Here is a 51,585-nt window from a genome sequence, read left to right as displayed (position 1 = left end):
TTTGAAGCCGAAGCTTCTAATTGGATTATCATCAACGAGTGCCCACACAGATTGATAGGTCTATATTGTTAAAGAGCAACTCTTCTTTGTGATTGACATCACTTCGGAAGAGGCGGCCATTCTAGCGAGATAATTTATTGTGTCAAACACTTTCTTCAAATTATTTCGTTTTTCTTTTCAGCCTTATCAACTTCGCTTAAACCCTTGTGAGGCCTTGCCCTGTCGACGAGGAGGCATTATAGAGATCGCGCTCACATTGGCAAGTGTTATTTTTCAAAAATTGCAAAAATAATGGTTAAACGATGAGTTTTCGATCAAACCTTTATTTATTCAACTTTACCCCAAACTCTCACACAACTTATCCACAGAATTGTTCTTTGAGACGTGTTTTTCAAGTACCATAAATAAAGAAAGCTGCTTTATTGCAGCTATCTTTATTAAACTTAACCTAAACTCTATTTAAAGAGCATTATGGCTATATGCCAGACCCATCTTGTTCAGAGCCATCATCTTCGTGTAGGCCACATTCTCGCTTTAAGCCAAAGAATCGAGTTTCTTCCTCTGACATTCCCGGCTCCCATTTACGAGTAGTATGTGTATCACCAACTGAAAGGTAACCTTCATCCCACAATGGGTGGTATTTAAGGCCGTGTTGTTCTAAGTAGTAATGAACGTCTTTATTAGTCCAATCAATTACTGGTAGAAATTTAAACACACCGTTCTGAATTGATAGAATCGGTAAACCTGCACGAGATTTACTTTGCTCTCGACGCAGTCCAGAGAACCACGTTCCAACATTAAGCTCTTTTAACGCTCGACGCATCGGCTCAACTTTATTGAGCTTGTTGTATTTTTCAATTCCCTCTACGCCTTGCTCCCATAATTTTCCATATCGAGCTTCTTGCCAATTCGCACTTTCCTTGGCTCGATAAACTTTTAAATTTAGGTTGAGAGCATCTGTCAGCTCATCGATAAATCGGTACGTCTCAGCAAACAGGTAACCAGTATCGGTTAGAATGACGGGGATGTCCGCTTTGGCGCGAGTAACTAAATGAAGCATAACCGCGGCTTGAATACCAAAACTAGAAGAAACCGCGAACTCGCCTTCTAGATTATCTAAAGCCCACGCTACTCTCTCTTGTGCTGAAAGCTTTTCGAGCTCGACATTAATTTGAGCAAGACGGAGGATTTGCTCCGTCTTTGTTAATGTCAGTAACTCTGTGAGCTCCAGCTTGGATGCTACAGAATCAAGCATGAAAGTCCCTCTTTGATACGAGCACTTCTTGGATAATGCCAGCACGAATAGTGAAATCGCCAAAGGCTTCGCCTTCTTCACGCTCTTTCGACCATCGAGCCACCAGCAGATCAATCTCTTCTAAGATTTGCTTATCCGTGATGTTCTCTTTATACATTTTTGGTACTCGAGTACCGGCACGGTTACCACCTAGGTGCAAGTTGTAACGACCCGGCGCTTTGCCAACTAGACCAATTTCAGCCAACATTGCGCGACCACAACCATTTGGACACCCAGTTACACGCAAAATGATGTTGTCATTTTCTGGTAGGTTGTGCTTATCCAGAATCCCCTCAACATCAGTAACAAACTGAGGAAGGAAACGTTCAGCTTCTGCCATCGCTAGCGGACAAGTTGGAAAAGCAACACAAGCCATTGAGTTCTTACGCTGTTCACTTACGCCGTCGTCCATTAAGCCATGTTCACGAGCGATCTTTTCAATCTTCGCTTTTTCGTTTTTAGGTACACCCGCAACAATTAGGTTTTGGTTTGCTGTCATGCGGAAATCGCCTTTGTGGATTTTGGCAATTTCAGCAACACCCGTCTTAAGTGGTTTACCTGGAAAGTCTAATAAGCGACCATTTTCGATGAAAAGCGCTAAATGATATTTACCATCAATTCCTTCTACCCAGCCAATACGGTCACCACGTTCTGTGAATTCATATGGACGGCTTTGCTCAAACTTAACACCAGCACGTTTCTCGACTTCCGCTTTAAAGACATCGCTACCTACACGATCCAATGTGTATTTGGTTTTTGCGTTCTTACGGTTTGAACGGTTACCCCAGTCGCGCTGAGTTGTTACTACAGCTGCGGCAACATCAAGTGTCTTGTCCAGCGGAATAAAGCCAAAGTCGTCAGCGCGGCGCGGATAAGTTGATGTATCGCCATGCGTCATCGCTAAGCCGCCGCCGACCAGGACGTTAAAGCCTACCAGCTTACCGTTATCTGCAATCGCTACGAAGTTGAGATCGTTAGCGTGTACATCTACGTCATTTTGCGGTGGGATAACCACTGTAGTTTTAAACTTACGTGGTAAGTAGTTCTTGCCTAGAATCGGTTCGTCTTCTTCCGTGCTTTCTACTTTTTCACCGTCTAGCCAAATCTCTGCATAAGCGCGCGTCTTTGGTAATAGATGCTCACTGATCTTCTTCGCCCATTCGTAAGCTTCTTGGTGTAACTCTGACTCCACTGGGTTAGTGGTACACAACACGTTACGGTTTACATCACCCGCGGTTGCAATCGAATCAATGCCAATACTGTTGAGCGTTTGATGCATCAACTTAATATTCGGTTTTAATACCCCATGAAACTGGAACGTTTGGCGAGTCGTCAGACGAATACTTCCATATAAAGAGTGCTCCGTTGCGAACTTGTCGATCGCTAACCATTGCGTTGGCGTGATGATGCCTCCAGGCATACGAGCACGAAGCATCACATTATGTAATGGTTCCAGTTTTTGCTTTGTGCGTTCATTACGGATATCACGATCGTCTTGTTGATACATACCGTGGAAACGAATTAACTGGAAGTTGTCGGCAGTAAAGCCACCAGTAATACGGTCCTGTAAATCTTGCTCAATGGTGCCACGTAATAAGTTGCTTTCTCGCTTCAGGCGCTCGTTATCAGATAGCGGCCCTAACTCTTCACCTAATACAACCTGCTTATTATTGTCCGTAGAAAAAGTCATTAGTACACATCCCTCTGATAACGTTTCGCTTTACGTAGGTCATTAATAAATTGTTCTGCATCGTCACGCGGCATCTTGCCTTCTTGTTCAGCAACGATAACCAATGCGTCGTGCACATCTTTTGCCATACGCGTTGCATCACCGCAGACATAGATATAAGCGCCTTCTTGGATCCACTGCCACACTTGAGCTGCGTTTTCTAAGATGCGATGTTGTACGTAAACCTTTTCTACTTGGTCACGACTAAAGGCAACATCCAATCGGCTTAGTACTCCTGACTTGAGATACTTTTGCCATTCCACTTGGTACAAGAAGTCTTGAGTGAACGTGCGATCACCAAAGAACAACCAGTTTTTGCCTTCAGCATCGCGGTTTTCACGCTCCTGAATAAAGCTACGGAATGGTGCGATCCCTGTACCAGGACCAACCATGATAATTGGAGTGCTATCATCTTCCGGCAGTTTGAAGTTGTTGTTATGCTCAACAAATACTTTAACTTCACCCCCCTCTTCGAGACGCTGTGCTAAGAAACTAGACGCACCACCATATCGTTTTTCGTCGTTTTGTTCGTACTCAACCAAAGCAACCGTTAGGTGTACTTCTTCATCGACCTCTTCTTGGCTTGATGCAATAGAGTAAAGGCGTGGAGTAAGGCGACGAAGCAAACCAATCAATTCATCTGCGGTTAACTTGGTTTTCTTTTCTGCCAGTACATCAACGATTTGAGTATTTGCAGAGTACTCGCGAAGCTTATCTTTATCTTCAACTAACTTTTGTAGCTTCTTGCTACCGGATAACTCGGCAAACTTTGTGATGAGCTGCGGGTTAGATGTTGTGATTTCATATTTACTCACGAGAGCACTGTGGATTGACAAGCTTTCACCATCAACGTCAACAGTCTCAACCCCAGACAAACCGACCTTACCAAGAATGGCATTTGCAAGTTCCGAGCTATTTTCAAACCACACACCTAGTGCATCACCTGGCTGATACGTTAAGCCCGAGCCTTCTAAGTCGATTTCTATATGACGAACGTCTTTTCCAGAGTCACGGCCCGTGATTTTTTGACTGGTCAGTAACGTCGCAGTGTACGGATTTTGTTTATTGTAAGGAGAGTGCGCAGTCGCAGCTTGACCCACAGGAAGTTGAACCACATCCGCTTCAGAGCCAGAAGACAGTGTATCTTTTACCTTGTCTAACGCATTCTTACGCCATTCAGTTGCAGGGGCTTCATAATCCACATCGCAATCAAGACGCTCGATAAATGGAGTCGCGCCTAGCTTTGATAGGTAAGTGTCGAAGTCTTTACCGGTCTGACAGAAGAACTCGTAGCTAGAATCTCCCAATGCAATAACACCATATTGCAGGTTTGGCAGCTTAGGAGCCTTCTTCGATTGCAAAAACTCATGTAGCTCAATGGCATTGTCTGGCGCTTCGCCTTCGCCGTTAGTCGATGCCACAATAATGACATGCGTTTCTTTGGCTAAGTTTTTACCTTTGTAATCGCTTGCATCAAAAAGTTCGACTGCAATTCCTTCTGCTTTTGCTTCCTGTTCCAGAGCTTCAGCAACACCTTTAGCATTGCCCGTTTGGGAAGCAAAAATAATACTCAACTTACCTGCTGGCTTCGCTGATACGGCTGCCGTTGCTTGTGCAATTGGCGTTACCGCTGTGTTTGGTTGATTTTGAGCTAATCCCCAAAAATACCCACTGACCCAAGCAAGTTGCTGTGAAGACAACTCAGAGACAGTTTGTTGGAGTGAGCTAATTTGTTGGTCATTCAGAGGGCTTGCGATTGGAGGATTTCCTCCTTGCCCATTATTATCTTCAGACACATTCTTGTGAGAATACTCATTCTTTTGAAAAGACATTATCACGACATCCCTATTCATTGCGTGACGATAGAGTACCCACTCTCCTTAATAACAAGAAAGAATAGAAGTGAATGTTTTATAACTTTTTGGAAGTAAGAACGGCTTACTTTTTGCTCATCGATCTTCAATGCGGACTTGTTGAAAGCCTACTGCCATTGCCGATTTTGACGCAGTATCCAAATCTTCATAAAGACATTCTTCGCCGTGACTGTCCGTTAGAAAAACAAAACCACCGCGCGCATGTCTGAACTCTACAACCCAACCACCCTCTTGGATTGCAGGCTCAATAATCGCTTCGATAAGCTGATTTTCACGGAATAGATGTCTTAGTTCATTTATTGTCATCGCTATCCCTGCTTTAACTTTCACATTGCTCCTAGGTAAGCATGGTCTAAGTCAGCCAAATAGGGAGAAATTTCGATTAGATATAATGAAGTGATATAAAAAAACGCCGCTTATAAAGCGACGTTTTAAGTAAATCGAATATCTAACATGGCTGAATTTAGAACGCGTATTCCGCACTCACAAAGAAGCCGTTAGCAAAAATAAACTCTTTCCCTAGATCCGACATGAATTTATCGGACTCTAAATCAATCACACGGTAACCTCCACGAAAAGCCAGTCGAGCTTTTTCGAGCGGTACATTGTATTGAACACCTGCCATGAAATCGGTGCTTTTGATACCTTTGTTGTCACCAAAGTTTATCTCACCAATCACATCAAAGTTTGTATCCGGAACTTGAATTTCTGCGTAACCATACCAAGCCCAAATCAGCTCATCAAATTCTTCTACACGCCTGCTTGAGCCAGCATCAATGTATTTAGTGTCACTTAAATTACTGAACGTGAGACCCGCATCAAAGTGCAATAAATCATGCTCTAGAACGTGGTAATACAAGGTTAAATCGAGCTTATCGAACCCCATGTAATCCGCATCAACACTTGAGTAACGAAGGCGCGCATTAGGGACATATTTAACATCATGTTCAATCGCCGCGTAAAAAGTGCCTGCGGTACTGCTATCTCGTCTCACTTCATTAACTTTAGTGTCGGCAGCCCATACCTCTGCGCCGACTTTTGTCGATACAGAGTACTCTGCAAAAACAGGAAAAGATACTGCCAACGATAATGCCGTTAAAGCGATGTTCGCTTTATTTGTCATGTAGTATTTACTCCGAGATAGCTGATATTCACGTAGAGGACGTGAGAGGAAATATACCATATTCTCACGCCTCTCCATCAACTAAATGATGTTACTCATTATTTATAGCGGGGCTGAGCGACGTAATTCTTGAAGAACCAAATACCCAATGCAATCACGATTAACCATGGTAATAGTTTGAGTACCGCTCCAACCATTCCCAGTAAAAACATCACAACTAACGCAATACCAGTTGCTGCGAATACGGTCATCATTGTGATACCCGTAACCAACAAGGTCGCCGCAAAGACTAAAATAAAGATTAGCTCCAACATAATCACTTCTCCATTTGTTTTCAATAAACAGAGCAGTTTCCATACCAACTTACAGAAACGAAGTTAAGATTATGATTTTTAATAAAAAAACAAAGCCAGAGGCATTTCTGCACTCTGGCTTTATCATTCTTTAGTTGGTAATTTTAGCCATTCACTGGCGAATTTTACACATTCAATTCTTTTGGAATCTTAGCTAGCGCGTCTTGCAATACTTCTAGACCAGAACCTGGTTTGTGCGCATTTTCACTGATATGACGACGCCATTGACGAGCACCGGGCATGCTTTGGAACAAACCTAACATGTGGCGGGTAATATGACCAAGGTACGCACCTTTCGCTAATTGCGCTTCAATGTATGGATACATCTCTTCAACAATTTCGCTGCGTTTCTTCACTGGAGCATTAGAGCCAAACAACTCTTGATCTACCGATGCCAGTAAATATGGGCTTTGGTATGCTTCACGACCAATCATCACACCGTCAAGATGCTGAAGATGTGCTTTTGCTTCTTCTAATGATTTCACGCCACCGTTAATCGCAATCGTTAGGTGTGAGAAGTCTTGCTTCAATTGGTAAGCGCGTGGGTAATCCAATGGTGGGATCTCACGGTTTTCTTTTGGGCTTAGACCACTTAACCATGCTTTACGTGCGTGGATAGTGAACTGCTCACAGCCACCCTTTTCTGAAACAATAGAAACGAAATCCGTTAGGAATTCGTAAGAGTCTTGATCATCAATACCAATGCGAGTCTTGACTGTTACAGGGATATCGACCACGTCTTTCATTGCTGCGACACAATCCGCAACTAACTGCGGTTCAGCCATTAGGCAAGCACCAAATCGACCGTTTTGTACGCGGTCAGATGGACACCCCACATTTAGGTTAATCTCATCGTAGCCACGCTCTTGCGCTAGCTTGGCACACGTAGCCAAATCTGCTGGGTTTGAACCACCAAGTTGAAGGGCTAACGGATGCTCTTCTTCGTTATAAGCCAGGAAATCTCCTTTTCCATGAATGATCGCACCTGTCGTCACCATTTCAGTGTACAACAGGGTTTCTTTGGTCATTAAGCGATGGAAGTAGCGACAATGACGATCAGTCCAATCTAACATTGGTGCTACGGAGAGCCTGCAAGAATGAGTCATGATATAAACACCCGTTTTTATGTTGCCAAGGTCGAGCGCAGCAGTACGCTCAAAAAATAAGTCGGGTATTGTATACCCAAGCACCTCTGGGTGCTAGTTTCAGCGAGAATGATTTGGTTGGCTGACTAGCCAAGTGCTTAGGAATACGCAGAAGTAATACGAATCTGTCATTCGTTGATTCATTCTGTGATGATTATTCCGCCTTCACACCACCACCGACTTGCTTTAATTCATGATTTTCGTTCTGATAGTGGGTAAAATGAAGCATTTCTAAACGAACTTCGTATAGAAATGATTTATCATAGAGCACGTCCGATAGTTATGGTGAAAGGTTTGAACCCAACAATCATTGAACAAATTGAAAGTATCTGCGCAGAGCGTGGAGTACGACTGACTCCGCAACGCCGACGCGTATTTGAACTCATTTGTTCTAATCGCCGCGCCTCAAGTGCGTATGAGCTATTGGAGCAACTAAAAGAGAGTGAGCCTCAGGCTAAGCCGCCCACTGTTTATCGAGCATTAGATTTTCTCCTAGAGCAAGGCTTCATCCACCGAGTGGAATCGACAAATAGCTTTATTACTTGTTGTTCTTTCAATACTCAGCAGCACTTTTTCCAATTACTAATTTGCGATAAATGTGGTGATGTCGTTGAACTCGAAGATGAGACGCTGATATCCTTGTTAGCCGAAAACGCCGAGAAGCATGGATTCAAACTGACCAACCAAGTTATTGAAACTCATGGTGAATGCCAGGCCTGTTCCTCCGAGACGAAAGAAAAAGTATAGAAGAACGTTATGCGCGCTGAATTTGTAAACCCGTTTTTAGCTTCTTTAATGAACGTGCTAAAAACTATGGCTTCTCTTGAGCTGAAGCCACAAAAACCGCGAATCAAAAAAGATGAGATCGCACGAGGTGACGTTTCTGGTCTGATTGGTATGGTAGGCCCACAAACTCGTGGTTCAATGTCGATCACCTTTGATGAAGCACTCGCCCTAGAAATCATGCAGAACATGCTTGGTGAACGTCCAAATGGGCTCAATGAAGAAGTGACCGATATGGTGGGTGAGATCACCAACATGGTTACTGGTGGTGCGAAACGCATTCTGGCGGAAAGTGGTTTTGACTTTGATATGGCAACACCGGTTGTGGTTTCGGGCCGAGGTCATACGATTCGCCACAAGTGTGAAGGCTCAATTATTATCATGCCTTTCTCTTCCCAATGGGGAAATGCCTTTATCGAAATTTGCTTCGAATAAAAGAGAAAAAATAGGTTGGCACTGGCCAACCTATTTTGTTTTTGCCTCAGGCAATAAAAAGGTCAGCATTTGCTGACCTTTTCTTTATCTATTCAAACATTAAGCTTTGAACGCTTTAAATGCGTTGATTAGACCGTTTGTTGAGCTGTCATGCGAGCTGATTTGAGACTCGTCTGCAAGCTCAGGTAGGATTTGGTTAGCCAGTTGTTTACCTAGCTCCACGCCCCACTGGTCAAAGCTGAAGATATTCCAGATAACACCTTGTACGAAAATTTTGTGTTCGTACATTGCGATCAAGTTACCTAGCGTACGAGGCGTGATTTGCTTCACTAGAATAGAGTTTGTTGGACGGTTACCTTCAAACACTTTGAATGGCGCAATCGCTGCCACTTCTTCAGCATTCTTACCTACTTTCACCAACTCTTCTTTCACGGTTTCTTCATTTTTACCAAACGCTAGAGCTTCAGTTTGCGCGAAGAAGTTAGACATCAGTTTTTGGTGATGATCGCTAGCTGGGTTGTGGCTAATTGCAGGTGCAATGAAGTCACATGGGATAAGCTTAGTACCTTGGTGAATTAGCTGGTAGAACGCGTGCTGACCGTTGGTACCTGGTTCACCCCAAATGATTGGGCCAGTTTGGTAAGTTACAGCATTGCCGTCACGGTCAACGTATTTACCGTTTGATTCCATGTTGCCTTGCTGGAAATATGCTGCAAAACGGTGCATGTATTGATCGTAAGGTAGGATAGCTTCTGACTCCGCACCGTGGAAGTTGTTGTACCAAATACCAATCAAAGCAAGAATCACTGGAATATTGCTTTCTAGATCTGTTGATACGAAGTGCTTGTCCATCTCGTGAGCACCATCAAGCAACTCAACAAAGTTGTCGAAACCTACTGCTAGTGCAATTGATAGACCGATCGCAGACCATAGTGAGTAACGGCCACCAACCCAGTCCCAGAATTCAAACATGTTCGCTGTATCGATACCAAATTCAGACACGGCTGTCGCGTTTGTTGAAAGCGCAGCAAAGTGCTTAGCCACATGAGCCTGATCACCCGCCGATTCTAGGAACCAATCACGAGCAGTGTGCGCGTTAGTCATGGTTTCTTGTGTTGTAAACGTCTTAGACGCGATCAAGAATAACGTCGTTTCTGGGTTAACTTTCTTCAACGTTTCAACGATGTGTGTACCATCAACGTTAGATACGAAGTGAAGGTTTAGATGATTTTTGTATGGCGCTAGAGCTTCCGTCACCATGTAAGGGCCAAGGTCAGAACCGCCGATACCGATGTTCACAATATCGGTAATTGCTTTGCCTGTGTAACCTTTCCATTCACCGCCGATAACGCGCTCAGTGAATGATTTCATTTTTTCTAGAACCGCGTTCACTGCTGGCATTACGTCTTCGCCATCTACCATAACTGGAGTATTAGCACGGTTACGTAGTGCAGTGTGAAGAACAGCGCGACCTTCTGTTTGGTTGATCGCTTCACCACTGAACATCGCTTCAATTGCAGATTTCAGCTCGGTCTCTTTCGCAAGAGCAAACAGGTGCTTCAGAGTTTCCTCATTGATGAGGTTCTTTGAGTAATCGACTAGGATGTCTGAGCCGAAACGTGCAGAGTATTTGTCGAAACGCGCTGCGTCTTGAGCAAACAGCTCTTTAAGATCCATATCTTGTGCAGATTCGAAATGCGCCGTTAGCGCTTTCCAAGCTTGTGTTTGCGTTGGATTGATATTTTTCAACATGGTCTTTATCCCGATGTTACAGTAGGTTCCATTCCTTACAGTCTAGCGAAAACTGTGGAATCCCCGATTTAGCAAATAGAATATAAATTAGATGTTTGGGCAAATTGCCACAAAACAAGTCTTTGTAATTTTTTTTCAGGCGCCAATTATGACCGAGAGCTTTTACACTCACATTGAGTTAGGTCACGTTCCCTGCCCTGAAATTGAACAATTCATTTACGATGACAAGAATCATATCATTTACTAATGACAGGCTCTAATTGGAATAGGATAGACGCCAATTTATAAATTTCCAAAGGAACACGTATGTGGGCACAAAAAACACTGCAATTAAAAGCGAGATGCCGCGGTTTTCACCTGATAACTGATGAAATTGAACAACAATTACCACAAATAAACGAACTTTCAGTAGGTTTATTACACTTATTTATTCAGCACACCTCCGCCAGTTTGACCTTAAATGAGAATGCTGATCCAACCGTGCGTATGGACATGGAAGCGCACTTCAATAAGTTTGTGCCAGAGCGTGCTCCTTATTATCAGCACACCTATGAAGGTGACGACGACATGCCGGCACATATTAAAGCATCACTGCTTGGCAGTAGTGTGACGGTACCAATCCAAAATGGTCGATTAGCTTTAGGAACATGGCAAGGTATTTACTTGGGTGAGCATCGAGACTTTGGTGGCGGCCGCCGCGTTATTGCTACGATTAACGGTGAGTAGATAAAACAAAGGCTAACCTTGGGTTAGCCTTTCGTTGTTTATTTGGAGTATTCCATCTCGACGCGAGGCGTTAGCTTAGTCACGAGTTCATACGCAATCGTACCAATGTGACCCGCTACTTCTTCTACTGGGAGCTCTTTCCCCCAAAGAATCGCTTCGTCGCTGACTTTATCCGTTGCGTCTGGTCCCAAATCGACCGTCAGCATATCCATGGAAACTCGACCTGCAATAGGTACTTTACGGCCATTAACCCACACCGGCGTACCGTTTGGAGCACTTCTTGGGTAACCGTCGCCATACCCTACAGCAATGACACCAACTTTTGTATCTCGCTCACTGGTCCAAATACCACCGTAGCCAACACTTTCACCCTTCTTCACTTCACGTACCGCAATAAGGTGGGATTTAAGTGTCATGACAGGCTGATACCCAAGATCTTGCGCCGTTTTGTCATCGAATGGCGACACACCATACATGATAATACCCGGACGAACCCAATCTAAATGGCTTTGAGGCCATGCCAGTAACCCCGCAGATGCCGCCAGTGAACGTTCCCCTTGGCAACCAGAAGTCAACGATTTAAACAGCTCAATCTGTTGTGGGGTAATATCGCTATCCAGCTCATCTGCACAGCCAAAGTGGCTCATGTAACGCAACGGTTTCGCTACATTTGGACACTCCTTCAGCCGCGTTACAAACTCGTCATATTGTTCAGGACGAACCCCAAGGCGGTGCATGCCACTGTCAATCTTCAGCCACACGACAACCGGAGTTTCAAGGTCTGCTTGCTCCAAGGCGATAAGCTGCTCTTCACAGTGCACCACAGTTTGGATGTTGTTCGTCACAAGAACAGGTAAGTCACCAGGAGAGTAAAAACCTTCTAGCAATAGAATCGGCTTTACTACTCCACAAGCGCGCAGTTGCAATGCTTCTTCAATACGAGCCACACCAAACGCATCCGCATGGTTAGCATGTTTTGCGACATGACGTAATCCGTGACCATAACCATTGGCCTTGACGACAGCCATCACTTTACTTTGTGGCGCTTGAGCTTTTACGCGCTGTAAGTTGTGCTGCAACGCAGACAAATCAATGCACGCCTTGGCCGCTTTCATATAGCTCATGGGATTACTCATCATCAATATCGAATGCAGGACCCGCGTAGTTGTCGAAACGCGAATGTTGACCTTGGAAAGTGAGGCGAACAGAGCCGATAGGACCATTACGCTGTTTACCAATAATGATTTCGGCCGTACCTTTGTACGGACTATCTGGGTGATAAACCTCATCACGGTAGATGAACATGATCAAGTCGGCATCCTGCTCGATGGAACCGGATTCACGCAAGTCCGAGTTTACTGGTCGTTTATCCGCACGTTGCTCTAGGGAACGGTTTAGCTGCGACAGTGCCACAACAGGCACATTTAGCTCTTTTGCCAGCGCCTTAAGAGAGCGAGAGATCTCAGCAATCTCAAGAGTACGGTTATCGGTTAACGAAGGCACGCGCATCAACTGAAGGTAGTCGACCATGATCATCGATAGACCGCCATGTTCACGAGCGATACGGCGAGCGCGCGAACGCACTTCGGTCGGAGTTAGACCAGAGCTATCATCAATGTACATATTCTTCTTCTGCATCAGGATACCCATAGTAGAAGAAATACGCGCCCAATCTTCGTCATCTAGCTGACCCGTACGGATCTTGGTTTGGTCAACACGAGACAAAGAGGCCAACATACGCATCATCAACTGTTCAGCTGGCATCTCTAACGAGAAAATAAGTACGGGCTTTTCTTGTTGCATGGCCGCATTTTCACACAAGTTCATCGCAAAGGTCGTTTTACCCATCGATGGACGCGCTGCGACAATCACCAAATCAGAGCCTTGCAAACCTGCGGTTTTCTTATTGAGATCGGTGAAACCGGTATCGACCCCCGTAACACCATCTTGTGGCGTTTTATACAACAACTCGATACGTTCTAACGTCTTTTCGAGGATGTTGTCGACGTTTTGTGGTCCTTCGTTTTCACTAGTTCGAGACTCGGCGATAGCAAAAACTTTACTCTCCGCCATGTCTATTAAATCTTCAGAACTGCGACCTTGAGGGTCATAGCCCGCGTCCGCAATTTCATTCGCGACACCAATAAGGCCACGAACAATCGCACGCTCAGCGACAATATCAGCATATGCATTGATGTTAGCTGCACTTGGCGTATTCTTCGCCAAGTCAGCGAGGTAAGCAAAACCGCCTACATCTTCTAACAACTCGTGACGCTCTAGATATTCCGATAAAGTAATAAGATCGAGAGGTTTACCCGCTTCAAGAATGGTTTTTACACCTTCAAAAATCAGGCGGTGTGGACGACTATAGAAATCACTGCTCACAACACGTTCGGCAACGGTGTCCCAACGTTCATTATCCAGTAAAAGACCACCAATTACTGATTGCTCGGCTTCTAGTGAGTGAGGTGGCACTTTGATTGCGTCGACCTGACTGTCTGAAGGTTTGCGATTTCTGTTTTCCGCCATGACTTTGCTCGATAACTACTATTGACCCACGATTATAACCTTAACCTAACTGAGATGCTTCCCCGAAGCGACAATTACTTGTTAAGAAATCATCATGTGAACCACCCAGGTAATAGCCTGGTTCTTCCGCCTAGCTCTAATAAAAATTAACCTACCATTGACCCAACCAAATATCTGTATCAGTATCATGCCCCTCCTTTTTGATTACGTTCGAGGTTGATGTGTCCCGATACTGGTTACTTAGCTTTAGCCTACTGTGCGCTAGTGCATCGTATGCTGACGAATCAGTACAGCCAGAGCAAAATATTGATGTACCCGACCCACTAAAAACCGAGGTGGAGTTCGGCTATCAAGCTCACACAGGTAACACGGACTCTCGTTCCCTGAATGCTCGTTTGAGTGCTGAATATACGTCAGGTCGACACCGTTCTAATGGTGAATGGAAGTACTACAACTTGTACAAAGACGGTGAAGAAGACAAACGCTCATCCACCTACTCCCTACAGAGTGACTACAAGTTAGGCCCTAAGACATATTTGTATGGCAGCTTTAAAGGGGTGGATTCTCGCTACAGTGCTTATTTTAAAGACTATACGTTGTCAGGTGGTTTGGGTTACCAGTTCTCCTACACTGAGAACTTCATTTTAGAGGTAGAGGTAGGCCCTGGTTTTCGCTATCAAGAGCCAAACTTAGACGAAATAGATGATGACGATATTGTCTTTCCCGATATCGTTAGAGAAGGCATTTTTCGAGGAAATATCAACACAACTTGGCATGCGTTGGATAATTTAAGTTTCGCAGCTGATATTACGTTGGTAACAGGTAGAAGTAACACACGTACTGATAGTGAACTCAGTGTAACCAATGATATTACTGAAGATATTGCACTGAAACTGGCGCACTCTCGTCAGTATCACGATAAAGTGCCTGAAGGCTTAAGCAAAGCGGACAGCGTATTTTCCGTTAATTTACTTTTCGCTTTTTAACCCTTTTTCTCTCAGTTTTAGAAATAAAAAAGCACCTCCAAGGAGGTGCTTTTTAGTATTTCGTCTTGATACTGAATTACTCAGCAGCAACAACTTGTAGGTTAACTGTCGCGAAAACTTCAGAGTGAAGTTGAACGCTGATCTCGAACTCACCAGTGTTACGTAGAGCACCTTCAGGAAGGCGAACTTCGCTCTTAGCAACTTCAACGCCTGCAGCTGTGATAGCGTCAGCGATGTCACGAGTACCGATAGAACCGAATAGTTTGCCTTCGTCACCAGCTTTAGAAGCGATAACTACCGCTTCTAGAGCGTTAACTTTCTCTGCGCGAGCTTCTGCAGCAGCTAGTTGCTCAGCAACTTTAGCTTCTAGTTCAGCACGACGAGCTTCAAACATTTCAACGTTAGCTTTAGTTGCCATAACTGCTTTACCTTGTGGGATAAGGAAGTTACGAGCGTAGCCAGATTTAACGTTTGCAGTATCGCCAAGACCACCTAGGTTACCAATTTTATCAAGTAGAATAACTTGCATTGCTTAATCCTCTTTCTTAATAAAATGAACCGATTACTGATGCTTGTCAGTGTACGGTAGTAGAGCTAGGTAGCGTGAACGCTTGATAGCACGTGCTAGTTGACGCTGGTACTTAGCGCTTGTACCAGTGATACGGCTAGGTACGATTTTACCAGCTTCAGTGATGTAGTTTTTAAGAGTTGCTACGTCTTTGTAATCAATCTCTTGTACGCCTTCTGCAGTGAAACGGCAGAATTTACGACGACGGAAGAAACGAGCCATGGGCTATCTCCTGATCTTAAATTTGAGTAATGTTGTCGGCGTGTAACACTAATTTTCCCACGCCATTTCGGCCGGTTTGATAAGTGACAAAACCACTTACCTTAATGTTACTGCCTTGAACTAAATTCTGAGTTAGTGCTTGTGACCCAAGCCCGCTGACGACTACCGGCATACGACAATAAACTTGTCGAGGTAAGTCAGCTTCGATAATAGTAGAGCGATGCTCCAGCCAAAACCGACAGTGTTCAATGCCACCAGGGCTTTTACTACGAATGGGCGGTTTGGCAATGGTGCCGCTCAGCTCCATTCGATTGGCCATAAGAAAACTTACTCAGCAGCTTCTGACTTAGCTTCAGGCTTAGCTTCAGAACGCTCTTCACGACGTGGAGCACGCTCTTCTTTTTGCTTAAGCATGATAGATTGCTCAGTGATCGCTGCTTTAGTACGCATGATCATGTTACGTAGAACTGCATCGTTGAAACGGAAAGCAGTTTCTAGCTCATCAATTACAGCTTGGTCAGCTTCAACGTTCATAAGAACGTAGTGAGCTTTGTGAAGCTTGTTGATTGGGTAAGCCAGTTGACGACGGCCCCAGTCTTCTAGACGGTGGATTTTACCGCCAGCTTCAGTGATTGAACCAGTGTAACGCTCGATCATGCCAGCAACTTGCTCGCTTTGATCTGGGTGCACCATGAATACGATTTCGTAATGACGCATTGGTTGCTCCTTACGGATTATTCAGCTTCCACAAATGGCTCAGTCGTCCAGAGGAAGCAAGGAACTAAAGATAATTGACTGAGTTTAAGGAGCACGAATAGTACAGAAAGGGCGTAAAATAGGCAAGTGATTATTTGCTCAGCGCAGTGGATATTTAATTTCTTCTAATACTAGAAAACACAAAGGCTGCCAACAAGCTGGCAGCCTTTAAAATCAGCGTGTTATTGCGCTGGCTTATCGGTGCTTATTTAACTTCAGCCAGTTCAGCGCGCATTTGATCGATCACTTGTTTGTAATCTGGCTCACCGAAAATCGCCGAGCCTGCAACAAACATGTCTGCGCCCGCTTCTGCAATTTCACGAATGTTGTCAACCTTCACACCGCCATCGATTTCTAAGCGGATATCACGACCAGACTCGTCAATCATCTTACGAACGGCACGCAGTTTATCTAGTGTATGAGGAATGAATGATTGACCACCAAAACCAGGGTTTACCGACATCAGTAGAATCATGTCGACTTTATCCATAATAAATTCAAGACTTGCAAGTGGCGTTGCTGGGTTTAGTACCACACCAGCCTGACAGCCGTGCTCTTTAATTAACTGCAGTGTACGGTCTACATGATCAGAAGCTTCTACATGGAACGTAATCATCGACGCACCCGCTTTTGCGAAATCAGGAATAATACGGTCAACGGGTTTCACCATTAGGTGAACATCGATTGGCGCTGTGATGCCATAATCGCGTAGTGCTTTACACACAGGCGCACCAAAAGTCAGGTTTGGTACATAGTGGTTATCCATAACGTCGAAATGCACCACATCCGCACCCGCTGCGAGTACTTTTTCTACATCTTCACCGAGACGAGCAAAATCTGCCGATAAAATGGATGGAGCAATAAGAAAATCTTTCATACCTGACCTCAGTAGTAATGAGCAAACAATCTGCGCGCAATTCTACCGAAGCCAGTGGGGAGATCCACTATTTAGATATAATAGTGTGAGAATTAAGAGCTTGATTTATCCATGTCTGGCGCATGAAAAAGCGCAAGTAGCTCATCCACTTTATTACGACCGTTACCATTACGGCTAATGGTACGCTTTACTTTAACCACATTAAGATCCGCACCGTGATACAACCGACGTGTCAAGGTAGTGTCGTGGTTAGAAATCAACACAGGAATGCCACGTTCAGTCGCTGTTCTTTCAGCAATGTCGGCTAATGCAGCTTGGTCGTCCAACGTGAAACCATTACCTGCGTATGAGGTGAAATTTGCCGTATTTGAAAGCGGCGCATAAGGTGGATCGCAATACACGACGCTCCCTTTGCGCGCACGACGAAATGTTTCAGGATAACCTTCACAAACAAACGTAGCTTTTTTGGCTTTTTCTGCAAAAAACTCCAATTCCGCCTCAGGGAAATACGGCTTTTTGTAAGAGCCAAACGGTACATTGAAGCCACCTTTTTTGTTGTAACGGCATAGGCCATTAAAACCAAAGCGGTTCATATACAAAAACGCTAAAGAGCGGTACATCACGTCATCGGTTTTATTAAACTCAGCGCGAATGTGTAGGTAGGCTTCTTTGCGGTTGTTCTCAGCGACAAACCAACGCTTCGCTTCAGAGATATACTCTTCAGGGCGTTCTTTCAGCAGGTTGTACAGATTGATCAAATCTGGATTGATATCTGCAAGTAGATAATGGTCATAATCGGTATTCAGAAACACTGAGCCCGCACCAACAAAAGGTTCAACTAGCTTTCGAGCCGGCGGCAAATGACGTTGGATGTCTTCAACCAGTCCGTATTTTCCTCCTGCCCATTTAAGAAAGGCTCGTTGCTTTTTCATCTACTGCTCTATCTATCGACCAAAAATTAAGGCTGCGGAATGTAACATATTTTTCAGGGAAGCTCAGGTTTATTTCACTCGTTCAATTTCACGGTGAACCTGACGGAGTGATTTTGCCCAAGGACTCACCGACTTAACCGAATCTGGCAAGCTTGCGACGGCATCACGAGCCATTTGAATTGTCGGATAATCTTGATATGTGATGATATACCACTCGGTGTCATTACGAACGGTAGGATAAATTCGCACTTGATTATTCAGTTGATGCTCATTGAGAAAGGATTGTACATCTTCCATTGAGGTCATAGCCGCGAGTTGTAAAGTATAAGCTCTTGGCGATAGCGCTTTTAGTTCTTCACGAGCAAATGAAAATTTCACAACAGGTTGGTTTGCCTCACCCTCTTCTGACTGAGCAGGTGCTTGCGTCATATCTTGATTCGGTTTTACGACTTTAATCAAAGGGGAGCTAGTTTCATCGGCGGTTTCTGTCTTCTCAGTACCTACGACATCATCAATCGCTTTTGTGTCTGCTGAATCAGCTTTACCTTCAAGCAATGCATCGACCACATTCGACTCAATCACCACTCTTTGTTGATTGTCATCACTGCCTACGCTCGCTACTTCTTCTGTCACTGCTGGCGGTAATGAATCAGAATCATCAACCGCACCAGACTTATCAAGACTGCTAGAGCCATCGGTTACAGGAATCAGTGAAGACTGCGCTGCACTGATTCCTGACTCTTCAAAAGTTGGAATAGCCGTTTGCTCTAAACTGCCAGCAATTTGCTGCGCTTTATCATCAGGACTTGGTTGACTAAGCATCCACCAATAGCCACCAGCAGCAAGCAACAGTAATACTAATACCACCAACGCAATATTCAGGGGTGAACCGACAATCGAGCGGATAATGATCCTTTTTTCCACTTTCATCTCTCCTAACGCCATGATGTCACCCGGTACTGGGTCGACTTTTTTAAATGCATCTCGAACCCGTTTCTCAGACTCATCATCGACGTAGCGCGCAACAAGTGACTCAAAGAAACGACGAGCTTCCACTTCGGACAACATATCAATATCAAGCTCAACAGGCTTTATCTCTTGTCCATAACTGAGACGTGCTAGCAAACCTTCTAAACGTCCAGACTGTGTAAACAGTAGGATATTGATGGTCCAATTTGGCTTATGGTGCGCCTCTAAGACCAGCATCCAAAGCTCAGAGATAAGTGTCTCACTCAATAAATGCGCATCATCTACAACAATTGCAATGTCACACGGCTCATCACCTAAAAGCCTTTCAAGGCTATCAAGTAAAGGCTCTTGCTGATTAAACAATGCGTCTGAAACCAGTTGACTCAAAATAAGGACGCGATGCTGCACATCGTCTTGATTAGAATGACAAAGTAACAAACATTGATTCTTGTTACTGGCACCCACTTCAAGGTATCGCTGCGCTAGCCAAGATTTCCCGTACCCATCATGACCATTAATCGCAATGAGATTGGAACCAAAGTTAGTCAGTAGACCTAACCTATCAAGCAACTCGATTTGAGAATCTAATTCCAGTACGTGAGCAACACTCATCTAATAACCTTAATACACTACAAGAATGACGCCCAAAGGCGCCATTACAAGGTTAAATATCGCGACCGAAGTCTATCGCCTGTTTGAGTACGTCTTGCGTCGTATCAGCAATTACCTCGGCAGTGCCAATGCCTGTAGGCAAAACCAATCGTAATTGACCAGAGAGGACTTTCTTATCTCGCATCATGTGCTTGATGAAGTCATCGAAATTCATACTGTCTGGAGTATGCACAGGCAGTTTTGCACGACGCAAAATCGCAACAATACGCTCAAATTGCTCTTCCGAGATCAGACCGCGTAGATGCGACGTTTTGGCCGCCATAACAGTGCCGGAAGATACCGCTTCACCATGCAGCCAATTGCCATAACCAAGTTCCGCTTCAATCGCATGACCAAAGGTGTGACCTAAGTTAAGCAAAGCACGGATGCCCGACTCTTTCTCATCCTGAGCCACCACTTCCGCTTTTATTTCACAGCAACGTGCGATCGCATAAGTTAGTGCTTCTTCATCCAACGCATACAAGCGCTCAAGATTGTCTTCTAACCATACAAAAAAATCTGCATCGTAAATAATGCCGTACTTAATGACTTCGGCGATACCCGCAGCGAACTCACGTTCAGGCAACGTCGACAGGCAGTTGGTATCAATGATCACGGCTTTAGGTTGGTAAAACGCACCTATCATGTTCTTACCCAACGGATGGTTAACCGCGGTTTTTCCACCAACCGAAGAGTCCACTTGGGATAGTAATGTGGTCGGTACTTGAATAAAGTCGACCCCACGCTGGTAACAGGCAGACGCAAAACCCACAAGGTCGCCAATAACACCACCACCTAACGCGATGATCACAACATCACGAGCATAACTCCCTTCCAGTAAGAAGTTCATTACTTGATTAAATACATCCAAGTTTTTGTACTGTTCACCGTCAGGCAATTCTAACAAGGATGCACTACAACCGAGCTGCTCGAGTTGCTTTAAAATTTTGTCTGCATACAAAGGCGCCACTGTGACATTACTGATCACAACAACTTTTTGTTTTGCATTTTTGTTTGAGAGAACTTGAGAGAGGTACGCCGGGTCCTCAAATAACCCGGCGCCAATAGAGATTGGGTAGCTACGCTCAGCTAGGTTGACCGTAATCCGTTCCATCGGTTTGCTCCAATTAAAAAAAAGATAAAGACTTATCTCTCTTCTAGCATTTTTACGATCTGGTTGGCTACCACTTTTGCACTTTGATCGTCAGTGCGAACAGTGTAATCCGCTACTTCTTCATATAAAGGATTACGTTCTTCAGCTAATTGCTCCAATACTTCGCGAGGGTTATCCGTTTGAAGTAAAGGACGCTTCTTGTCGCGGTTTGTACGCGCAAGTTGCTTTTCAATCGTCGTTTCTAAGTAAACAACAACACCACGTGCCGAAAGACGATTGCGGTTTTCTTTGCTCTTAACAGAGCCACCGCCAGTCGCAAGCACGATGCCTTGCTCTTGTGTTAGGTCTTCAAGTACCGCTTCTTCACGCTTGCGGAAGCCTTCTTCACCTTCTACATCAAAAACCCAAGAGATGTCTGCACCAGTGCGTTCTTCGATCACTGTATCGGAGTCAACAAACTCCATATGCAGTTGCTGTGCTAGATGTCTACCAATTGTACTTTTGCCGGCGCCCATTGGGCCAACAAGGAAAATATTACGTTTCTCAGCCATGTTTAGCAGTAATTTACAACATTGATTCAATAAGATCGCCACAAGAAAACACAGCTAAACTGCTGTTCTACAAGGCTTGTGGCACCAGTTCCTCACAGATAATTCGTGATAAGACCCGAAATTATCCAAGCATGGTGCCACTATTGCAACTTTATTTTTGATTTAATCAGTTTTTCCCGAGGCAGAACTACTGAATCACCACCTTAGGCGTGACGAAAATTAACAGCTCACTTTTGCCAACATTTTCATAGCTTCGACGAAAAAGCGCACCTAATAGCGGCAGATCGCCCAACAAAGGCACTTTGTCCACCGAGTTAGTAATGCTGTGCTGAAAAATACCACCAAGAACGACCGTTTCACCGTTATTCACTAACACTTGCGTCCCGATACGTTGAGTATCAATCGCAACAGCTTCACCAGTGCCTGTCTTCACGACTTGTCCAGGTCTATCTTGCGTGACACTTAAATCCAATACTAAGCGGTTATCCGGTGTGATTTGCGGGGTTACCTTCAAACTTAATACCGCCTTTTTGAACGTCACCGTCGTTGCACCACTTGATGATGACTCAAGATAAGGAATCTCAGTACCTTGTTCGATATAGGCAGGTTTCTTATTGGTAGTGATCAAACGTGGGCTCGAGATAATCTCAGCTTTAGACTCTTGTTGCAGAGCAGAAAGCTCAAGATCCAACAAGGTGTCTGAACCTAACTTTGCGACCTGAAAAGCAATGCTGGTGGCATTCGGGCTGGTTGCAGCTAAGTTTACATTTAGGAAGTCATCGATCCCCACTCCATCACCGTCACCACCGTCGTCGCCCCCTTCTCCATTATAAAGACCGATCGTGGCGAGGTTGTTCTCAATAGAACCGCCCACTGTATTACTGCCATTAATAGACGTAAAACCCCAACGAATACCTAGCTCGTCCATGTTACCTTCATTGATGGTCACAATACGCGCCTCAATTTGAACCTGTTTAACTGGAATATCCAAAGACTCAATAATTTCTCGAATCACCTCGATGTTTTCAGGTAACTCTCTAATCAATAACGAGTTAGTTCGCTCATCAATGGTCATACTGCCGCGCTCTGACAGCATGCTGATATTTCCTTCTCCATTGATCATCTCCGCAATGTCTGATGCTTTAGCAAAATTAACTTTGATGATTTCAGATGAAAGCTCTCCCATTTCTTCCGTAAGTTTTTGTTTTTCTAACTGCTGCTTCTCACGCAAGTCCAACTCATCAGTCGGAGCAACTAAAATCACGTTGCCATCAACACGCTTATCTAACCCCTTAACTTGCAAAATAATATCCAGCACTTGCTGCCAAGGGACACCATCAAGACGAAGCGTGAGGTTGCCTTCTACAGAGTCGGAGACAACCAAATTGAATTGGTTGTAATCAGCAATAAGCTGCAAGACGTTTCGCACAGGAATATCTTGGAAGTTAATCGAAATAAGCTTACCTTCTCTTTCTAAAATGCTTTTATCTGGGGCTTTCTCATTGGGTTTGATCTTCGCTACTTTGATTTCCAAAAAAGGCCCCGTTAAACGGTAATCATGCATGTATTCTTCATTGATGTGCGCAACCAAGCGCGTCGTCGAGGTATCGCGAAACACTTCTACGCTCTCAACCACAGTCGAAAAGTCTTTCACGTCTAGGAGATACAATTGCTCGTCTTTTACTGAAGTGTTAAGCAAATCGATACTTAACCCTTCCTGTACACGCTTGATATCTACAATCGCGGCCGGTGACGCCAATTCGACGACAATCACGGCGTCTTTATCTTTATTAGTTCGAAAGTCGATACTTTTTAGGGCATTGGACGAAACTTCTTCAGCTGCCGCTAAAGGGGCTAAAAATACAAACAACCATAAGGAGAAGAGCCCAGTAAGTATCCTTGGTGTACGTGTTAATCCTTGTCTCATTTTCATTACTCAATATCAAAAATAAATGGGGCTATCTCAAAGCCAACTTAACTTTACGTTTTTGCCAACATCCTAAGCCGTCGGGCAACGTTTCATTAATCAACAAGTAGGAGTGGCTGACATGGGTCACTTTGCCATTATTGCGTCCGAGGTATTGACCCGGCTTAACTTTATAGACGTTGCCATTGGGAGCCTGAACGAGGCCAGAAACCGTGTTATCCATGCCCATGACCCCTTTCAAACGTAATTGGCTTAATGGGAATTTTTCTAATTTTCCAGTTCGCCTTCTTGAGGGCGGTTGCCAACAATCTTTTCTTGCAACTGGCTGAGTCGCGATGATGGCTTCTTTGGGTAATTCAAAGGGTGCACGCTGTACTTCCGGTGCGTACGTGACTGCAACATACTTGTCTGCGGGCTTAAGCTTCTCGACCTCTCGACGCGCCTGTGTTTCCACTCCTCGAATAAAATCCGTCAATGATTCATCATTCGCCTGGCAGCCCATCAATAGAGAACCCATCAATACCAACAATAAAGACTTACTTGTCATTTTTCGTCTCCTCCGGCTTAAACTGATAGGTGTTAGCGCGCACCCGAAAGTGCAGGGTTTCGCTCTCTTGGCTGACACGTTGCCAAGTCACATCTTTAAACGTGATGATTCGAGGTAGCGTCGCTATTGCCTGAGAAAAATGGCCGATGTCATGAAAGTCGCCCGTTAACTCTATGTTTAAAGGAAGACGATAAAGGAAGTGCTCTGATTGTTTTTCGCCCCAGTCGATTCGGGTGAAAGTCAGCTTATTGTCGATGCCAAGCTCATTCACTGAAGCGAGCATTGTAGCCAGCTCTTTTTGCGCAGGCAGTTGTTGCAGTAATAACTCGTAACGAGTGGTAAGTTCATCCAATTGAGATTGAAGCTGAGGCAACGCTGCCACTTTGTTCGCTTTGATCTTCAATGCCACCTTGAGTGTCTGCTCCTGCTGGATCAAGTGATTCAACTGTTCTTCTTTCGGTTTAAGGTAAAACCAATAACCTAAGCCTTGAATCGCCATGATCAGAAGCGCGATTACTACAATCTGGGGCAACAATGGCCACTCGGCCATTTCATCTATTTCGAGATCCTGCCAATCAACCACGTTGAGCCTCCAATTTCTTCTCCGTTACTTTGAACATGAAAGACACTTTGAATGTTTGAAACTCTTTCCCAAAACGGGCTTTGCCGTGAACGATGGAATGCATTTCTACGTCGTTCAACTTGGCCGAGCGCTCCATGTTGTCCAGCATCGTGGCAAGTTTTGGAGTGCTATCTGAGATCCCAGAGATCTCAATTTCCAGATCATTCATTTTGATCTTGTCGACATATACACCTTCAGGGATAACGGCAGGCATTAAGTTCATGAACTCGGTCGTTTTGTTTCGTCCGTTTTGTAAACCTTCAACGACCTTTAGACGTTCGAGGATTTTGCTGTGCTCTTGCTCTGCAATTTTCATTGCTTCAATACGCTGGTCGAGTTCGGCAATGTAGTGAGTGAGGTAATCGAGCCGCTCCTGTTGTTGATCTTGTTGGTACTCAAAAAACTTTCCAATACCCCACTGGATGCCAACAGCGACCAACATGCCTAATGCGACCAAACTGATGAAGCGACGTCGGTGCTCTTCTCTTTGATTCTCTCGCCAAGGAAGTAAATTAATGCGATAAAGCACGGGCGCCTCCTAGCCAATGAATGCCACGAACGGCCAGTCCGGCTGCTGTTGAGAAATGCTGCCAATCCACAGCACGACGCTTACGCTTAGACACCTTCATCTCAAATAGCCCTAGCGGATTTAGCAATTCACACTCTAACGACAATTGTTGAGACAACTCTTCTACGAGCATGGGAGTGGAGGCCCCCTCCCCTGATAACCAGATACCCTTGATGTTTTGTGAGCCATTGATTGAGGTATAGAGCTGCATCTGGCGCTTTACTCGCTCTACGATTTGACAGTTAAACAGCTCTGTTTTCTCCTGAGCATCATCGGACAGAAAATCGACTGGAGAAGCGCTGTTTGCTCCGCGTGTGCCGTAAGCAAACTCTTTGTGAAACAGTTCACCTTGTTCGGTAAACATGGTGAAAGAGCTCGATAAGGTGCCAATATCGAGTAAGCAGTATTTGTTTTTGTCAGGAAAGCGATCGGCGGTAAGCTTCCAGATATGACCAAGGCTTTGCGAATGCACGTCCACTAAAACAGGTTTTAGTCCGGACTTTTGTAATGCATCAACTCGGCCTTCTACCACATCTTTTCTTGTCGCAAACACTTGATAGCTATCACTGCCACTCTGCCCGCCCTCCGCGAGAAGACGAACGAAGTCTAAACTCAGCTCTTCGACAGGGAATGGCGATTGATGAGAAAAGGCTTGTATCACTGCAAACTCAACTTCACTCTCTTCAAGATTTTGTTCTATTTGCAGTTTCTTGCTAATTACCGAGTTATCAGGAACTGAGATCGCAACTTTTCTAGCGCCAAAAGGCAGTTCTTTTTTTATCTGCTTGAGGGTCTTTACAATTTCTTGATGATTTAAGGTGTTATTTTCAGCGACAATACCTTCCTTTAGTAATATTTCTTTGTAACCCAACAGAGCGTAATTGTTGCCTGTGGGTTTAAGTACTACGGCTTTGAGGCTGTTATGGCCTATATCGATGCCGGTAACGATTAGCTTATCCATCTCTTACTCTCGCTCCGAAATTTCTTCGTGCAAAGGTTGTTATTAGCATCCAAATAAGAGTTAATATCTCTTATGTGCTAAATTTTTGACCTAAGAGTACAAGGGTTTGCCGTTACACAGCCTCAACCAATCAGGGATTCTCCGGTGAAGTTCATAAAGCGTTTATTATTTTTAACATTGATTTGCATAATTCTTGGAGTCACCACAATATTTGGCTTCTATCAGTACGTGAAGCCTGAATTGCCAGATGTTGCAACTCTAAAAGACGTTGAATTACAAACACCTATGAAGGTGTTTAGTCAAGACGGGAAGCTGATCGCACAGTTCGGTGAAAAGCGTCGTATTCCTGTTACTTATGACGAAATTCCTCAAGACTTAATTCACGCGCTCATCGCAACCGAAGATAGTCGTTTCTATGAGCATCCTGGTATCGACCCTATCGGCATCACTCGTGCAGCGGTTGTTGTTGCGGTTTCAGGCTCGGCTAAACAGGGTGCAAGTACGATTACGCAACAGCTAGCTCGTAACTTCTTCTTATCTAATGAGAAGAAGATCATGCGTAAGATTAAAGAGATTTTTATTGCTATCCATATTGAGCAGCTTTTAAGTAAGCAAGAAATCATGGAGCTTTATGTCAATAAAATCTTCCTTGGTTACCGCTCATATGGCTTTGGTGCTGCCGCTCAAGTGTATTTTGGCAAGAGCCTTGATGAATTGACGTTAAGTGAGATTGCAACACTCGCTGGTATGCCAAAAGCGCCATCAACCATGAACCCAATTTACTCTCTTGAGCGCGCAACAAAACGCCGTAACGTTGTATTAATGCGAATGCTTGATGAGAAATACATTACACAAGAGCAGTATGACGAAGCACGCAATGAGCCTATTGTGGCGCGTTATCATAGCGCTGAGATTGAGCTTTCCGCACCTTACGTAGCAGAGTTGGCTCGTGCATGGGCAGTAAAAGAATACGGTGAAGAAGAAGCTTATACCTCTGGCTTGAATATCTACATGACTGTGGATTCTAAACTGCAAGATGCTGCAAATACGTCTGCGGTAAATAACCTCTTGTCATACGATGAACGTCATGGCTACCGTGGTGCAGAAAGTGTGCTTTGGAAAGAAGGGGAAGCGGCCTGGGACAATGAGCAAATAGAAAAGCACCTGAAGAAACAGCCAACTTATGGTGACCTTTACCCTGCGGTTGTGACGAAAGTCGATGATAAGACGGCACAAGTATGGGTTAAGAACCATGAAGAGCAAACCATCCCTTGGACTGGAATGCACTGGGCGCGTAAGTACATTACCGATAACCGCCAAGGCTCAACACCAAAGTCAGCGCATGATGTGCTAGCGACAGGTCAACAAGTTTGGGTTCGCGAAGTAAGTGAAACCGATGAAGATGACAACACAACACTGAGCTGGAAACTGAGCCAAGTGCCGACAGCAAACACCGCGTTTGTTGCGATGAACCCAGAAAATGGCGCGATATTGTCGCTGGTTGGTGGTTTCAACTTTGTTCACAGCAAGTTTAACCGTGCAACCATGTCAGTACGTCAGGTTGGTTCAAGTATCAAGCCTTTCATCTACTCGGCAGCAATTGACAAAGGGCTGACTCTAGCGACTTTGATTAACGATGCGCCAATTAACAAGTGGGATGCAGGTTCTGGTTCAGCTTGGCGACCAAAAAACTCACCACCAACTTATGGTGGTCCAACGCGTCTTCGCCTCGGCTTAGCTCAATCAAAAAACGTCATGGCAGTGCGTACACTCCGTGAAGTTGGCCTCGAGGAGACACGTCAGTACCTTACTCGTTTCGGTTTTGATATTAACCAAGTACCGCGTTCAGAGACCATCGCACTCGGAGCTGGCAGCTTAACACCAATGAAAGTGGCACAAGGTTACTCTGTGTTTGCGAACGGTGGTTATTACGTTGAACCATTCTATGTAGAACGCGTGGAAGATGCATTCGGTGAAGTACTGTTTAAAGCCAATCCAAAGAGTGTTTGTCATAAGGATTGTCCGCAAATGAGCGAGCAGCCAGAAAATCGCTACGCTGATGAATTTGGCGAACAAGACGTCGCAATTGATGGCCTTGCAACAGACAATGCCCTTGAAAATGATGAACCTCAATATGCACCACAAGTTATCTCTGAACAGAATGCATTCTTAATGCGTGAGATGATGTACAGCAACATTTGGGGTGGTGGTAACTGGCGTGAAGGCACAGGTTGGAATGGTACAGGCTGGCGCGCGCAAAAACTTGGTCGTCGTGATATCGGAGGTAAAACGGGTACAACGAATGATTCCAAGGATGCTTGGTACAATGGCTATGGACCTGGTGTCGTTGCGATAGCTTGGGTTGGCTTTGATGATCACTCACGTGCACTTGGCCGCACCACAGTTAACAGCAACCTAGGGCAAGGCCAAATTTCTGGTGCCGAGTCGGGTGCGAAAACAGCAGAGCCTGCTTGGATTGACTTCATGCGTGTTGCGCTAGAAGGGACGCCGGAGCAAGGTAAAAATATTCCAGAGGATATTATTCGAGTTCGTATTGATCGCAACAGCGGTATGCTAACGCACAAGGTAGATAGCACATCAATGTTCGAATACTTTGAAAAAGGCACGGAGCCTACCGAATACGCTGGCGACCGTTTAGAAGATAGTATTTATTCTTCAGGCTCTGGCGCAGAAGAACTGTTCTAAATCACAAAAGCACAAGGGAGAGCATCAAGCTCTCCCTTTTTTATGTCTGCTTCTTATGCTGCAGCATTCAATGATGGATAAGAAGCCAACACCTCTTTAATCTTCGCTGCTAAAGCTTCAAACCTAGCTCGTAATGGTGAGCCCGGACGGTATACGAGAACGATATTACGCGAGGGGGTTGGGTTAACAGCTGGTACGTAGCATACGCCATCTTTTTGCTTCTCATTAGGGATAGAAAGCTGAGGCAATAACGTAATCCCCGCACCGGCAGCAACCATGTTGCGTAACGTCTCCAAGCTGGTGGCTTTAAAACGCTCATCGTCTTTTGCACCAGCGGCAAAACAAAAACCTAACGCTTGATCTCGCAGACAGTGGCCGTCTCCCAACGCTAAAACGGTTTTACCATTCAGCTCCAACATATCAACATGGTCGAGAGAGGCCCACTCGTGGTCACATGGCACTGCGACACTTAATGGCTCTTGATACACTTCGATCTCTTTAAATGGCGCAGTTTCATCAACCGAAGCTAAAACTAAGCAATCTAGTTTGCCTTCTTCCAATTGACGCACTAATTGATGTGTTTGAGCTTCGTGCAGAAATAGTTCCAACTCAGGAAATGCTTCTTTTATCTGCGGCAGAATTTTGGGTAGTAGATAAGGCCCAACCGTCGGGATGAAACCAATATGCATCGGTCCAGTCATGGCTCCGCTTTGACCACTTGCCATATCTCTGAAGGTTTTCACTTCACTTAAGATGCGTTTAGCCTGCTCCACCAGCTGTAACCCTGAATCGGTAAACAAAACACGTCGGCTGCTTCGCTCTAAAAGCGTGGTCCCGAGTTCATCCTCTAGTTTACGAATTTGCCCACTCAATGTTGGCTGGCTAACAAAACATGCCTCTGCCGCTTTGCGAAAGTGCTTATGTTCCGCAAGTGCAACTAAGTACTCAAAATCTCGAATATTCATAATTCACGCTTCGCTTCTTTAACAATAGCTAATACCTATCAAAACCATAACACCAAACGATTAGAGCTATCAAAGGATTTTTACAATAATGGGCTCAACAAAACGAAACAGAGCGACGAAAAACGCTAAGCTCTATACGCATAATTTAAAATAGTTAAAGGAAATCATTATGTTTGTATCTAAAGAAGGTCAACAAGTCCCTCAAGTTACTTTTCCAGTTCGTCAAGGTGATTCTTGGGTGAATGTAACGACCGATGAGCTATTTAAAGGTAAGACCGTTATCGTATTTAGCTTACCGGGTGCATTTACTCCAACCTGTTCATCAAGCCATCTACCTCGTTACAACGAATTGTTCCCTGTATTTAAAGAGCACGGAGTGGATGAGATTATTTGTGTCTCGGTCAATGATACGTTCGTGATGAATGCATGGAAACAAGACCAAGAAGCAGAAAACATTACCTTCATCCCGGATGGTAATGGTGAATTCACCGATGGCATGGGTATGTTAGTGGATAAAAACGACATCGGCTTTGGCAAACGTTCATGGCGTTACAGCATGCTAGTAAAAGATGGCGTAGTGGAAAAAATGTTCATTGAGCCAAACGAACCAGGCGACCCATTCAAGGTGTCAGACGCAGATACGATGCTGAACTACATAGCGCCTGACTACAAAACGCAAGAATCCATCACGGTGTTCACTAAACCAGGCTGCCCTTTCTGTATGAAAGCGAAACAAAATCTGATTGACCACGGTCTTCAATATGAAGAAGTGATTCTGGGTAAAGACGCAACAACAGTTAGTCTACGAGCTATATCTGGTCGCACGACTGTTCCACAAGTCTTTATCGGTGGCAAGCATATAGGCGGTAGCGAAGAGCTAGAAGCGTATCTAGGCTAAGCTGTCCATAGCCTACACCCTCGGTCTCCGGTGCCTTTTGGCTCGGAGGCCAACCCTAAACCACTTCTTCTACTAGTCTAGATAAGTAGTCATCTGCCAATAAGGTGACTACTTATCCAGATTCAACTATCCAATTCACTCTCCAAGCTCAATGTAGCTAGCTTGGCTTAAAACAAAAGCGAGAGTTCACGATGAAACAAGTAAATGTCGACGTAGCGATTATTGGTGGCGGTACGGCTGGTCTTGGTGCTTATCGAGCAGCAAAAGCTCATACCAACAGCGTGGTAATGATTGAGGGCGGTCCCTACGGAACAACCTGTGCTCGTGTCGGATGCATGCCGTCTAAGCTGTTAATTGCGGCAGCAGAAAGTGTTCATCAAATCGAAAAAGCACCTGGATTTGGGATACACCCGCAAGGTGAAGTACGAATTAACGGACAAGAAGTTATGGATCGTGTAAAGCGCGAACGCGATCGTTTTGTTGGCTTTGTGCTTGAAAGTGTCGATGATATTCCCGCTGAAGACAAACTATCGGGCTACGCGAAGTTTGCCGATGACCACACTCTCATCATAGATGATCATACTCAGGTCACCGCACAGCGCATTGTTATTGCGACAGGATCTCGTCCAGCATATCCGGCAGCTTGGAATGAACTGGGTGATCGCCTAGTGATTAACGATGATGTATTTGACTGGGATGACTTACCAGAGTCCGTGGCAGTATTTGGCCCAGGAGTCATCGGTCTTGAATTGGGTCAGGCTTTACACCGCCTAGGGGTGAACGTGAAGCTCTTTGGCCTTGGAGGACAAGTGGGCCCACTGACAGACCCAGAGGTGATGGCGTATGCAGATAAAGCCTTTAAGGAAGAGTTCTACCTTGATGCAGATGTAAAAGTCGAAAGCATGAAACGCATTGCTTCATCAGACAATGACGGCGAAGACAAGGTCGAAATCCAATTCATCAACCATGATGGTGAATTAGAAACTTTCGTTGTCGATTACGTATTGGCCGCAACGGGTCGTCGTCCAAACGTCGATAAGCTGGCGATCGAGAACACCAATGTGGCTCTCGATGAACGTGGCGTACCAACGGCGGATCACTATACATTGCAAACTTCGGTAGAGAGCATCTTCATTGCAGGTGATGCAAGTAACCAAATTCCACTGCTGCACGAAGCCGCTGACCAAGGCCGTATTGCTGGAGACAACGCAGGCCGTTTCCCAGATATTCGTGCGGGTCTGCGTCGCTCACCAATTTCAGCCGTGTTCTCCGACCCTCAAATTGCTATGGTTGGCGAAACATATAAACAACTAGAAACACGTCTAGGCACATGTGGATGTTTCGCAACCGGTGAAGTCTCGTTTGAAAATCAAGGACGTTCGCGCGTCATGCTTCGTAATAAAGGTATTCTGCATGTCTACGGAGAGCAAGGCACTGGACGTTTTTTAGGTGCAGAAATGATGGGCCCGAATGCAGAGCATCTTGCGCACCTTTTAGCGTGGGCGCACCAAAATAGGATGACGATTTCTGAGATGTTAGATATGCCCTTCTATCACCCAGTGATTGAAGAAGGCGTCCGCACTGCTCTACGTGATTTGAATGCAAAACTACACTTAGGGCCAGAAATGGTGAAACATTGTCTTGACTGCGGCCCAGGCTGCTAACGCTTTCAGGCTTCTATCTAAATATAAAGCAAAGCCTCGTCATCAACGAGGCTTTGCTTTACTACTTTGGCGCAATGAAATCTCTCTTACGCTGCCATCATTGCATAGCGACTGACCATACAAATCGCGACAACACCGATCATAAAGAACCCACCAGCGATACTCAGCGCAAGTTTCAACTCTGTCGACATCATTATATTTCCTGTTAAAGACTGACAGAGCACCATACATCAATTACGTGCCACAAAGCTTTTACAAAGCTAACTTTCCATTTTTGGTTGTGTCATAGCGCTCTAAGTCCGGTACAAGAAACGCTTTCCACCATATAGTTAGATATATAATCTGAAGCAACACTAATGGTTTGGAAAACACTATGACTTGTCGCCGCTGCGAAGAACATTGGTTTTGGAAAAAACTTGGACGTTGCCAACGATGCTTGGATCAATTGACGGTACTTTCTGTACTGTGTTGGATTGTGTGGTGGTTTACGCTCAAAGATGATCCACAAAGCATCGAGTCGATCGCTTTGATCTTTGCCGGCTTCGCTTTCAACGTTTTGTTGTTTCTACACTTATGGATGCGTTTTGTCATCTTGCCTTGGCAACGTCGAAAGGGACAAAAAAAGGCCAATAAAAAAGAGAAAAGTGACAGATAGAAAAAAGCCCCAAAACCAATGTCAGTTCTGGGGCTCTCTTAGATTCTTCTAAGAAAAAGCAGTGGTACTTTAATAGACCGGGCTTCCTCTCAAAGGTTCCAAATTTTTTCGATTTTTTTAGCGAATACTGATGTAAGTAAACAGGAAAATGACTATGTCATTGAATGCTAATAAAATCACTCCACAACTTCAGTTCATGCCACATGCGTTTTTTGGATCACTTGCTCCATTAAATTGATCTCAAGCGCTACCTCATCACATGCATGTTGACGTGGGCACTGATCGCAATCTTTCAGAACTTTCTCCGGCAGTAATGACTTCGATGTCGGTAAAAAGCTTTGCTTCATAAAGAACTCAGGCGTTCGCGTTAGAACAAAGACTTTCTTGATCGCCATCTGGCGCGCTTTCTCAACCAAATAGTTCACAATCGCACTGCCCTGCCCTTGGCCTTGCCAGCCCGCTTCGATACCAAGAGAGCGTATTTCAGCCAACCCTGAGTCATACACATATAGAGAAGCGCAACCCGTCACTTCACCATGATGCTCAGCCACCGCGAAAGAGCCAATATCTCTCACGAGCTCATTACGAGAGCGCGGAAGATTCTCACCAAGGTTCGCCCAGTAAGCAACCATACCTTCCAACGTTTCAATGTCCGTCAAACGTGCAGGACGCACTTTCACCGCCGAGCTGTCACGCTGGCTCAGGCGCTTATCCGCTTGTTCTACCGCGTAAGCGACCTGGTGAGGCGAAACACCACCCAAAGCACAACGCTTTTCCAAACACGAATCGATAGTCAGAATGTCATACACATCCGCTTCAATGACTTCTGAGAAGGCTTTTAACTCTTCGAGGGACAGTTCTTCTAACGCACAACCTTTAGCAATAGCACCAACGACCGCGACACCGACGATGTGGTGAGCTTCACGGAATGGGATGCCTTTCGCAACTAGGTAATCAGCTAACTCCGTCGAGTTTGCGTAACCTTGTTTCGCCGCTTCTAGTGTGCGCTCGCCATTCACTTTAATACCGTCAAAACACAGAGCTGCCATTTCCATGCAGTCGTTCCATGTATCTAAAGCGTCAAACAACCCTTCTTTATCTTCCTGCATGTCTTTGTTGTACGCCAATGGCAAGGCTTTAACTGTCATCATCATGCTCGATAATGCGCCATAGACACGCCCTGTCTTACCACGGATCAACTCAAGTGCATCTGGGTTTTTCTTCTGTGGCATTAATGACGAACCAGATGTCACCGTATCCGCTAACTCAATGAAGTTTGACTCGCCTGAATTGTAGAAGATCATATCTTCTGCAAGACGAGAAAGGTGCAGCATAGAAATCGAAGCCACCGACATCAGCTCCATCACATGATCACGATCTGAAACCGAATCGAGTGAATTACGCGTAGCACGGAGGAAACCGAGATTATGTGCTAATTGTTCGCGATCAATCGGATAAGCCGTTCCCGCTAACGCACCCGAGCCAAGTGGACAAGTGTCGAGACGCTGTAAGGCATCATTCAGACGAGAGTAGTCACGCTCGAACATTTCAACATAAGCCAAGCACCAGTGAGCAAAGGTTACAGGTTGAGCACGCTGAAGATGAGTATAGCCTGGCAATACGGTGCCTTGGTGCTGTTTAGCAACATGGACCATTTGTGCTTGTAGGCGATCTAAAGCAATCAATAATTGCTGACCTTGCTGACGACACCAAAGTTTCAAGTCTGTGGCGACTTGGTCATTCCGAGAACGCCCAGTGTGGAGTTTTTTACCTAAATCTCCCACTTTACTGATTAGCTGCTGTTCAACCCAAGAGTGGATATCTTCTGCATCAGAGCGAAGAATTTGGTGAGGGTCTTCCATCACTTCTAACTTCAGCTCATTTAAAGCAAGTTCCAGTTTTTGCTGTTCTTCTGCCGATAGCACATCAACAGAAAGCAGAGCTTTAGACCATGCGATTGAACCTACGATGTCTTGCTCAGCTAATCGGTAGTCAAAACGCAACGAATCATTGAACTCTTTAAATCTGGTATCTGCCGCTTGGGTAAATCTTCCGCCCCATAATGCCATTGCGTCTCTCCTGATGACTATTGCTTACTTTAACGTTCTCGAATGAGTAGTAACCAATTTGATGGTCATTTGCTCACTTTTTCTTATGGGTCAACGTTACGGCAATTTCGACAAAAAATAAAGTATAAATTCAATATTTTTACATATATATTCAAACCAACTTTAGATACCCGCTTTTAGAAACCAAAAGACCCGCCTATAAATGGCGGGTCTTTATTCAATCCAAGATGGATGTTAAGGGATTATTTCTTCTGGCTGTTCAATGCACGAATACGGCTTGATAGCGAGTAAAGACGGATGAAACCACCTGCATGGCTTTGGTCGTACACTTCATCTTCACCAAAAGTCGCGAACTCTTCTGAATACAAGCTGTTGTCAGAACGTTTTTGCGTCACTGTCGCTTGACCTTTGTAGAGCTTAACAACCACTTCACCGTTAACGTCTTGCGCTAGCTCTTCTGAAGCGGCAAGGATCGATTTACATAGTGGCGTAAACCAACGGCCATCGTATACAAGGTGAGACGCTTTTAGACCTAGCTCCTCACGGAATTCGAATGATGATTTGTCTAGCACAAGCTGCTCTACAGCACGCAGCGCTTCCATCATGATGGTGCCTCCCGGTGTTTCATAACAACCACGAGACTTCATCCCAACAAGACGGTTTTCCACGATATCGATACGGCCAACACCGTGCTTAGCGCCCTTCTCGTTTAGGTAAACCAGTGCGTTATATGGTGTCATCACTTCACCATCAACTTCGACCACTTCACCTTTTTCTACTTTCAGCGTGACGTATTCCGCTTCATTTGGCGCTTGCTCTGGGTCGACAGTCCACACCCAGCAGTCTTCGTTTGGTGCGTTCCACGTATCTTCTAAAACGCCGCCTTCCGTCGAAATGTGCCATGCGTTTGCATCACGTGAATAGATCTTAGTAAGAGACGCAGAGCAAGGAATATTACGCTCAGCTAGGTAATCCAAACACTCTTCACGGCTCACTAGGTCCCACTCACGCCAAGGTGCAATCACTTGTAAGTCCGGTGCTAGTGCTGCGAATGCGCCTTCAAAACGTACTTGGTCGTTACCTTTACCTGTACAGCCATGACACAGAGCGTCCGCGCCCACTTTACGTGCCACTTCAACCTGCGCTTTGGCAATGATTGGACGCGCCATTGATGTACCTAGCAGGTACTTACCTTCGTAGTACGCGCCGGTTTTTAGCGTTGGGTAAATGTAGTCTGCGACCATTTCTTCTTTCAAGTCAGCGATGTAGCACTCAGAAGCACCAGAGGCTTTTGCTTTCGCTTCAATGCCTTCTAGCTCTTCGGCACCTTGACCAACATCGGCAACGAAAGCCACTACTTCACAGTCGTAGTTCTCTTTTAGCCACGGGATAATTACTGAAGTATCTAGACCGCCTGAGTATGCGACTACCACTTTATTTACGTTCACTTTGCTCATGTTTTTTCTCCAAACTTAACTGGCGCTGCGCTCGGCGGTCAGTGCCAACTACGACTTCCTAATATTGAATTCTTTTGCTGATGCTTATTGAGGCAAGAATTGAGTACCAATACTTTCACCAGCGAATAACTGTGCTAATTTTTCTGGGTAACGCCAGGTCGCGACTTCAATTGGACGGCCAAGATCATTGGCGGCCTCCAAAGCGGCTTTAACTTTGACGATCATGCCATCGGTGATCACATGTCCATCGATCAACGAGTTAGCTTGCTGCTCTGACAGGGTTTTGATCAAATGGCCTTTTCCATCTAATACACCACTCACGTCTGATAACAGGACTAACTCCGCATCTAATGCGCCCGCAACCGCGACTGCTGCTTGATCAGCATTCACATTCATCATCTGGCCATCTTTGGTTAAACCAATTGAACTGATGATCGGCAGTGCACCTGTGTTTAGCACCGCTTGTAATAGTGCTGAGTCACCCGGTGATGCTTTGCCTACCGCGCCGAGTTCTGGGTCAAGTTCTTCAACAAGACACAAACCACCATCCGCAAGGCTAAGGCCCACAGCGTTAAGACCGTCCGCAATCGCTTGACCTTGAAGTAACTTATTCGCAGTGCCTGCAAGCGCGCCTGCAATCACAGGAATTTGATCGTAAGGCGTTACGCGTAAACCGTTTTTCTTTACGGTTTCAAGCTGAAGCTTTGCCATCAACTCATCAACTAGGTAGCCACCGCCATGAACGATGGCGATTTGTCGCTGTGCCGATTTTTGGTAAGCCGCAATGGCACCAAACAGTTGGCTTAAGGTTTGAGTGCATGATAGAGCTGCACCACCTAGCTTAATGACTAAAGGAGCTTGATTGGTTTGCGTCATCGCATTTCCCTCTTTCAACGACTACAGCAACGCTGTCAGTTCTGGGTAACCGTAATGAATATTGAGACATTGCATCGCTTGACTCGATGCACCTTTAAGTAGGTTGTCGATAGCTGAAATCACAATGATGTGTTCGCCTTGTACCTTCCAGCCGATATCGCAGAAAGGGGTATTTTCGACATCCTGAATACGTGGAATACCGTCGCCTTTAAGACGCACCGCAGGCTTGCCTTGATAAGCTTGTTCAAACGCCTGTGCCACTTGTGCTTCTGTCACACCTTGCGCAAGCTTCATGGTGATAGTGGCAAGAATGCCGCGTTTAAAGTTGCCGAGGTGCGGAGTAAAAATCACATCGCAACCCAAGTGCTGAGCAATCTCTGGCTGGTGACGATGGTTAAATACACCATAAGGTTGCAAGCTCACTTCACAGAAGCTGTTAACCATGGAGGCTTTACGCCCTGCACCAGATACACCACTGGTTGCGTTGATCACTGGCCATTGGTTGGTATCAAGCAACGCATGTTCTAATAAAGGTTTGATTGCAAGCTGTGAAGCGGTTGGGTAGCAACCTGCTACTGCAATCAAAGGAGTGGTTTTTATTGATTCTTGGTTCCACTCTGCTAAGCCGTATGCTGCTTTATCTAACCAGTTGTTATGTTGATGTGCGAAGCCATAAAAAGTGTCGTAAAAGCCTTCACTTTTCACACGGAATGCACCCGATAAATCGAATACCTGACAGCCTGTCTCCAAGAAAGTTGGGGCTAAATCATGGCTGACTTCGTGAGCCGTTGCCAAAAACACCACGTCCGATTCTTGAGCGATTTGCAGTGGATCCGTTAGTGGTAAAACTGGCATATCAATGATGCCCGCTAGCTTACCGTGTAGCTGCGCGATGCTCTTTCCCGCATCAACACTGTTGGCGGAAACGTATAAACCTGATAGCGTGAGTTGTGGGTGTTTATTAACCATTAACGCTAACTCTGCGCCGGTGTAACCGCTGGCTCCAATAATCGTGGTTTTTAGCATTGTGTGACATCCATATACTTAAAGGCTCAAATGACTATTCATATTTAATTTTTGCTTTATTTTGATTTTTTATTCATTAAATATGATTTAATATGTGTTTTACATTTTTGTGGTCTGTCTGTCAACAGGAGATTTGAAGAATCCATGCAATTACCAACTTTTCTAGAGGTCTATGAAGGACTCATCAGCACCTCTTCTATCAGCTCCACGGATCCGAGCTGGGATCAGGGCAATGCAAAAGTCATCGAAAAACTCGCATCTTGGTTTAAAGATCTGGGTTTTAGCGTTGAAGTGATCGAAGTCGAGCCAGGCAAGCACAATATGATCGCACGTATGGGAGAGGGAGAAGGTGGCCTTTTACTTGCTGGCCATAGTGATACCGTGCCATTCGATCAAGGGCGATGGAATTTTGATCCGCATAAACTGACGGAAAAAGACAACCGCTTCTACGGTTTAGGCACAGCAGACATGAAAGGCTTTTTCGCCTTTATTTATGAAGCAGTGAAGAAAGTCGATTGGAGCAAGCAGAGCAAACCACTTTACGTATTAGCCACTTGTGACGAAGAGACCACCATGTTGGGCGCGCGACATTTCACAGCAAACGCCCCATTTAAGCCGGATTACTGCATCATTGGTGAACCCACCAGCCTTGTACCAATTCGAGGTCATAAAGGGCATGTGGCAAATGCCATTCGCGTAACAGGCAAGTCCGGTCACTCATCGGACCCAGCGCTTGGCGTTAACGCTATTGAGATCATGCATGAAGTCATGTTCGCCATGATGCAACTGCGTGACAAATTGATTAAAGAATATCACCATCCGGGTTTTGCCATTCCAAGCCCAACCCTAAATCTTGGACACATTCATGGTGGTGACAGCGCTAACCGTATTTGTGGTTGCTGCGAACTGCATTACGACGTGCGTCCTCTTCCCGGCATTAGTCTTGATGGTTTAGAGAACATGTTGCGCGGAGCATTAAAAGAAGTCGAAGCGAAATGGCCTGGGAGACTGGAGATTATTCCATTGCATGAGCCTATTCCAGGTTACGAATGCCAACATGACCACCCATTTATTGGTGGTGTTGAAGAGATCTGCCAAACCAGTTCAGAAACCGTGAACTACTGTACTGAAGCACCATTTCTACAGCAGTTGTGTCCAACCTTGGTGCTCGGCCCTGGGTCAATCGACCAAGCCCACCAACCGGATGAGTTTCTATCCTTCGACTTTATCGACCCCACAATTGATGTGCTTTCAAAGGCGATGGTCAAGTACTGCTGTTAATACGCGTTTAAGCTCAAAAGTCTGTGCAGCTCGATTGAGCTGCATCTTTTTATCTTCACAATTTAGCGCTAGTCTTAACACTTATTTAACTTGTTATTTTGTAATTAATTTTCACTTCTTACTCTATGGCTGCCGTAAATTTGCTCTAAATCAGGAGACAGCGGAATAATTGCAAACTTAGTCTGCTTTATTTGACTATAACTGGTGCTTTTCGCTAGATTGGAGTCTTAACAAGGACAATGGATGTAGTTTTTTTACGAGGCAGGACGACAATGAACGAGAAATACGCCGCACTCAAAAGTAATGTGCGCATGTTAGGCCACTTATTGGGTAACACCATTCGCGATGCCCATGGCGAAGAAATCTTCGAGAAAGTGGAAACCATTCGTAAATTATCCAAATCAGCTCAAGCAGGGAATCAAGCAGACAGGGACAGCTTGATCGAAGAAATCAAACATCTACCTGATGAGCAGCTAACGCCCGTTACTCGCGCGTTTAACCAATTTCTAAACCTCACCAATATCGCTGAGCAATACCACACGATTTCACGCCATTGTGAAGAGCACATTTGCGAACCAGACGCGATTAACTCGCTGTTTTCTAAACTGGTACAAAACGATGTGAGCAAACTGGACACTGCCCAAGCGGTTCGTGATCTAAATATTGAATTGGTATTGACGGCTCACCCAACAGAAATTACGCGCCGCACGATGATCAACAAACTGGTCAAGATAAACGAGTGCTTATCAAAGTTGGAGCTAAGTGATCTTTCTTCTAAAGAGCGCAGAAAAACCGAACGCCGCCTAGAGCAACTGATTGCCCAAGGCTGGCATTCAGACGTGATTCGACAACAACGCCCAACTCCGTTGGATGAAGCAAAGTGGGGCTTTGCGGTCGTTGAAAACTCGCTATGGGAAGCAGTACCGGACTTCCTACGTGAGATGAATGACCGTCTAAAATCTTACCTTGGAGAAGGTTTACCCATTGATGCTCGCCCAGTGCACTTTTCCTCTTGGATGGGCGGTGACCGTGACGGTAACCCGTTTGTTACTCACAACGTTACGCGTGAAGTCTTACTTTTGTCTCGTTGGAAAGCCGCCGATCTTTATCTCAATGACATCAACGAGTTGATCAGCGAGCTGTCTATGACAGTTTCAAACGATCAAGTCCGTGAGCTTGCTGGCGAAGATCAGCACGAACCATACCGTGCGATCCTGAAGCAATTACGCACTCTGCTCAATGAAACCAAAGATATTCTCGATGCTAAGATCCACGGTCAAAAACTGGCCGTTAAAGCACCACTGCAAAAAGTCGAGCAACTTTGGGAACCGTTGTATGCCTGCTACCAGTCACTAAACGAATGTGGCATGGGTGTAATAGCCAACGGCTCACTACTGGATACACTACGCCGCGTAAAAGCATTTGGTATCCATCTTGTACGTCTTGATATCCGCCAAGAGAGCACGCGTCACTCAGACGTCTTGTCTGAACTGACTCGCTACTTAGGTATTGGTGATTACGAACAATGGAGTGAGCAAGATAAGATTGCTTTTCTAACTAACGAGCTGGCATCTAAACGTCCGCTTCTCCCTCGTGATTGGGAACCGTCTGAACCCGTCAAAGAGGTTTTGGATACCTGCAAGATTGTTGCAGCACAACCGCGTGAAGCGTTTGGCGCTTACGTTATTTCAATGGCACGTACCGCCTCTGACGTACTAGCCGTTCATCTACTGCTACAAGAAGCGGGTTGCCCTTACCGCATGGATGTGTGTCCTCTGTTCGAAACGCTAGACGATTTGAACAACGCAGAATCGGTCATCAAGCAGCTTATGGGGATTGACCTTTACCGTGGTTTTATCCAAAACCACCAGATGGTCATGATTGGTTACTCTGACTCAGCGAAAGATGCAGGTGTTATGTCTGCTGGCTGGGCTCAGTATCATGCGATGGAATCGTTAGTTAAAGTGGCTGAGGAAGAAGGCGTTGAGCTAACTCTATTCCATGGTCGTGGGGGCACAGTCGGTCGCGGTGGTGCACCTGCGCATGCTGCGCTTTTGTCGCAACCACCAAAAAGCTTGAAAGGCGGTTTACGTGTAACAGAACAAGGCGAGATGATCCGCTTTAAACTGGGGCTCCCAGATGTCGCAGTAAACAGCTTTAACCTATACGCAAGTGCGATTCTGGAGGCCAACTTGTTACCGCCACCAGAGCCAAAACAAGAATGGCGCGACTTGATGGAAGTGCTATCAGAAGTAAGCTGTGAGTCTTACCGAAATGTGGTTCGTGGCGAGCCAGATTTCGTGCCTTACTTCCGCCAAGCAACACCAGAACTCGAACTCGGCAAGTTGCCACTTGGTTCTCGTCCTGCAAAACGCAACCCTAAGGGCGGAGTAGAAAGCTTACGTGCAATCCCGTGGATCTTCTCATGGAGTCAAAACCGTTTGGTACTTCCTGCATGGCTAGGCGCAGGTGAAGCGATTCAATACTCGATCGATAAAGGCCACCAAGCATTGCTCGAAGAGATGTGCCGCGAATGGCCATTTTTCTCAACTCGTCTCGGCATGCTGGAAATGGTGTACTCGAAGTGTAATATTGATATCTCTCGCTACTACGATGAGCGATTGGTGGATGAGTCGCTCCGTCCACTCGGTGAAAAACTTCGTGCTCAGCTTCAAGAAGACATCAAAGCGGTACTGAATGTAGAGAACAATGAAAACTTGATGCAGCATGACCCTTGGGGACTCGAGTCGATTCGCTTACGCAATATCTACGTTGAGCCATTGAATATGCTACAAGCAGAGCTGCTATACCGCACGCGTCAAACCGAAGAAGCCTCTGCAAACTTGGAAGAAGCGTTGATGGTGACGATTGCTGGTATTGCTGCTGGTATGCGCAACACAGGCTAATCGTTTCATTTTTAATAAAAAGCTGGGCATATGCTCAGCTTTTTATTATCACAGGATAATCGCACCAAAACAAAAGCAGTCAAATAAACCATAATAGACCCAAAAAATACCAAAACAAAAGAATAAAAAACCACAAGTTAACACTATTGATTATTATGTTAGTTTTTTAGGGTAATTTTGTCCTACTATTCCACTTCATGCTTATTATTTATATACTACTTGCCTGCTGAGAGCTCATAAATCCAATCATACCTGCTCCAGCCTTGATGGGACTCCCCATCTCTCTAGGTGATAAACGGCTTTAAGGTGACAGGACCAACATTGTTGGTGCTACTTATACATTAAAAAACTCAAGTGCCAGTAAGAGCGCAGCTGAAAGTATAAGTAGCTTGTTTACAAGTTTATTGACCATTTGGATTGAAGACATGTCATTACCACACGTAATCTTAACTGTTCTTAGCACTCGCGACGCAACCGGTTACGATATCACTAAAGAATTCTCTGCTAGCATCGGTTACTTCTGGAAAGCAAGCCACCAACAGGTGTACCGTGAACTCAACAAAATGGCTGAGAAAGAACTGGTTACTTGCGTATTAGAACCCCAAGAAGGCAAACCAGACCGCAAGGTTTACTCCATTACAGACGCTGGTCGCAGCGCTTTAGGAGAGTGGTTTGATCAACCAACTGCACACCCAACAGTTCGTGATGAGTTTTCAGCGAAATTGATGGCATGTGCCGTTCAACCTGCAGCTCCATTCCGTGACCAACTCGCCGAGCTAGTTGAAGAGTCTCGCAAACTGGTTTCTCACTACAAAGAAATTGAAGCGGCTTACTACGCAACGCCGTCAACTTTAGATAAACAAGCTCGCCTAGAACGTCTAACGCTTCGCCGTAACCTTCTGTTACGTGAAACTTGGATCACTTGGGCAGAAGAAGTTCTAACTGAACTTGAAGTGATTGGTTAAACTCCTTTTGCTTTGATAAAGCGAAAAAGGCTTGCCACTTGGCAAGCCTTTTATCTTTTTGAAACTAGGTTTACGCACCAACTACTGCGCGAGGACGAACACCCAACGTATGGCATAACGCGTAAGTCATCTCTGCACGGTTTAGTGTGTAGAAGTGAAAATCCTTAACCCCTTCACGACTCAGTACACGCACCATATCAATAGCTTGGCTAGCTCCTACAAGCTGGCGAGTCACCGGATCATCATCCAAGCCATCGAATTGTTTGCTCATCCATCCTGGTACTTTCACGTTGTTCTGTGCCGCAAAGCGAGACGCTTGCTTAAAGTTCGATACAGGCAAAATTCCTGGCACAATTTCTACGTCAATTCCTGCTGCGACACAACGGTCACGGAATCGCAGGTAAGACTCAACGTCAAAAAAGAACTGAGTAATAGCACGGTTTGCACCTGCATCTACCTTACGTTTTAGGTTCAATAAGTCAGACTGTGCGCTTTTAGCTTCAGGGTGAACCTCAGGGAATGCAGCAACGGAGATATCGAAATCGTGGCGTGATTTCAGCAGCTCAACCAAATCCGAGGCATACATATCAGGCGCACCGCCACCTGGAGGAATATCACCACGCAGAGCGACGATATTTTCAATACCATTGTTCCAATAATCATCGGCAATATTAATCAACTCTTCACGAGTCGCATCAATACAAGTGAGATGGGGAGCGGCAACCAATCCGGTTGTGGCTTTAATTTCTTTAATGATGGAGTGTGTTCTGTCACGCTCGCCGGAGTTCGCACCGTAAGTCACAGAAACAAATTTAGGTTGAAGCGTTTTAAGACGGTGTACTGAATTCCAAAGTGTTTCTTCCATCTTAGCGCTGCTTGGCGGAAAAAACTCAAACGATACATTGATGTTATCTGATAACTCAGCAATATTCTGGTTCAAGGCGTCGATATGGCCTGCGTGCGTATATCCCATCTTACTCTCCCTGCGGCACTCCGCCACGAAAACAAATCCTTAAAATCGACGTTTAGACGTCTATATGTCTACAGAATGTATTGAATACGATTTAATGTCAACCTTGTAATTATGAATTTTTCTCAAGTTAATAATGAAGATAGTTCAAGTTTCTACTTGAGCATCATCTCGCCATTTTGCACGGGTTATGACTTCAGTATGGCACTGATAGGGGAATAAAAAACCCTGGATTAATTCCAGGGTTTTTAGGTCAATCGCAACTTTAAAATAAACCAGCCAATCGGTTGAGGTCGGATTGAATAGCGCCGGCTGTCACTTCTCTGCCTGCGCCTGGTCCTCGAATGACCAGAGGGTTATCTTTGTACCACTTGCTCTCTATGGCAAAAATGTTATCGCATGGCAATAAGTTGGCGAGCGCGTGCTCACGAGATAACGCTTCGACTCCCACCGTTGCTTTACCATTTTTTTCTAAACGCGCCACATAGCGAAGCACTTGATCGTTTCTCTGTGCTTTTGTCAGACGCTCTTGAAGTATTTCACTCAACAACGCTCCATTATCGAAGAAATCATCTAAGCTCAGTTCTCTTAATTCTTCTGGCACCAAAGACTCAACTTTAACGCTGTCTGGTTCTATATCTAGGCCCGACTCTCGAGCCAAGATGACTAACTTACGCATTACATCGGAGCCATCTAAATCAGAACGAGGGTCAGGTTCGGTTAACCCTTGCTGCCAAGCAAGATCGACTAAATCATTAAATGGCACAGAACCATCAAACTGTTGGAACAGCCATGATAGCGTCCCCGAGAAAATACCCGATAGAGCGACGATTTCATCCCCACTTTCACGAAGATCTCGCACGGTATGGTTTATCGGTAACCCAGCACCAACCGTTGCGTTGTATAGCCAATGACGACCAATTTTAGCGAATGCATCTTGAACCTGATGGTAGTACTGACTATCTGCGGAACCGGCCACTTTGTTAGCGGAAATCAAATGAATGCCTTGCTGTGCGATTTCTACGTAGCGCTGAGCTAACTCTTTACTCGCGGTAACATCAAGCACGACGGCTTCATCATAGCTTTTAAGCGCTCCCAAACGTGCCAGCCAATCCCCATTGTTGGCTATGCTTTCATCATCAAATCGTTCAGCAACACTCGCCGCCTCAATACCTTGCTCATCGAACCAATAGGTTTGGCTATCCACAACCGCGACAAGATCAAAGCTCATACCATGACGTTTTTCGAGCTCACTTTTTTGCGTCGCAAATAAATTTAACCAACTAGAACCAATATTACCCTTGCCACATAAAGCCACTGCCACGCGTTTTTGCGCTTGGAACAACTGGCTATGAATCGTTTGAACCAACGCCTCGGTATCAGTACGGCGCAAAACAGCGACTAGGCTCAGCCCTGAGTCTGTTTCAGAGATAAATTCTACCGGAGAGTGCTTTAGCTTCTGATAAAAGCCAAAGCAATGATTGGCGTTTTTCGTAACGCCTGCACCTACCGCAGCTAAGAGCGAGTAACCTTCTTTTAGCTTAATTTCTGCCTCTACCGCAAGCTCTTGCAAGTGTTTCAATGCACCACCGGCGATTTCTGCGGTGTAAGCCAAGCGTAGCGTGTGCTGATCGGATTGAGCTTCAAATGCCAGTGGCTCTAATTGCGCGCGCTGCAACGCTTGTAATACATCACTCTGTGTTTTTTCGAAGTCGTGCCCATGCATGAAAGACAACTGCACCAATAAAACATCATCCAGTGAAGTAATAATTTTAGCGCCACGACCAGATGCCAATACACGCTCAATACGAGTAGAACCCGACTCTGGCAGATAGCTACACTTGAGATTAAGGTCCATGGTACTTTGCGCCACAGGCTGAAGCGTACGACTGTGTAGCACTGGGGCAGCTAAGCGAGCAAGTTCACTGGCTTCATCCAATCGAAGTAACGGTAATAAACAAGCGTCAGACACCAAACGTGGATCAGCACTATAGACACCAGCAACATCACTCCAAATAGTGACAGTACTGACTTCAGCAAGCGCGCCTATGACCGTTGCAGAATAGTCAGAGCCGTTACGACCAAGTAGGATGGTTTCTCCTGCCTCGTTCTGAGCCATAAAGCCAGTAATTACCACACGTTTATGGTTATGCTGCGCGAGGATCTCTTTAATTAAAGGGTATGAACGAGCGCGATCAACCTCTGGTTGAGTTCCCGCTTCTGCACGTAAAAACGCTCGTGCATCTTGTGCAACCGCAGGGATAGAACGTTGAGATAATAACGCGGCCAATAGGCGAGCAGACCATACTTCTCCGTGCCCCAGTACCGCGGCTTTTTGCGCATTAGTGAGTGGTGCAGTCAGCTCCGAGAGAGTACTGAACTCATCATGTAATAAAGCTAACAGCTCTTCTTTTGCTTCACTCTCCAACAAGCTTTCTATTAGCTCAGTTTGGAACTGTCTCAAGCTTTGAAGCGCTTCATGCGCAATTCGGCCATCTTTATTTAACCCTTCCAAAAACTCAATCAAGCGGTTAGTGGTTTTTCCTGCAGCAGAGACGACCACCAGATCATTTTCTGTCGAATACTCCTTGAGAATACCCACAACGCGTAAGTAGCATTCTGGGTTTGCTAAGCTACTGCCACCAAACTTATGCAGCTGACGTTGTACAGTCATTGTTATCGTCTCCTATTACTGGGTAGCTTTAGCGAACGCTTGTTCTAAATCTGTGATGAGGTCTTGTGCATCTTCCAAACCGACAGACAAACGCAATAGTTGATGAGAGACCCCAGCCTCCGCCAGCGCCTCCTCACCCATTGCACGGTGCGTCATGGATGCCGGGTGGCAAATTAAACTTTCTACACCACCTAATGATTCAGCTAATGAAAACAGTTGGAGCTCTTTCACAAACACCTTTAACTGCTCAAACGAACCAGCAAACTCAAAACTCAACATAGAGCCAAAGCCCGTTTGCTGCTTTTTAGCAATGTCGTGACCTGGATGTTCCGGCAGGCTTGGATGATAGATAGTTTTAACTAACGCTTGTTTCTGTAGGTAAGCCAGTACCTGCTGTGAGCTCTCCTCATGTACTCGCATACGAGCACCAAGCGTACGAATACCTCGCAGCGTCATATAACTATCGAAAGGTGTGCCCGTTGCACCAATACAATTGCCCCACCATGCAAGCTCTTCTGCATGCGCTTCTGTGTTGGTGATGATTACTCCACCAATTACGTCCGAATGACCGTTGATGTACTTTGTTGTGGAGTGGATAACAAAATCCGCACCTAGCTCTAAAGGTTTTTGGTACACGGGTGTCAAAAAGGTATTGTCCACCGCAACTAACGCGCCGATTTGTTTCGCTTTTTCACAAGTAGCTGCAATATCCACTACGCGAACCAGAGGGTTTGACGGAGTTTCTAGCAAAATGAGTTTTGGTTTTTGTGCCAATGCAGCATCTAAAGCCTGTTCGTCTGATTGATCGACAAACTGAACCTTAAAATCGCCTTTGTTAGCTCGGGTATTAAAAAGACGATAGGTACCACCATAACAATCGTGAGGAGCAATAATGAGATCATCTGGGCCGAGAAAAGCGGAAACCCATAAATTTAATGCCGACGTACCGCAGTTAGTAACAACCGCTCCTTTTCCAGACTCAAGTTCAGATAGCGCACTTTCCAACAGTCCGCGGTTTGGATTACCAGATCGTGTGTAATCATACTTGGGCACTTCACCAAAAGCAGGAAAACCATAGTTAGTGGAAAGATAAATAGGTGGAACGACAGCATGATATTGGCTGTCTGATTCAATACCAGTGCGTACTGCAATGGTCGCAAGTTTGCGAGTGCTCATGGGTGTATCCTTTCACGGGTAATGACTTCTAAATAGGAATGCGCTATATCTAATGAGTAACATAAAGTGATCAACACGCTTCCTTTGCTGTTATGTTCACTTTACTCGTCAAAAAATGAGACGTCAACACTTCTAGACGTCTATATGTCTTTGCTTATGGCGGTAAATGCAGCTAAAATCAGCACCTAAATTATTTTTAACCGATTACATAAATGAAGGTGTGCAATGGCTGACTGGAATGGCGAATACATTAGCCCATATGCAGAGCACGGCAAAAAAAGCGAACAAGTAAAAAAAATTACCGTCTCTATCCCGCTAAAAGTTTTAAAGGTGCTAACTGATGAGCGTACTCGCCGTCAGATCAATAACTTACGCCATGCAACCAATAGCGAATTGCTATGCGAGGCATTTTTGCACGCGTACACAGGTCAGCCACTTCCGACAGATGAAGACCTTCGTAAAGACCGTCCTGATGATATTCCAACAGAAGTAAAAGCGCTGATGACGGAAATGGGCATCGAATTTGAGTCATTCGACGAAGAATAAAAAAGCCTGATAAGAGGTTTCAGGTAATAACTCTTGCCTCGAGCCAAATGAATGACATAAAAAATGGGACGCAATAGCGTCCCATTTTTGTGTATCACATCTGAAAGATATATTACTCTGCCATGTAGTTTTCAGGCATCTCGATACGAGCTACACCTGAATTAACCGCCGCCTGAGCGACCGCTTTTGCAACACGTGGTAGCAAACGTGAATCCATTGGTTTTGGAATAATATAGTCCGCACCAAACTCTAGCTTATCAACACCTGCAGCCTTCAATACGGCTTCAGGTACAGGCTCTTTTGCTAGCTCACGAATCGCCTCAACGGCTGCAAGTTTCATTTCATCATTGATTTCACTTGCACGCACATCAAGAGCACCGCGGAAAATGAATGGGAAACACAATACGTTGTTAACTTGGTTAGGATAATCACTACGGCCAGTACCCATGATCAAGTCATCACGAACTGCGTGAGCAAGTTCCGGCTTGATTTCAGGATCCGGGTTAGAACATGCGAATACGATTGGCTTATCTGCCATCAACTTCAACGCTTCCGCTGGCAATAGGTTTGGACCAGATACACCTAGGAACAGATCTGCACCTTCAATCACGTCTTCTAGTGTGCGCTTATCTGTATTGTTCGCAAATAGCTGCTTATATTCATTAAGATCATCACGACGAGTGTGAATCACACCTTTGCGATCTAGCATGTAGATTTTTTCGCGCATTGCGCCGCATTTGATCAGAAGCTCCATACACGCTACAGCGGCAGCACCAGCGCCAAGACAAACAATTGTTGAATCTTCAAGTTTCTTACCTTGAAGTTCGATTGCATTCAGCATACCCGCTGCCGTTACAATAGCAGTACCATGTTGATCATCGTGGAATACTGGTACATCACAACGTTCAATCAGACGCTTTTCAATCTCAAAACAGTCTGGTGCTTTAATATCTTCAAGGTTGATACCGCCAAAAGTGTCTGCAATGCTCGCAACAGTATCAACAAATTCATCGATCGTGCGGTGCTTAACTTCAATATCAATAGAGTCAAGACCTGCAAAACGCTTAAACAGTAACGCTTTACCTTCCATCACTGGCTTAGATGCAAGTGGACCTAGGTTACCTAGACCTAGAATAGCGGTACCGTTAGAAATAACAGCAACCATGTTCCCTTTTGCAGTGTACTTGTACACGTTATCCGGGTTTTGTGCGATTTCACGCACTGGCTCTGCAACACCAGGGCTATATGCAAGGGCAAGATCACCCGCCGTTTCCGCAGGCTTTGTCAGTTCGACAGCAATCTTTCCTGGAGTTGGATAAGCATGGTAATCCAATGCTTTTTGGCGATGTTCTTCTTCTGGAGTGGCTGCTTGGTGGTTGTCTTCAGACATGGACGTTTCTCTTTTTTATTTTTAGGTAAGGGGGCATAAATTCTATCGGATAGAAATCAAACTTCATAGGCAAGATTGCGAGCAATATCCTTAAAAAGCCGATAATAAAAGAGATTAGACCAGATAACGGGGTTAAGCACCCGATTTTCGAGTCAGGTGCTCTTTCTTCTTACTATTATTGGAGTATGCAAACTCAGAAAGTATCGTTACTCTTCGTCCACGTATTGCGCTTGGAGATAATTCTCAATACCAGACATTTCAATCAAGCCAAGTTGAGTCTCTAGCCAATCAACATGTTCCTCTTCATCTTCAAGAATATCTTGGAAGAGATCTCGAGACACATAATCTCGAATGTCTTCAGCGTAGGCAATCGCATCTTTTAAATCTGGAATAGCCGCCATTTCAAGCTTTAAGTCACACTCGAGCATTTCCTTGGTATCTTCACCAATCATCAACTTACCTAAATCTTGTAGGTTCGGTAGGCCTTCAAGGAACAAAATACGCTCAATTAGATGATCGGCATGCTTCATCTCATCGATAGATTCGTGATATTCCTTGTCTGCTAGGTGCTTTAAGCCCCAGTCTTTATACATTCGGGCGTGAAGAAAATACTGATTAATAGCGACGAGCTCGTTACCGAGCACTTTATTGAGATGTTGAATGATGATTGGATCGCCTTTCATGACAAAACCCTCCTCTTTGGCTTCATTTAAATGTAGAAGCAAATGAGAAGGTGTCAAAATGTAAGGCAAATAATTACTGCATACTTACAGCAATTAGCTGGCTTGTTTAAATTCCGTGTAACTAGTTTCCGCTAAAATTTCCTTGGCCTGTCTGATGCACTTACCACATTGGCTGCCCAATGCCGTGCACTTTTTGATTCCTTTAATATCTGTTACGCCTTCATCTATCGCCAACTTCCTAATTTTTTTGTCGGAGACACCATGGCAAAGACAAACGTACATACTCAAAAAACCTATAAAACTAATCTGTGACAAACAATATAAACAAGAATAGTTCTTGTTACCAGTCGCATTATGGTGTCCGCTCAGAATATTTGGTTATAACGATTTTACCGCTGCAGGAAAAGATCAAAGGGTTAAGAGGGGTGAGTAAAAGCGTTAAGAAACAAAGCCGGTAAAACTCTGTTTTTAAATCGAAAAAGTGACGTCTTTTATTTCAACACTTATAACTAAATGTAATCTAGAAATGAAAAAGGGAAGCCTAAGCTTCCCTTTTCGATGCGCTTTCTTCAAAAAGAAGAACAGTGCAAGATTTCGTTTAATTCGTTATGAATTAGTCGAAGATCTTAGCAACAACACCAGCACCTACTGTACGGCCACCTTCACGGATCGCGAAACGTAGAC

General features: G+C 45.0%; 47 protein-coding genes and 1 pseudogene. 12 read left to right on the top strand and 36 right to left on the bottom strand.

Annotation, left to right across the window (positions count from 1 at the left end; genetic code table 11):
- Window positions 1-475: 475 nt before the first annotated feature.
- The 7 genes from R7P35_RS20790 to dusA form a co-directional block, all read right to left on the bottom strand.
- Complete coding sequence (locus tag R7P35_RS20790) at window positions 476-1,255, bottom strand: phosphoadenylyl-sulfate reductase (protein WP_005382748.1); 780 nt, start codon at window positions 1,253-1,255, stop codon at window positions 476-478.
- Window positions 1,248-2,984, bottom strand: a complete 1,737-nt coding sequence (gene cysI, locus R7P35_RS20785) for an assimilatory sulfite reductase (NADPH) hemoprotein subunit (RefSeq protein ID WP_136976337.1) — start codon at window positions 2,982-2,984, stop codon at window positions 1,248-1,250. Before cysI ends, R7P35_RS20790 begins: the two co-directional genes overlap by 8 nt.
- Window positions 2,984-4,855 carry an assimilatory sulfite reductase (NADPH) flavoprotein subunit gene (locus R7P35_RS20780; RefSeq protein ID WP_017821725.1) on the bottom strand — a complete coding sequence of 624 codons (1,872 nt, stop codon included), beginning with the start codon at window positions 4,853-4,855 and terminating at the stop codon, window positions 2,984-2,986. The genes cysI and R7P35_RS20780 overlap by 1 nt, the downstream gene beginning before the upstream one ends.
- A 117-nt stretch (window positions 4,856-4,972) precedes the next feature.
- Entirely contained in the window at window positions 4,973-5,203 is a 231-nt protein-coding gene (locus R7P35_RS20775; RefSeq protein WP_005381264.1) for a hypothetical protein, read from the bottom strand.
- 157 nt (window positions 5,204-5,360) lie between these two features.
- The gene (locus R7P35_RS20770; RefSeq protein ID WP_005381265.1) at window positions 5,361-6,020 is read right to left on the bottom strand and encodes a TIGR04219 family outer membrane beta-barrel protein; all 660 of its coding nucleotides are present in this window, start codon (window positions 6,018-6,020) and stop codon (window positions 5,361-5,363) included.
- A gap of 98 nt (window positions 6,021-6,118) precedes the next feature.
- Window positions 6,119-6,334, bottom strand: coding sequence for an envelope stress response protein PspG (pspG, locus tag R7P35_RS20765; protein WP_005381266.1), 216 nt, complete (start codon window positions 6,332-6,334; stop codon window positions 6,119-6,121).
- Between the two features lie 164 nt (window positions 6,335-6,498).
- Window positions 6,499-7,479: a tRNA dihydrouridine(20/20a) synthase DusA gene (dusA, locus tag R7P35_RS20760; RefSeq protein ID WP_017821727.1), complete on the bottom strand. Its 981-nt coding sequence runs from the start codon at window positions 7,477-7,479 to the stop codon at window positions 6,499-6,501.
- A 321-nt stretch (window positions 7,480-7,800) separates the two neighbouring features.
- Here dusA and zur point away from each other — a divergent pair, with 321 nt between their 5' ends.
- Both zur and R7P35_RS20750 read left to right on the top strand, forming a co-directional pair.
- Window positions 7,801-8,265 (top strand): zinc uptake transcriptional repressor Zur, encoded by a 465-nt coding sequence (zur, locus tag R7P35_RS20755; protein WP_005381268.1) that lies wholly within the window; start codon window positions 7,801-7,803, stop codon window positions 8,263-8,265.
- A 9-nt stretch (window positions 8,266-8,274) separates the two neighbouring features.
- The gene (locus R7P35_RS20750; protein ID WP_005381269.1) at window positions 8,275-8,736 is read left to right on the top strand and encodes a chemotaxis protein CheX; all 462 of its coding nucleotides are present in this window, start codon (window positions 8,275-8,277) and stop codon (window positions 8,734-8,736) included.
- A gap of 99 nt (window positions 8,737-8,835) precedes the next feature.
- Here the strand turns inward: R7P35_RS20750 and pgi are convergent, their stop codons facing one another.
- Window positions 8,836-10,488, bottom strand: coding sequence for a glucose-6-phosphate isomerase (gene pgi, locus R7P35_RS20745; protein WP_005381270.1), 1,653 nt, complete (start codon window positions 10,486-10,488; stop codon window positions 8,836-8,838).
- 306 nt (window positions 10,489-10,794) lie between these two features.
- Between pgi and R7P35_RS20740 the strand changes: the two genes are divergently transcribed.
- Complete coding sequence (locus R7P35_RS20740; RefSeq protein ID WP_042523680.1) at window positions 10,795-11,214, top strand: secondary thiamine-phosphate synthase enzyme YjbQ; 420 nt, start codon at window positions 10,795-10,797, stop codon at window positions 11,212-11,214.
- 38 nt (window positions 11,215-11,252) lie between these two features.
- Here R7P35_RS20740 and alr read toward each other — a convergent pair whose 3' ends face one another.
- Both alr and R7P35_RS20730 read right to left on the bottom strand, forming a co-directional pair.
- Window positions 11,253-12,329, bottom strand: coding sequence for an alanine racemase (alr, locus tag R7P35_RS20735; protein WP_031777284.1), 1,077 nt, complete (start codon window positions 12,327-12,329; stop codon window positions 11,253-11,255).
- 13 nt (window positions 12,330-12,342) lie between these two features.
- On the bottom strand, window positions 12,343-13,743 hold the full coding sequence (locus R7P35_RS20730) for a replicative DNA helicase (protein WP_005382759.1): 1,401 nt from the start codon (window positions 13,741-13,743) through the stop codon (window positions 12,343-12,345).
- A 221-nt stretch (window positions 13,744-13,964) separates the two neighbouring features.
- Here R7P35_RS20730 and R7P35_RS20725 point away from each other — a divergent pair, with 221 nt between their 5' ends.
- Window positions 13,965-14,729 (top strand): DUF481 domain-containing protein, encoded by a 765-nt coding sequence (locus R7P35_RS20725; RefSeq protein ID WP_005381276.1) that lies wholly within the window; start codon window positions 13,965-13,967, stop codon window positions 14,727-14,729.
- Window positions 14,730-14,805: 76 nt separating this feature from the next.
- On the opposite strand, the gene rplI is transcribed toward R7P35_RS20725, so the two are convergent.
- The 14 genes from rplI to pilM all read right to left on the bottom strand — a co-directional run bounded on the left by rplI (window position 14,806) and on the right by pilM (window position 25,994).
- Window positions 14,806-15,258, bottom strand: coding sequence for a 50S ribosomal protein L9 (gene rplI / locus R7P35_RS20720; protein ID WP_005382760.1), 453 nt, complete (start codon window positions 15,256-15,258; stop codon window positions 14,806-14,808).
- Window positions 15,259-15,291: 33 nt separating this feature from the next.
- The gene (rpsR, locus tag R7P35_RS20715) at window positions 15,292-15,519 is read right to left on the bottom strand and encodes a 30S ribosomal protein S18 (RefSeq protein WP_000090472.1); all 228 of its coding nucleotides are present in this window, start codon (window positions 15,517-15,519) and stop codon (window positions 15,292-15,294) included.
- A gap of 16 nt (window positions 15,520-15,535) precedes the next feature.
- Window positions 15,536-15,838, bottom strand: a complete 303-nt coding sequence (priB, locus tag R7P35_RS20710) for a primosomal replication protein N (protein ID WP_005381298.1) — start codon at window positions 15,836-15,838, stop codon at window positions 15,536-15,538.
- Window positions 15,839-15,846: 8 nt separating this feature from the next.
- The gene (rpsF, locus tag R7P35_RS20705; RefSeq protein ID WP_005381299.1) at window positions 15,847-16,236 is read right to left on the bottom strand and encodes a 30S ribosomal protein S6; all 390 of its coding nucleotides are present in this window, start codon (window positions 16,234-16,236) and stop codon (window positions 15,847-15,849) included.
- Between the two features lie 244 nt (window positions 16,237-16,480).
- Window positions 16,481-17,152, bottom strand: a complete 672-nt coding sequence (gene rpe, locus R7P35_RS20700) for a ribulose-phosphate 3-epimerase (RefSeq protein ID WP_005381300.1) — start codon at window positions 17,150-17,152, stop codon at window positions 16,481-16,483.
- 92 nt (window positions 17,153-17,244) lie between these two features.
- Window positions 17,245-18,084, bottom strand: coding sequence for a Dam family site-specific DNA-(adenine-N6)-methyltransferase (locus tag R7P35_RS20695; protein WP_005382762.1), 840 nt, complete (start codon window positions 18,082-18,084; stop codon window positions 17,245-17,247).
- Between the two features lie 69 nt (window positions 18,085-18,153).
- Window positions 18,154-19,665, bottom strand: coding sequence for an SPOR domain-containing protein (locus R7P35_RS20690; protein WP_025768079.1), 1,512 nt, complete (start codon window positions 19,663-19,665; stop codon window positions 18,154-18,156).
- Window positions 19,666-19,717: 52 nt separating this feature from the next.
- Window positions 19,718-20,818, bottom strand: coding sequence for a 3-dehydroquinate synthase (gene aroB, locus R7P35_RS20685; RefSeq protein WP_170897642.1), 1,101 nt, complete (start codon window positions 20,816-20,818; stop codon window positions 19,718-19,720).
- Between the two features lie 32 nt (window positions 20,819-20,850).
- Window positions 20,851-21,369, bottom strand: coding sequence for a shikimate kinase AroK (aroK, locus tag R7P35_RS20680; RefSeq protein ID WP_005381319.1), 519 nt, complete (start codon window positions 21,367-21,369; stop codon window positions 20,851-20,853).
- Window positions 21,370-21,556: 187 nt separating this feature from the next.
- A complete protein-coding gene (locus tag R7P35_RS20675; RefSeq protein WP_042523674.1) occupies window positions 21,557-23,302 on the bottom strand; it encodes a type IV pilus secretin PilQ in 1,746 nt (581 codons plus the stop codon).
- A 25-nt stretch (window positions 23,303-23,327) separates the two neighbouring features.
- Complete coding sequence (locus R7P35_RS20670) at window positions 23,328-23,843, bottom strand: pilus assembly protein PilP (RefSeq protein ID WP_115386334.1); 516 nt, start codon at window positions 23,841-23,843, stop codon at window positions 23,328-23,330.
- Window positions 23,833-24,426, bottom strand: coding sequence for a type 4a pilus biogenesis protein PilO (locus R7P35_RS20665; RefSeq protein ID WP_033907305.1), 594 nt, complete (start codon window positions 24,424-24,426; stop codon window positions 23,833-23,835). The genes R7P35_RS20670 and R7P35_RS20665 overlap by 11 nt, the downstream gene beginning before the upstream one ends.
- The gene (locus R7P35_RS20660; RefSeq protein ID WP_005381323.1) at window positions 24,419-24,994 is read right to left on the bottom strand and encodes a PilN domain-containing protein; all 576 of its coding nucleotides are present in this window, start codon (window positions 24,992-24,994) and stop codon (window positions 24,419-24,421) included. Before R7P35_RS20660 ends, R7P35_RS20665 begins: the two co-directional genes overlap by 8 nt.
- Window positions 24,978-25,994 (bottom strand): type IV pilus biogenesis protein PilM, encoded by a 1,017-nt coding sequence (gene pilM / locus R7P35_RS20655; RefSeq protein WP_170897641.1) that lies wholly within the window; start codon window positions 25,992-25,994, stop codon window positions 24,978-24,980. The genes R7P35_RS20660 and pilM overlap by 17 nt, the downstream gene beginning before the upstream one ends.
- A 144-nt stretch (window positions 25,995-26,138) precedes the next feature.
- Here pilM and R7P35_RS20650 point away from each other — a divergent pair, with 144 nt between their 5' ends.
- Window positions 26,139-28,700, top strand: a complete 2,562-nt coding sequence (locus R7P35_RS20650) for a penicillin-binding protein 1A (protein WP_005381325.1) — start codon at window positions 26,139-26,141, stop codon at window positions 28,698-28,700.
- 53 nt (window positions 28,701-28,753) lie between these two features.
- On the opposite strand, the gene oxyR is transcribed toward R7P35_RS20650, so the two are convergent.
- Window positions 28,754-29,665: a DNA-binding transcriptional regulator OxyR gene (gene oxyR / locus R7P35_RS20645; RefSeq protein ID WP_005381326.1), complete on the bottom strand. Its 912-nt coding sequence runs from the start codon at window positions 29,663-29,665 to the stop codon at window positions 28,754-28,756.
- A gap of 169 nt (window positions 29,666-29,834) precedes the next feature.
- On the opposite strand from oxyR, the gene R7P35_RS20640 reads away from it, so the two are divergent.
- The 3 genes from R7P35_RS20640 (at window position 29,835) to R7P35_RS20630 (ending at window position 32,882) form a co-directional block, all read left to right on the top strand.
- On the top strand, window positions 29,835-30,563 hold the full coding sequence (locus R7P35_RS20640; RefSeq protein ID WP_005382781.1) for a redoxin family protein: 729 nt from the start codon (window positions 29,835-29,837) through the stop codon (window positions 30,561-30,563).
- 191 nt (window positions 30,564-30,754) lie between these two features.
- Window positions 30,755-32,227 (top strand): dihydrolipoyl dehydrogenase, encoded by a 1,473-nt coding sequence (locus R7P35_RS20635; RefSeq protein WP_054702247.1) that lies wholly within the window; start codon window positions 30,755-30,757, stop codon window positions 32,225-32,227.
- A gap of 373 nt (window positions 32,228-32,600) precedes the next feature.
- Window positions 32,601-32,882 carry a DUF3624 domain-containing protein gene (locus R7P35_RS20630; RefSeq protein WP_025768083.1) on the top strand — a complete coding sequence of 94 codons (282 nt, stop codon included), beginning with the start codon at window positions 32,601-32,603 and terminating at the stop codon, window positions 32,880-32,882.
- A gap of 194 nt (window positions 32,883-33,076) precedes the next feature.
- On the opposite strand, the gene argH is transcribed toward R7P35_RS20630, so the two are convergent.
- The 4 genes from argH to argC form a co-directional block, all read right to left on the bottom strand.
- Window positions 33,077-34,951, bottom strand: coding sequence for an argininosuccinate lyase (gene argH, locus R7P35_RS20625; protein WP_170897639.1), 1,875 nt, complete (start codon window positions 34,949-34,951; stop codon window positions 33,077-33,079).
- A gap of 242 nt (window positions 34,952-35,193) precedes the next feature.
- A complete protein-coding gene (locus R7P35_RS20620) occupies window positions 35,194-36,408 on the bottom strand; it encodes an argininosuccinate synthase (protein ID WP_005381332.1) in 1,215 nt (404 codons plus the stop codon).
- A gap of 84 nt (window positions 36,409-36,492) precedes the next feature.
- The gene (argB, locus tag R7P35_RS20615) at window positions 36,493-37,284 is read right to left on the bottom strand and encodes an acetylglutamate kinase (protein ID WP_005381333.1); all 792 of its coding nucleotides are present in this window, start codon (window positions 37,282-37,284) and stop codon (window positions 36,493-36,495) included.
- A 21-nt stretch (window positions 37,285-37,305) separates the two neighbouring features.
- Window positions 37,306-38,310, bottom strand: coding sequence for an N-acetyl-gamma-glutamyl-phosphate reductase (argC, locus tag R7P35_RS20610; protein ID WP_053350729.1), 1,005 nt, complete (start codon window positions 38,308-38,310; stop codon window positions 37,306-37,308).
- A 144-nt stretch (window positions 38,311-38,454) separates the two neighbouring features.
- Here argC and argE point away from each other — a divergent pair, with 144 nt between their 5' ends.
- From argE to R7P35_RS20595, 3 genes are all read left to right on the top strand, one after another.
- Window positions 38,455-39,591 carry an acetylornithine deacetylase gene (gene argE, locus R7P35_RS20605; protein ID WP_005381335.1) on the top strand — a complete coding sequence of 379 codons (1,137 nt, stop codon included), beginning with the start codon at window positions 38,455-38,457 and terminating at the stop codon, window positions 39,589-39,591.
- Window positions 39,592-39,863: 272 nt separating this feature from the next.
- Window positions 39,864-42,497, top strand: coding sequence for a phosphoenolpyruvate carboxylase (gene ppc / locus R7P35_RS20600; RefSeq protein WP_005381336.1), 2,634 nt, complete (start codon window positions 39,864-39,866; stop codon window positions 42,495-42,497).
- A 425-nt stretch (window positions 42,498-42,922) separates the two neighbouring features.
- The gene (locus R7P35_RS20595) at window positions 42,923-43,462 is read left to right on the top strand and encodes a PadR family transcriptional regulator (protein ID WP_005382791.1); all 540 of its coding nucleotides are present in this window, start codon (window positions 42,923-42,925) and stop codon (window positions 43,460-43,462) included.
- Between the two features lie 70 nt (window positions 43,463-43,532).
- Here R7P35_RS20595 and metF read toward each other — a convergent pair whose 3' ends face one another.
- The 3 genes from metF to R7P35_RS20580 form a co-directional block, all read right to left on the bottom strand.
- Entirely contained in the window at window positions 43,533-44,435 is a 903-nt protein-coding gene (gene metF, locus R7P35_RS20590) for a methylenetetrahydrofolate reductase (protein ID WP_005381345.1), read from the bottom strand.
- Window positions 44,436-44,697: 262 nt separating this feature from the next.
- Window positions 44,698-47,106 (bottom strand): bifunctional aspartate kinase/homoserine dehydrogenase II, encoded by a 2,409-nt coding sequence (locus tag R7P35_RS20585; RefSeq protein ID WP_017633523.1) that lies wholly within the window; start codon window positions 47,104-47,106, stop codon window positions 44,698-44,700.
- Window positions 47,107-47,121: 15 nt separating this feature from the next.
- A complete protein-coding gene (locus R7P35_RS20580) occupies window positions 47,122-48,282 on the bottom strand; it encodes an O-succinylhomoserine (thiol)-lyase (RefSeq protein ID WP_213905062.1) in 1,161 nt (386 codons plus the stop codon).
- Window positions 48,283-48,507: 225 nt separating this feature from the next.
- Between R7P35_RS20580 and metJ the strand changes: the two genes are divergently transcribed.
- Complete coding sequence (gene metJ, locus R7P35_RS20575) at window positions 48,508-48,828, top strand: met regulon transcriptional regulator MetJ (protein ID WP_005381353.1); 321 nt, start codon at window positions 48,508-48,510, stop codon at window positions 48,826-48,828.
- Between the two features lie 112 nt (window positions 48,829-48,940).
- Here the strand turns inward: metJ and R7P35_RS20570 are convergent, their stop codons facing one another.
- The 4 genes and pseudogenes from R7P35_RS20570 to R7P35_RS20555 all read right to left on the bottom strand — a co-directional run.
- Window positions 48,941-50,218, bottom strand: a complete 1,278-nt coding sequence (locus tag R7P35_RS20570) for a malic enzyme-like NAD(P)-binding protein (protein WP_005381358.1) — start codon at window positions 50,216-50,218, stop codon at window positions 48,941-48,943.
- A 206-nt stretch (window positions 50,219-50,424) separates the two neighbouring features.
- On the bottom strand, window positions 50,425-50,901 hold the full coding sequence (gene bfr / locus R7P35_RS20565; RefSeq protein WP_005381359.1) for a bacterioferritin: 477 nt from the start codon (window positions 50,899-50,901) through the stop codon (window positions 50,425-50,427).
- 93 nt (window positions 50,902-50,994) lie between these two features.
- The gene (locus R7P35_RS20560; protein WP_005381360.1) at window positions 50,995-51,183 is read right to left on the bottom strand and encodes a (2Fe-2S)-binding protein; all 189 of its coding nucleotides are present in this window, start codon (window positions 51,181-51,183) and stop codon (window positions 50,995-50,997) included.
- 331 nt (window positions 51,184-51,514) lie between these two features.
- Window positions 51,515-51,585, bottom strand: a pseudogene (locus R7P35_RS20555) (elongation factor Tu); the annotation flags it as partial.

Origin of the sequence: Vibrio sp. Vb0304 (genome assembly GCF_033338995.1) — a bacterium.
Taxonomy (GTDB): Bacteria; Pseudomonadota; Gammaproteobacteria; order Enterobacterales; family Vibrionaceae; genus Vibrio; species Vibrio alginolyticus.
The sequence above is the reverse complement of the archived record's forward strand: the minus strand, read 5'-3'. Positions and strand labels throughout refer to the sequence as shown.

Coding starts and splice junctions, on each gene's coding strand:
- R7P35_RS20560 (WP_005381360.1), bottom strand. CDS start 51,183: ATGTACGTTTGTCTTTGCCATGGTGTCTCCGACAAAAAAATTAGGAAG.
- R7P35_RS20690 (WP_025768079.1), bottom strand. CDS start 19,665: ATGAGTGTTGCTCACGTACTGGAATTAGATTCTCAAATCGAGTTGCTT.
- R7P35_RS20670 (WP_115386334.1), bottom strand. CDS start 23,843: ATGACAAGTAAGTCTTTATTGTTGGTATTGATGGGTTCTCTATTGATG.
- rpsR (WP_000090472.1), bottom strand. CDS start 15,519: ATGGCTCGTTTCTTCCGTCGTCGTAAATTCTGCCGTTTCACTGCAGAA.
- R7P35_RS20750 (WP_005381269.1), top strand. CDS start 8,275: ATGCGCGCTGAATTTGTAAACCCGTTTTTAGCTTCTTTAATGAACGTG.
- R7P35_RS20780 (WP_017821725.1), bottom strand. CDS start 4,855: ATGTCTTTTCAAAAGAATGAGTATTCTCACAAGAATGTGTCTGAAGAT.
- R7P35_RS20740 (WP_042523680.1), top strand. CDS start 10,795: ATGTGGGCACAAAAAACACTGCAATTAAAAGCGAGATGCCGCGGTTTT.
- rpsF (WP_005381299.1), bottom strand. CDS start 16,236: ATGCGTCATTACGAAATCGTATTCATGGTGCACCCAGATCAAAGCGAG.
- R7P35_RS20675 (WP_042523674.1), bottom strand. CDS start 23,302: ATGAAAATGAGACAAGGATTAACACGTACACCAAGGATACTTACTGGG.
- aroK (WP_005381319.1), bottom strand. CDS start 21,369: ATGGCTGAGAAACGTAATATTTTCCTTGTTGGCCCAATGGGCGCCGGC.
- bfr (WP_005381359.1), bottom strand. CDS start 50,901: ATGAAAGGCGATCCAATCATCATTCAACATCTCAATAAAGTGCTCGGT.
- R7P35_RS20570 (WP_005381358.1), bottom strand. CDS start 50,218: ATGTCTGAAGACAACCACCAAGCAGCCACTCCAGAAGAAGAACATCGC.
- metF (WP_005381345.1), bottom strand. CDS start 44,435: ATGGGATATACGCACGCAGGCCATATCGACGCCTTGAACCAGAATATT.
- R7P35_RS20630 (WP_025768083.1), top strand. CDS start 32,601: ATGACTTGTCGCCGCTGCGAAGAACATTGGTTTTGGAAAAAACTTGGA.
- R7P35_RS20730 (WP_005382759.1), bottom strand. CDS start 13,743: ATGGCGGAAAACAGAAATCGCAAACCTTCAGACAGTCAGGTCGACGCA.
- R7P35_RS20770 (WP_005381265.1), bottom strand. CDS start 6,020: ATGACAAATAAAGCGAACATCGCTTTAACGGCATTATCGTTGGCAGTA.
- cysI (WP_136976337.1), bottom strand. CDS start 2,984: ATGACTTTTTCTACGGACAATAATAAGCAGGTTGTATTAGGTGAAGAG.
- R7P35_RS20790 (WP_005382748.1), bottom strand. CDS start 1,255: ATGCTTGATTCTGTAGCATCCAAGCTGGAGCTCACAGAGTTACTGACA.
- R7P35_RS20695 (WP_005382762.1), bottom strand. CDS start 18,084: ATGAAAAAGCAACGAGCCTTTCTTAAATGGGCAGGAGGAAAATACGGA.
- oxyR (WP_005381326.1), bottom strand. CDS start 29,665: ATGAATATTCGAGATTTTGAGTACTTAGTTGCACTTGCGGAACATAAG.
- argH (WP_170897639.1), bottom strand. CDS start 34,951: ATGGCATTATGGGGCGGAAGATTTACCCAAGCGGCAGATACCAGATTT.
- R7P35_RS20635 (WP_054702247.1), top strand. CDS start 30,755: ATGAAACAAGTAAATGTCGACGTAGCGATTATTGGTGGCGGTACGGCT.
- R7P35_RS20640 (WP_005382781.1), top strand. CDS start 29,835: ATGTTTGTATCTAAAGAAGGTCAACAAGTCCCTCAAGTTACTTTTCCA.
- rplI (WP_005382760.1), bottom strand. CDS start 15,258: ATGCAAGTTATTCTACTTGATAAAATTGGTAACCTAGGTGGTCTTGGC.
- ppc (WP_005381336.1), top strand. CDS start 39,864: ATGAACGAGAAATACGCCGCACTCAAAAGTAATGTGCGCATGTTAGGC.
- metJ (WP_005381353.1), top strand. CDS start 48,508: ATGGCTGACTGGAATGGCGAATACATTAGCCCATATGCAGAGCACGGC.
- rpe (WP_005381300.1), bottom strand. CDS start 17,152: ATGAAAGATTTTCTTATTGCTCCATCCATTTTATCGGCAGATTTTGCT.
- argE (WP_005381335.1), top strand. CDS start 38,455: ATGCAATTACCAACTTTTCTAGAGGTCTATGAAGGACTCATCAGCACC.
- alr (WP_031777284.1), bottom strand. CDS start 12,329: ATGAAAGCGGCCAAGGCGTGCATTGATTTGTCTGCGTTGCAGCACAAC.
- R7P35_RS20595 (WP_005382791.1), top strand. CDS start 42,923: ATGTCATTACCACACGTAATCTTAACTGTTCTTAGCACTCGCGACGCA.
- pgi (WP_005381270.1), bottom strand. CDS start 10,488: ATGTTGAAAAATATCAATCCAACGCAAACACAAGCTTGGAAAGCGCTA.
- zur (WP_005381268.1), top strand. CDS start 7,801: ATGGTGAAAGGTTTGAACCCAACAATCATTGAACAAATTGAAAGTATC.
- pilM (WP_170897641.1), bottom strand. CDS start 25,994: ATGGATAAGCTAATCGTTACCGGCATCGATATAGGCCATAACAGCCTC.
- priB (WP_005381298.1), bottom strand. CDS start 15,838: ATGGCCAATCGAATGGAGCTGAGCGGCACCATTGCCAAACCGCCCATT.
- dusA (WP_017821727.1), bottom strand. CDS start 7,479: ATGACTCATTCTTGCAGGCTCTCCGTAGCACCAATGTTAGATTGGACT.
- aroB (WP_170897642.1), bottom strand. CDS start 20,818: ATGGAACGGATTACGGTCAACCTAGCTGAGCGTAGCTACCCAATCTCT.
- R7P35_RS20580 (WP_213905062.1), bottom strand. CDS start 48,282: ATGAGCACTCGCAAACTTGCGACCATTGCAGTACGCACTGGTATTGAA.
- argC (WP_053350729.1), bottom strand. CDS start 38,310: ATGCTAAAAACCACGATTATTGGAGCCAGCGGTTACACCGGCGCAGAG.
- R7P35_RS20585 (WP_017633523.1), bottom strand. CDS start 47,106: ATGACTGTACAACGTCAGCTGCATAAGTTTGGTGGCAGTAGCTTAGCA.
- R7P35_RS20775 (WP_005381264.1), bottom strand. CDS start 5,203: ATGACAATAAATGAACTAAGACATCTATTCCGTGAAAATCAGCTTATC.
- argB (WP_005381333.1), bottom strand. CDS start 37,284: ATGACGCAAACCAATCAAGCTCCTTTAGTCATTAAGCTAGGTGGTGCA.
- pspG (WP_005381266.1), bottom strand. CDS start 6,334: ATGTTGGAGCTAATCTTTATTTTAGTCTTTGCGGCGACCTTGTTGGTT.
- R7P35_RS20620 (WP_005381332.1), bottom strand. CDS start 36,408: ATGAGCAAAGTGAACGTAAATAAAGTGGTAGTCGCATACTCAGGCGGT.